Raw genomic sequence first — 44806 nt, 5'->3', positions numbered from 1 at the left:
CGCCAGGAGTTTCTGAGCAGAGCGGTCCAGTCGCAGGGCAATCGCCGTTCGCTCGCGATCCTGATCGGAGAGGTGAAGGAGATACAGCCAGCCCGGTCTGGCTCACGATTGATCATCAAACACGCCCCGCGCTATCCGTTCATGCTGGCCGAGGACGTCGACCGTCGCATGAATAAGGTCTTTGCTCGCGAACTGGCGCTTTGGGATGCGAGCCCGGACTCGCATCTCATCGCCGCGGCCACATTCGGCGTCGGGGTTTCCGGTATTGCCGTGATCGAGGCGATCGCGCTGATGTTGGTCAGCGAACGGTGGATCCCATTCGAAAGCCAATACGAAGGCATGCTGCTCGAGGCGCTCGCGGAGCGCGGTGTCATATTCGCGAAGGGGCTGCGTTACAATTTGCCGCCGACACAACCGATGGCGAGCGTCGTGCTGAGCCGTGACGGGGGCGAACCCATCGCAATGTACATCGTTCCCGATGACGCGGATGGCGAGTATCGCGGGACCCTCGAACTGCTTGTCTCCGAGAGCGAAATGCCTTCGTGGATTTGGGAGATTGCCGACGGGCCTATGCCTGATATTCCCCTATGAAAGGAGGGGGCGGTTCATCGTCCAGGGGATCTCAAAGCCGCGTGCGCTTGCCGAGCGCAGCCGGCCCTGCTCCGCTCCCGCTGTCCCGGCGGCAATCAGGTTCTCACGGCAGCGCCGCACCGCGAGAGGATCGCCGCCCCCATGGGGCGAAACCGCGAAGCGGGTTCGATGAGCGCAGCGAGCAAAGCCGTGCCCGTAGGGCCTCGCCCAGCATCTTTCTGCGAGCAGCCTTGCGTCCGTCAACCGGAAAGGCACCTCTCCCACTTTCTTGATACACCCCGATATGGGCGTACCGCGCGCATCGCCACGAGGCGAGCCGTCGATCGAGGAAGAGCTTACTGAGCCATGGCGTAGATCACGACAGAACGCTTGGGCTGATCCATCACCAGAATGAATCGGCAACTAGCAACCGATTCATAGAAGTCGTTGGACCTTGAAATGGTAAAGCGCGATTCTGTCCCTATGATCGCGCAACCCTACCAGCTCTACGTCGAGCGGATGGATCCCGCCAAGAACATGGCCCGGTTTTACGCCATGTCGATCGAGGTGACGCTGTTCGGAGACGTCTGCCTGACCCGTAGATGGGGGCGCATCGGCGCGCGCGGGCAGGTCATGCAACATCATTTCAACAAAGAGGAAGAGGCAGTGCAGCTCTTCCTGGAATTGCTGCGTAGCAAACGCACGCGTGGTTACGGCCCGCAAACGGGCGGCCGGCCGCATGATCGCCGGGCTCGGCGAACCTCATAGGCCGGTCGATCCGGCCTATGAGATTAGGTATCAGGGCGAAAGCCTCCTAGAAAGGAGGCTCGGCGCTCATCAGCGCCTCCTGCTCGGTCCAGATGGCTTCGCGCTCGGCAAGCGCGAGCTCCAAAGCGGCTTCGGTTTCGCGGCGCTCGTCGCGGTAGACAGCGTTCCGCAGCTCGGCGCGCAGTTCCTCGATGTGTTGATCGATCGACATGTTCATCTCCTTGATGTTGGTGAAAGACGACACCGCCGGTCATGGTGGGCCGGAGGGGTCAAGGAGCGCGGCACGCGACCGGCGGAGCCGGCGAGTGGGGGAGCCGAAATGCGTCAGCATTTTGGGGGTACCACGAAGTCCTTGGGGCCTTCGGAACGCCGTGACACCCTCGGACGATCTGTGCAGACCTCCCCCCAACCGGATGGCAGCAAAAAAGTCGGGCCAGGCTCGATGCCTGGTTCCGGCTTCTCCATAGCTGAGAGGAACCCCGCCTGTGCGGCGGGGTCCTCTGTCGGGGCGATCAGTCCCGGTTGGGGCGGGACCAGATCAGCTGCAGGCCTTCCTCGCCTTCCACCTCGATCAGGGTGGCGTAGATCGGAGCGGGGAAGCTCGGGTCGTCCAGCTTGACCGAGAGGTAGTCGCGACCTTCAGCGGAGACCTTCTGCCAGGCGGCGCCGAGTTCGACATTGCCGGAGAAGATGCGGAAGTGCGGTCCCTTGTCGGAGGGGTTGTCGATGCGGACCAGCTTGGCCTTGACGTTGAGGTTGAGGGTCTTGATCGAGCCGCTGAAGCCGTTGCCCGTGGAAGCGAAGGTGCCGATGGTAGCCATGTGTCTCATTCCTTTGTTGCTCGGGCCGCGCCCATCGCGACCTCGATGACGGTCGGTGGACCGGAGGCGATCGACTGGCACCTGAAAGGCTGGAACGAAGTGGAAGGCGGCCGGGAGCGACTTTCTTGGTCCGCGAGGAATGGCGGCGCAGCCGTCAGGGGAAGAAAGTCGCGAAGGCCGTTGCCGGGACAAGATCGAGAGACCGCTCGCGGGATCCTCCTTCGGTCAGACCAGTCACATCGAGAACGCAGATGGGCGTGGCCTTGTGGAAACCGGAATGAAGATCGGCATTTCCGTCGACGGCGTCATACCCAAGAGCCCGCGACTTTTCGGTCGAGAGCCCATCGCGGCCGCAGTCAGGCCACGCAGCGCCTCAGATCCAAAGGCGGGACCGCAGCCACATTGTCTCGCACCGGCTTCGACACGGTGACGCACTGGGAGATCACCGAGAGAAGCGCCCGACACGACGCGTCAGGCTGACCCACGGATTGAAACGACGCTGCGTCTATGGTGCGCGATAGGGAGAAGCGACCGGCAATCTGCCTATCCGGCTCTCGTTTCAAGCTGAATGGCTAACCGCTAGGGGCGACCGTACAGGCGGGGTCCCGATCGCGGACCGACAAACTACAGCCGGCTAAGGCGCGCCGCCTCCTGGCCTCGGGACCGAGGTGGCATTCGTTACGGAACGGTGGCAACGTCGGTTTGGCGAAACTCGTCGGCCGTGGCCAAAATGGGCACCGCGAAATATTTCGCACAGGCGTAATGCAGGCAATCGCCGAGATTGAGGCCATGGCGGCCGGAGCGATACCGGTGAGCCGCCGACAGTGCCAGCCTGGTGGTCTCGGCTGCAGGCGGCAGATCCCGGACCTCGATCCCGCGCTCGTCGAGGAACTCGGCAACGATCGGCTCCACCTCCGATACCGAAAGACCAAACTTGTCGGGACGCGCAAGACCGAGCACCGCCTCAAGCACGGCGACCGGCGAGGTGAAGGCATTCTTCCCGGAAGCGATGGCATCGGAGACGCGGCCCGCTTCCGGTTCATCGGACAGCACGGCGATGATCGCGCACGCGTCGACGAACATCACTCCGATTCCCACATCTTGTCGAAAGCTTCGCGCGGGAGCGGCTTCTTCGCCGCCTTGCGCAGCGACACGCCATGCTTTTCACGAAGCCGTGCAGCCGTCTGAAGCGGGCTCTCGGCATCACGCCGGCGCTCGATCGCCTCCTTCATCGCGATGACGATCGCATCGGTGATGCTGACGCCGGCCATATGGGCGAACCTGCGCGTCAGCGCATCAGCCTCCGGGTTATTGACATTGATTGGCATGGGGCCTCCATGTAGATAGTTCTTGCCAGTAATGTAGATATTCTCGTCTACATTGACAAGATCGCCGATCTGGAAGGGAACAGCCGCGACGCCATCCTCGGCGTTGAAGGTAATCGGTCCGCTCTTTCGCTCCGTCGGCGTCGTCGCCAGACCGACGGCCCGGCTCCGCCTGATTTGCGGATCGTCGCACCAGCCCCAGATGACCTTTCTTCGGCCCCGGCGTCCGGACCGGGAGTCGGTCCCGCTCCGCGATCGACCGAGTGTAACCCACCCGTCGAACCGAAAGAGATTGCCGCTGTGGAGGGCGGCATCCTGATAGCTGACCGCCCAGCGGCAGCCGCGTGCGACAGCAATTGCCGGGAAGGCGAAGGATCGCCAGAGGCGCAGCGCCACGCGGCAGAGATCCGGTTTTGCTGCGCACAGGCGCGAAAGCTCGACTGCATCGTGCCGCGTCAAGCCGGCGACACGCTCACGTATGAGCGTGTCGGTCGCGACGACGGCAAGCAGCCGGCCCTCGTGGCGCAGGCCGTAGGACCAGCCGCGCGTCGGGCGGTGGATCTCGCCCATCCTGTGACCCTATAGAACGAGATGGGCGTTAAGCTCCTCGCGTGTGATGGGCCCGAACGTTACGGGGGCAAAGCCGGCCTCATACACCGCACATGCCCTCGCACTCATTCGGCCAGAGATCGAGCTGCCCGCGGTCAGCGGCGGTCGATAGATCGACGTCCTCGAGCGGCACGCAGGATCGATGCAGGTATACCTCGCCGCGAATGCCCCTGAGTCCTGTCCGCAGCGCCCGGTCGACCTCGACGGCGTCCTGCCATGCAACGGCATCCTGTTCGCGCATCGATCGCCATACGGCGTTGCTGTGAAACGGGCAGCCGATGCACGCGCTTTTCGGAGGATCGGGATAGTCGTGCCGACGCAGCCAGGCGAGGCAATCCCGCCTGCTCAAGCGCTTTTCGATCAGCGGGAAGCGCTTGACCTGCCACGCCTCGAAACTCGGCTTTGCCCGAACAATCTCGTCCGTCGAGATGCCTATCCAGCATTCGACGACCGGAAACGAGGGAGAGCGCTTGCGCGTCAGGCCCGCCAGCTCACGCACCTTCCGACGGATTGGAACAATCTTATAGTCCGTAGTGCACTGGCGACGGATCATGCCGATCGAGACGGTCTCCGTCGTCGTCTGGCGCGTGGCGACTTCGATGAGCTCGCCCTCGTCGTCCTCGTCAAAAACCGGGACCACCGCGCCTGCCGGCGTGACGGTCCTGGCGAAGGCGGGGATCGAGGCCCAGCGGTTGCCCTGCCCGGCCGCGATCAGCTGCTCGCGAATATTGCCGTCCGAGACAATATGGACCGGGAACGGCAAGACGTTCGGCGACATCAGCCATGCGAGATGATCGTAGACGGCCTGAGGCTCCCAGCCGGTATCAGCGAAAATAGCGCAGTCGGGCATGGGGCCGATCTCGCCATGGGCCGCCATCAGAGCGAGTGTGGTGGATTGCACGCCAGCGCCAAGCGATAGCGCGCGCAAGCGGAGCGGGGAAGGCTCAGCGCCCTCCCCCATGATGTTCGGAGAATGCAGCATCACGCCGCCTCCGCGACCTGCGTCGCACCCGGCTGGAGATCGTGCAGATAGTTGACGGCGCGCTGGGCATGCGCCGCCGCGGCGAAAATGAAGCGCTTCTCGTTCTTGAGAATTTCAAGCCAGCTGGCCAGATAGCTCGCGTGATCGGGCCTCGGTTCCAGTTCAGGGACGATGCCGAGATCGGCCGCCAGGAAACAACCGCCCAGATCCGCGACCAATTCTTCGTGCGCCCTGAAGGAGCGATGCTTGTGGTAGCGGGAGAGATTGCGATCAAGCCGCTTTTCCGATCCAACCCAATGGGTCAGCTCATGCCCTAACGTCGCATAGTAACTCGGGGCATCGCGAAAGCTCTCGAAGGGCGGCATCTGCACGATGTCGAGCGCCGGATTGAAGAATGCCTTGTCTCCGCCGTGGCGGATGATAGCGCCGGTATTGGTGAAGAAGGCATCGGCATGCTCGATGCGCTCGACCGGATCGGCCACCGGCGCGGGATTGCCGTAATACTGCGCCGGCAGGTCATCGATCTGATCGGCGCAGAACACGGTATAGGCCTTGAGGAAGGGAATGCCGCGTTCGACTTCCTCGCCTTTCACATCAGTTTCTGTGCGGGTGAAGCGGCTGGCGTAGACGACCATCGAGCCGGTCTCGCCCTTGCGGACATGACCGCCGAGTTCAACGCTCTGCTTGAACGTCATCCAGGTGGGCGAGACAAAGCCTCTCGCCACTGCTTCCGACCAGAGAAGCATCGTATTGATGCCCTGATACGGCAGCCCATTGTGGCGCAGCGGCCGCGTGATGCGACCTGTCGTATTGGCCGCACTCCAGGGCTTGACCCACGGGCGCACACCCTTTTCCAGATCCGCGACGATGCGGTCGGTGATCTTCGCATAGATATCGACCCGGGGTTTGCAATCTTTCCTGCTCATTTTCCAAAACCTCCATTCAAGGCCGCGCCAGTCGCGGCCGTCACGAGGTCCGCAGGCGCAGGACCGCAGGTTCGCGAACCCGCTCGAGAGCAATCGGAAAAAGGATAGATGTCGGTTGCGGGCCGCAACGTCAGTGAAGGACGGCGCAGCCGTTTCGCGGGCCGAGGACCGAAGCAGGACCAACATTCGTGACGGCCGCGACTGGCGCGGCCTGCAGGATCGTTTTCATTTGTCGGGTTTCCTTGGCGACGCACATGCGAAAAGGCCGGTGTCCGCAAGGACACCAGCCTCGATGGGAAGATGAGGGCGGAGCCGAAGCTCCGCCCGGGATTGGCTAGCCGAGCGCCGCCATCTGGAGGTCGGCCGCCTGCCGGCTGACGGTCTGGCCGGGATTTTCGACCTGACGCTCGTAGGGCTTCCAGGTCTCGCCGACGATATGCTCGTAAGCGGCGACGGCACCCTCGGCGGCCATGCGCAGGGCGTGGGACTGAAGCCCCATGTCGGCCGCGAATTCGCGCTTGCGCTGGGCGTTGCTGTCGAAACCGACCGGTCCGTCCAGATCCTCGTCGCGGATGTCGTTGGCGAGCTTGGCCGTGGCGTCTTTCGCCTCGGTGACGGCCTTGGAGTAGAACTGACCTGCCCCGTAGGCGGAGCCGACATAGGAGCCGACGATCCGCTGCAGGTGAATCTGCATCGCCTTGTCGGAAAGCCCCTCGGAGAGGGTATCGGCGCCTTCGATCAGGCTGCGCTGGTGGAAGTCGCGGATGCCGTCGCTGTCGAGGACCGGAAGGCCGAAACTTTCGGAGATGAGCGCGGCCTGGTTGCCGTCAGGGCAGCAAAGCCGGACCATTTCGAGGGTCGTGCCCTTGCGGAGCGGGACGATGCGGGCCTTGGACTTGGGGGAGCGGGTTGAACTGGACATTGAGCTTACCTTTCTAGCGATGCCCTTCAGGTGATCCGGCCCTCGGCCGGTCTTTCCTGCGGGTGCGGTCGAAAGGAACCAGCGGAAGCTGGACGCTTCAGGGTCCGGACCCTGCCAGGCGAGCGAGGCCGGCTTGCGGACAAGCCGGGGCCAGTTCTTCACTGGTCCCTGCGCGGGACGCGGGCCGGCCTTGCCGAGATCGGCGGGGTTCCGGCCGCTCCGCGGCGCGATAGCGGCCTTGAAGGGGCCAGCCGCTGGTTCAGACCGCAACAAACCCGCCGGGAAGAGCGGCGAGGGATGGTCTGTGACACCGGCATGCAGACCGGTAAGCGCCCGGTCGACCCGCACCGCCATGGTGTTTCATGGCCAGCCGCGCTGCCGAAGGTCATCCACGATTTGCCGGGAGCGATCTGGTCACCATGGTTGTAACCAGCATCATCGCCACGAATGAATGTCGTACCGCGGCGAGAACGACATCCGCGTCACGCACACAGTTCTTCCGGGTCGAGCTGCGCCCGCAATGCCGTGATAGTGCTTTCCTGGCGTGCCAGTTTACGGGTCAAGGCGTCGATTTCCGGCTGACGTTCCGCCGTGATCGCAGCCAGATTGGCACGATACCGTTCGAGGAATGCGCCAGGGTCTGGTGACTTCCCGCGCCGATACGTGGTCTGGCGCGGATGCAGTTGCGGGATCAGCGCTGCCATGCGCCGCGTGATCTGCCGGTCGATCATGTCCAGCTGACGCTGGATTTGCCGGCGAGCTTCCTCCATGCGAAAGAGCCGCGCTCGGCGACCTCGCGCGACCATTACGCTGGTCTCCCCTGCCAGCCGACAAAGCTCGAAGGCCCGCCATAGACGGCGTGTCGCTCCGGATCGATGATGAAGCCGAAGCGGCCGACACGATATTCAACCGAAGGAACGAGGAACCGGCGTTCCTCGCTACCCGGCCCGCGTTTACCGCCGGGGGTGGCGATTACTTCGGTGAAGCCGGGTTGGTGGTCGCAGATGATCGCCCAGATGACGATCCAGTCGTCGCGGTGCTGCGCGAAGAATGCACGTTCGTCCTTCGTCCAGGATTCACCCGCACCAAGCACATTGCCGGTGATCGCCTCCCACGCATCCGGGAAGCTGTCCTTCATCGTCTTTTCCGCAGCCCGGCGCTCGAAAGCGGTGAACAAATGCGGAAAGCTGAAGGCGACGATCGCCCAGGCCTCATCCTCCTCATAGGCCCCGCCGGCGACGCGGATCGACGGATGAACCTTGCGGTTGCGGTCGGGCGAAAGAAGGAAGCCGCCATGGCCAGCCGTCGAGTGGAAGACAATGCCGTCAGCATACACGGTCGCCCCCTGTGACGGACCCCATGGTGTACTCGCCGTGGATCGCTCCTCGCGTCGGCCGAGGGCGATCTTCTCGCGCTGGTGTTCGGCGTTTTCCAGAACCTTTGTCCGGAAGGCGTTCTCATCGGCAAGGTCGCCGCCATGACCGTAGAAGTCGCTCCGCGTCCAGTCGGCCATGGGCCGCCGGATACGCCACCCGATTACAAGGAAATGGCGCCCGTCTCGGGCGGGGGCCATGGCGAAGGCGTGCTCGTCGACGAGTGCAACGGGCAGGCCATCTGCACTTTTGCCAAAAGAAACCCACGGAAAACCGGGGGCTTCGATGACATCGGTTTCGAAAGCAGGTGCGCTCATGCCGCTGCCCTCCCCTCGACACTGTCCGCCGCTTCCGTATCGGCCGTGATTTCCTGCAGCACGGCATTTGGATAACCGTGGCGGGTCAGCCATTCCGCGGCGGCGGTGCGATCGGCGGCAAGATGGACAAGCTCGGCATCGTCGCCGGCCCGATCGAGGACGAGAACCGAGCCGATCGCGGGCCGTTCCTTGACCGCGAACTTGAGGTCGCTGTTCACCGAAAACGTCCGGTGGACGCGCAGGACAATCGTCCCCTGGCTGCCATAGTCCCCCTCGTGGAGGGTGATGGAGGCAGGGATCGTAATGTTGCCGACACGTACTCCGGCCTGTTTGCGGATCAGGCGACCGCCCGAGTTGCGGGTCTCCCAGGCGGCAAGCTTCTTGCGGTGGCGTTCCGGCGGGCGCGGGGAGCGGTCGGAATATGTCAGGGTCGAGCCCAGGGGCACGAGGTCGTAGATCAACTGAGCGGACATGGTTTCTCCGTGGTGTTGAGTGGAAAACAGAACCGCCGCCGGTGATGCACCGGCGGCGGGATGGTCGTTCGGAAGAGAGGGTGTGACGCTTACTCGGCGGCCACCTTGTAGGCCTCGCGCTGCTCGTCGGTGAGGTCCTGGTCGGCCGCAGCCTGATCTTCATCGACATAGTCATGCGCCGGCTCGACGACCGCATCGCCGTCGAGCTCGTCCTCGCCTTCCGGCGTGCCGTCATCTTCAGGCTGCTCGACGCGCTCGTTTTTCTTCAGCCACGACGCGAGCTTGGTCTGGTCGGGACCGAACAGCGCCGACGGATGGACGAAGCGACCTTCCTTGAAGTGCTCGACCAGGGCCGCGCGGGTGTCCTTGATCTTCTGCCGGGGAAGAACCGACGTGTCGGCGCACGACGCCTCCAGCGCCGGTCGCGACAGGCAGGAGAGGAACTCCTCCGTGCCCATGTTCGGCAGGAAGCCGTCGGCGCCGATCACATCGCCAGCAACGCGGGAAACGATGCCACTGTCCGAACGGTTTTCCCTGCACGACAAGACGTCGATCAGCAGCGAGCGCACGGCAACCCGAAGCGTTTCCATGTCGAAGTCGAGCTTGCCCTCCTCGTCGAACAGGCGCGCGGCATGTTCGCCAAGGCCGGCCGCCCCGTAGTAGGAGATGTCGCGCGTGCCGGACGCCACCGTCACGTTCTGTCCCGCGAACGCCAGGACCAACAACGCCATCAACGTGTCGTCCTCGATCGGAGCCCGCGACAGCGCTTCATGCAGAGCATCGGTGCGCAGATCACCGATCATTTCGATGCCCTTGCGGGTGACATCGGGGCGGGTCTTCACGACGATCGCAGTATCGTCACCCTCGCCCGCCGGCTGTTCGCCCTTCTTCGGCTTCTTCGCCTCCGCCATGCGGAAGTGCACCGTCTGAACCTTCCCCTCGCGGTCTAGGTACAGGGCCGTATGGTCGGACTTGCCCGGCTTGCCATAGACGCGCTCCGCCTTCTTCGGCAGTTCCGGCTGGCCCCAGTTGTTGGTCTCGGTGATGACCCCCTTCTTGGGCAGGTTCTGCGTCATCCACTCCTGCTGCGCGCCCAGGAATGCCTCGACGTCGGTCGTGTAGCGGCTGTCCTGATCGGCCGGTGCAAACAGGTCCTCGACCCAGGCAATGCCGTAGGCCTGGGCGAGATCCTCGCCGAAGCTCGCATCGCGGGCATACATGCGGGTCTTCTGTAGGCCTTGCGCGACACTCCACCAGGAGACCTGCGGGTCGGCCTTCGAGGGCTTATGCTTCTTCCAGACCTCCTTCTGGTCGTCGAGCGAGGCCGACGCGATGGTGCGCAGCTGGCTCTCATTGGGCATGTCGCCTTTGGCCATCTGGTCGAGCATCGCCGGTAGGACATTGGCGAGCAGACGCAGCTTGCGGATCTGGCGAACCGGCAAGGCCAAGGCGACAGCGATCGCTTCCTCGGTCCAGCCGAGCGCGACCAGGCGCTCGATCGCCCGCCACTGATCGACGGGATTGAGCTGCTCATGCGCCAGCGTTTCTGCGAGCGAGCGCATTGCGCCGCCATCCTCGGCACGCTCGATCACCAGCACGGCGATCTCTTCAAGGCCTGCGGCGATGGCCTGCTTGACGCGGCGATGGCCGGCATCGATGACGAAGCCGTTGCCACCATCGGATTCCGGTGCAACGACAGGCGGCTGCACGATACCGACGGCGCGGATCGTCGCCAGCAGCAATGCGTCAGCCTGCGGACTGGACTTGGAACGACGCGCCTTGTCGGGGTTTCCCTTCAGCGCGCGCGGATCGACAAACTTCAGTTCCATGGAAATGCTCCTCACGGGGTTGCCGGACACAGCCAATCGCTGCGTCCTTCTTCGTCTTCTTCCCGAAGACACCCCCTGGCCCGCGGAGCGGACGGACCGGTGCAACTGCGGCCGAGCATCCCTGCCCGGCAGGACAAGCGGGGCTAACAGCCTTGCGAAGGCCGACGCGGCCGGGATCGCGAGCCGGCGCGGTTGAGCGCAAGCGTCAGCGGTCCGACCGATCTGCGAGCGGATTCCTCATCCTCCTTTTTCTTTTTCCCTCCTCCTCCTCTCAAAGAACATCCCCGCTGCGACATGCGAGAGCCGGATATCTGCCACTCGGCCATTTCACGGAGGGACTGAGGGGAGTGAATCGACTATGCGGCATCCTGCAAAGGTTCAGCAGATGTTTCCACATCCGCCGACAGGGCCGCCTCTATCTTGCCAAGCTGCCGCCGCTTGTCGGCCAGTTCGCCGGCGAAGGCAAACTCGGCACCATTGTCCCTCGACTGGTACGATGCGAGCCTGCGGCGGGCATCAGCGAGACGCTGGCGATACCGCTCGCGTTCGCCCTCGAAATCGTCGAGCGAGTGTTCGAGTCGCGAAATCGCTCCGAGCGGCGTGACCGTCATGGCAAGTTCGATTTCGGTATCGGCGCCGGTGCGCATCAGCATGGTGGTATAACGATAGCCGTCCTTGCCGAAGCGCTGGCCGTCATATTCGAGATCGAAACCGCCGACAGAGCCGATGATGCTCTCGCCTTCATGCTGAAGCTGCACCAGGGTCAGGATCTCCTTCATGAGTGCGCGACCTGCCTCCTTGCGTTCGGTGTAGACTTTGCCGACCACCGTCATGGTGAATGCCTCCCCGGCGGTCGGAACCAAAATCTCGATATCCTGGCCGATTTCAGTAATCCGCCGCGTGCAGAGCTCGATATCGCGCTCGGCGTCGCGAAGCTGCCGGCGAACGGAGTGCTGATCGTCGATATGAGCGGCGCGCAGCCGCTCCAGCCGGGCGATGTCGGCTTCAAGCCCAGCCTTCTGCATCAAGCGCTGATCGCCGGACGCGATGGCCTTGGCTATGGCGAACTGGTTGGCCTGGCCCTCACCGAGATCTTCGAGACGCCGCACGGAGGTATCACCGGAGAGCGCCGCGGCGATGAAGCGGGCCTTGCGCTCGTTGTTCTGCCACATGGTGGCGTCGAGCGAACCTTCGGTAGCGTAAGCGAAGATATCGACCTCGTCGTGCTGGTTGCCCTGACGGACGATGCGACCCTCGCGTTGCTCGATCTGCGACGGGAGCCAGGGCACGTCGAGATGGTGGAGCGCCTTGAGCCTCAGTTGCGCATTGACGCCGGTGCCCATCGTCTCGGAACTGCCGATCAGGAAGCGGACCTTGCCGGCGCGCACGTCGCCGAACAGACGCTGCTTGGCCTCCGACTTTTTATAGTCCTGCATGAAAGCAATCTCGCCGGCTGGCACGCCCATGCGGATGAGTTCGTCACGGATCCAGCGATAGGCGGAAAAACCCCTGCTCTTCTCGACGCTGATCGTGCCGAGATCGCTGAAGATCATCTGCGCGGCGCCCGGCAGTTCGAAAGGCTTGCCGTCATGGCGAACATAGGCGTTGCCGGCCGTCGCCCTCCAAATATCGAATGCGTTCGAGATGAGGGCATTGAGCTTGTTGTCCGCCTCATTGTCATTGTCGGCGTCGACCAGACGCAGGTCGATCGCAGCATGGCGACCATCAGTGATCACCGAGAGCAGGATGTCATCGCCGGGTTCAGGAGGCCGGTCACGCTTCTCGATTTCCGCGATACGCGCGGCCAGGACCATCTGGTAGTGTTTGAAGGCCTGCGTCGGCTTAGATGTGATGATCTGGCGCTTGCCCGTGGAGATCGCCGGCACCTTCACGAATTGGCGCAGATCCTCCGGCATCACCACGTCAGCGAAAGAGCGGAACATGGCGATCAGCTCGGGGACGTTGACGAAGCTGGCAAAGCGCGAAACCGGCTTGTATTTGCCGGATGGCTGAAGCTCCAATTCCGTGGTCGTATCGCCAAAGGTGCTCGCCCAGGCATCGAACTCGTGCAGTCCGCGTTCCATCAGCGCAGCGTGATCCATCAGCCGCTGGACAGAGAACATCTCTCCAAGGGTGTTGGTAATCGCGGTTCCGGAGGCAAGGACGAGCGCCCGACCCGGGTTCCTGGTTTCGATGAAGCGGGACTTCACATAAAGGTCCCATGCGCGCTGCGAGCCGTTCGGATCGACCCCCTTGAGCGTCGACATATTGGTGGCGAAGGAGAGCTTGCGGAATTCCTGCGCCTCATCGACGATGATCTGGTCCACGCCGATCTCGGCAATGGTGAGAAGATCGTCCTTGCGGGTGGAGAGTGCTTCGAGCCGCTCCTGCAGGCCCTCCTTCAGGCGCTCGAGGCGTTTGCGCGAGACACGGTCATCACCTTCGACCTTGGTCAGGAGCGTTTCGTAGAGCTCCAGCTCGTCATGGATCATCTGCTGTTCGAAGGCAGACGGGACGCCGATGAACTTGAAGGCGGAATGCGTGATGATGATCGCGTCCCAGGTCGCGGTTGCCGCCCGCGACAAGAAGCGCGCACGCTTGTCCTTGGTGAAGTTGGTGTCGTCGGCGACCAGGATCCTCGCGGTCGGATAGAGCGCCAGGAACTCGCGCGCCACCTGCGCCAGGCAGTGGCCGGGCACGGTGAGCATAGCCTTGGCGATCAGGCCGAGACGGCGCTGCTCCATGATGGCGGCCGCCATCGTCATCGTCTTACCGGCACCGACGGCGTGGGCGAGATAGGTCGAACCGGCCGACACGATGCGCCAGATTCCACACATCTGATGCCCATAAAGAGAAAAGGCGCCCGAGGCGCCTGGAAGCTTCAGATGGGAACCGTCGAACGCTCGTGGCGCGATGTTGTTGAAGCGGTCATTGTAAACACGGGCCAACCGGTCGGTGCGGTCGGGATCGGACCAGATCCAGCGCTGGAAGGCCTCCTTGATCTTGTGGAGCTTCTCCTTGGCTGCCTCGGTATCAACGACGTTGAGCACGCGCCGTTCGCTGTCGCCGTCCTTGATCGTGTCGAAGATCTGCGGCACGCGACTGTTAAGCGCATCAGTCAGCAGCTCACCTGCATGCCGGCGGCCGGTCCCCCATTCCGATGTGCCGACGGCGAGATAACCAAGCTGGCGCGCATCGACAGTCCAGGAAGCCAGTTCCGGCATATGATGGATCTTGATGTCGACGTTCATTGTCTCCTTGACGAAGGCCACTACATCGAGGGCGGGGATCCACGGCGCGCCGAGACGCGCGGTGATGTCGGACGGGCGAAGATCGACCGGCTGCACGCCCTGCAGGGCCGTGACGTTGCGCTCGTAGACTGGATCGAGAAGGGCAGCGGCTTCCGCGACCTTCAGCTTGTCGCGGACATGGCCTGACAGATAGGCATCAGCCATCTGCCACGAGCCGTCGGCGGGGTCCTGGAAGATCGCGCTGCCAAGCTCGGAGACAACGTCCTGCGGATCACAGTGCAGCAGCTCGGCGATATGATCGACATCGACCCGGCCCCGTTCATTGAGAACGACGGCGAGCGCGTCGGCCGCGCTGGAAATCACCGGCGGCGCCGGCGGAGAGATAACGCGCTCCGTGAAAATCGGTCCGGGTCTGGCCGTGTCGTTTTCGAGATCGTAGTCCTCGATCGAGGCGACCAGCCAGCAATCGGGGTCGTCGAGGAAGGGCTGGAGATTGGGACGCCGATGGCTTTCGCGCGTCTCGCCGGTCTCCACGTCCTCGCTGATCGAGACGGTGGTGTGGTTGATCGGTCCGAAGTCACGAACGAAACTCGACCAGGCAATGCGCAGCCTGAACTGAATACCTTGACAGGGCTGGTCCAGTTCCTGGGCTTTCAGCACCTCGCGCACCGCATCGCGGACCGGGATAAGCTTGCGGATGATGCGGACGTGCTTTTCGGGAATGCCGTCGCCGCCCCGGCCCTTGCGCGCCTTGATCGCAACCGGCTCGCCGTCGATGATTTGCATCAGGCCGCGTGCGTTGTCGAAGAAGAAGCTCCCTTCACGCACATGCCGGCCATTGGGCAGATCGACGCCGGTCTGATTGCCCGCTCCATCCAGATCAGGATCGATTTCCGAGGGTTCGCCGTCATAGCGGTCTTCCGGAAGGAGATTGACGGCGACCGACAAGGCCGCATGAAGATTCTCGCCGTCGCGGGGCACGCATGTGTAGGTCTCGCCGAAGGGACCAGAGGTCAGCGCATGCGTGCCGAGCACAAAATCCGGGTGGCGCGCCAACCAGCGGTTGACACGGATCGCGCCCTCATCGGCTGTGGCCGGCCGGACCTCCTCGGTGTCAAGCCAGGACTGGTCGCCTTCCGGCTCGCCCGACTTGCGCTTGCGGAAAAACAGGATGTCGACAACGACATCCGTCCCGGCGTCCGCGCGGAAACTTCCCTCGGGCAGCCGGACCGCAGCGATCAGGTCCGACGACTTCGCGATATGCTTACGCGCGCTGCGGTCGGCCTTGTCCATCGTGCCCGAGCTGGTGACGAAGGCCGCGAAGCCGCCCGGCTTCAACAGGTCGATCGACCGCGCGATGAAGTAGTCGTGCAGGCGCAAGGACAGCGATCGATAGGCCCGGTCGGAACGGACCGTTCGGTCGGAAAAGGGCGGATTTCCGATGGCGAGATCGAAGCTCGATGGCAATTCCGTGCGGGCGAAATCGGCGGTGACGATGCGCGCCTGCGGCTGCAACAGCCGGGCGATGCGCGCCGTGACCGGATCGAGCTCGATGCCGGTGACATGGGAGACGTCGCGCAGGCCTTCCGGCATGAGCGCTGCAAACAGCCCCGTGCCAATGCCTGGCTCCAGTACACGCCCGCCGCGCCATCCCATGCGCTTGAGACCCGACCAGATCGCCCGGACGATGAACTCCGGCGTAAAATGGGCGTACTGGGTGCAGCGTGCGAGGGAAGCATAATCGCTCTCGCCGACGGCATCCTCCAGATCGATGCTAATTTCATCCCAGCCCTTGCGGAAATCGATCTCGCCAGGCCGGCGAAAGACGCCATTGGCTAGATCGGACGCACCGAAACCTGTGAAACGGATCAGTTGCGCTTGTTCTTCAGCGGTCGCCGGGCGCTCATCCGCGTCGATTTTCGCCGCGAGCCGGATCGCAGCAACGTTGTCGCGGGCGCGCTCCTTCCAGCCCTGCGCGAGACCTCGGTCGTCGGTGAGATAGAAGTTCGAACCACGTTCCCGGACGGGCTTGGAGGGTGCGCGGGCGGCAGCTGCGATCGGCATCGCCGGCGCCGGGGACGATGGGTCGGGATCGTCGTCGGGTTCAAAGTTGCCGGCAAAGGCCATCACGCCAAGACCGAGACCGGACGAAAGGGCTGTATTGCCGAAAAGATCGATGGTGAAAGGGTCGTCGTGCGACATGTTGTTTCTCCTAGCTGAAGGCGCACTTCGCCGCTCCGCTGGTGTCCTCCAGCAGGCTCGACATGTGCGGATGTTCGGGATTGGGGTGCGAGCGGCCGCCAGACGGCGCCCATCGCGGAAATGCTAGTCCTGCTGGACTGCGAGGAGCTGCATCGAGTTCGGCTGCAAGACGATCTTCAGATGCGTGCAGCCGGGCCTGGCCGCGATCAGCTTCACGAGCATGAAGCCATCGAGAAACTCGATTCCGTCATCCCCGCCGAAATGCTGACGCTTGTAGTGCCAGTAATCGGGGTTGGTCTTCGGGTTGCACTCTTCGGCATAGACGACGAACGGACGCTGCCCTTCCGCGAGCTTGCCGTTGGAGAGGATGTAGACGCCCTCGTCGCCGACCAGCCAGACACCGGGCTTTTCATCACGGCCGGGATAAAGCCCATAATGAGGATTGCGGAAGCCGCCGTTGACGTAGGCGTCGAGCCGCCCGCGCATCATCACGACGCGGACATCCGTCACGGAAAAGGTGAACATCGCCTCCTCCCCTCATGCCGCGATTGCGTCGGGGAGGTAGCGCAGATGCACCGGCAGCTTGGCTGCGATCTCCGCATCCGTGAGGTCGTCGAGCAGCTTGACCTCGCGGCTTCGGTCGCGACCGAAGAACAGGACCGTTCGCCGCCCGCGCTGCGCCTGCGGAAAGCGCCAATCGGCATAGCCGCGGTATTCGTCGTGGCTTGAACTCCAGATATGCTCGATCCGCTCTTCGCGGGTCATTGCACGGACTGGACGGCTTTCCCGCTCGACAATGGCGGCGCGCATGTGTGCGGGCGAACCCTTGTCGGCAAGGTCGCAATAGGCGTGGAAGAACCGCATCCGGTCGTCGATCTTCAGGGTGAAGAAGACGCTGGTGATGCAGCCCGTCAGGAATTCCCGCATGGCGAACATCTCGCCGTTCATGAAGAGCGGCGGCAGGATGTTGAACATGTAATCATGCTCGATCTCGGTAAGCTCGAACCACTCCCCGCGATAGAGGCCGGCATCGGCATCCTCGAAACGATTGGGGCGCTGCGTGTGGCGATCGAACATGCGGAACATCTGCCGGCGGTCGGCAATACCCTGGTAGACTTTGCGGATAGGAGAAGAGGGGTTCATTGGCGGGCTCCTTCAGCCTCGTCGGACTGGAGCGCGACGCATCCTCGGGGATCACCATCATCTTCAGCCCTTCCTGACCCCTCCCCAGCGGCCGCCTCTCCGTCCGGCCGGGTCAAGTGCCGGCGGAGCCGGGCGAAGCTTCACACTTGACGCGGCTGGCGGGTATGCGGCAGCCGGGTTTCATTCGTTTTATTTCCTTCTTCTTCCTCCCCAATTCGGCCGCATGCCCGGGCTGATCCGCCGATGAGCCGCGCACTCGTCTTCGCCCCAATCCTCGTCGCTACCGGCGAGATCATCTTGGAGATCTACACGCCAGAGCTAAGTCGGCCGATGTGGAAGCTGCGAAGCTGGAGGCCGCGTCAAGACTTGGCGCGCCATTGCGGATCGAGATGACGACGGCGAAGGTCGGGCCAGCGATCCTCGATCGCGCATCATGAGCGCTGGAGGTGCCGGTCTGCCCGATCAGGCGATTGCCCCCTCCTTCAGCATCGCATTCCAGTCCTCCGCACGCGGCTTCAGACGTTCGAAGTCGCAGGAGAGTTCACCGGCAAGCTCACGCAACCGCGCCACGAACGCTTCGCCCTGCGTGTTCGCATCGGTCGCGGCGACGAAGCGGACATCGGGCCGTTCCCCCAACATGCGAATGGCGCCGTCGGTGGCCGGCGACCAGCCGCCGCCAGTGCTGACATAAAGCGTATCGCGCCGGGCCTTCTCGATCGCGCCAAGGCTCATGGCATCGATGGCGGCTTCGGTTACGCAGATGCGAGCGGCGCCCTTGAACCCGAAGCGGAACAAGACCTTGCTGCCGCCGGTTGCAAAGCCGCGCCATTCGGGACCACGTTCCTCCCAACCGGTGACCACGCCATCGGCACCCTGATGAGCGGCCCACATGCTCCCACGCGGCCCTTCCCGCAGAAGGTCCTGGGCGATGGCTGCCCGGAGGACCTGTTCGGGAATGTGCCGGTCGTCGCGCAGATATCGCCAGGTTGCCGACCCGCGCCAGGGCTTGCGCCGGGCACCCCAACGATCCGGTATGGATTGGTCAGGTTCCGCCTCGCGCGACTGTCGTTTCCATTCTGGCTCGCGGGGCTCGAAGCCGACCAGGGACGCGACTTGCACAAACGCTTCCAGAAAATCGCCGCCGTCCAGATGCTGAACGAGCGAATAGACATCACCCTTGGCGTCGGAGAGCGGATCAAACCAGCCCTTGCCATCGTGGATAACGATGATGATGTCATCGCCACGGCGATACTTCACCGCCTTGCGCGTGCTTTCCTTCAAGTCGATCGCGAACCCTCCGGTCTCCAGCACGGCCGCACAACCCACCCTGCCTCGCAGCTCTTCGATATCCGCTTTTTCCATTCTTTTCTCCCAGCGGCCTTTCGGCCGACCTTTCATTCAGTTTATCTTCTCCGCACACTTCGCGGAACACCTTAGCGACCGGCGCGAAGAGCAAAGGGGGCAAGGGCGCGGCTCCTGCCGCGGCGCAGCTTACCTTGCGGCCTGCCGCTCGCAAGCGGCACGCCGGGCAAGAGACGGTTCAATGAACCGGCTGGCCACCCGTGTAGGGGTCGTAAAAGTAGAGGGCGTTGACCTCGTCGTCATCGAGGTCGTCGGCAGGAAGAACGCCGTATGCGTCTTCATCGACCTTGAAGAGGATGACCGGCGTCATCAGGGTGCGCGCGAGGTTCCAGGCGTGGTTCTGAGCGAGGCTGAGTTCTTGCGACATGGTGTGACTCCCGTAGCTGCGGGGACCATTCCCCGCTCGACAGGCGCCCGTCGGTTCCGGCCTGGACCGCGATCACCGCGTTGGCGAAGCCATAAGCGGCGGCACGCTTGCGTAGTCCGACCCCTCGCGGGTTGATCGACAAGGTCCGGGCTGGAACAAGGGAAATAAGCCGATAAGAGCGGGGGTGGTCTTTGCGCCTGAGCCGCATTTCCAGCACGAACCGTCGCGGATTCATGCCGCAGACAGCGCCGGCTGATGCATGCCGCTATCATCAAGGTCTTTGCGAGGACCGGTTCTTCCTGTACCGACGATGTCGCCACCATCAAAAGCCGACAGCCAATTTGATCGGCCTGACCACGGAGATCGTTGCCGCTTACGTCAGCAACAGTTCCGTACCCAGGGCTGAGCTTCTGCGGCTCATTGCCGAAGGCCGTCCTGCTGCCGGCGACTGAGGCGCGGTCGCGCGAACGCGACTGCCCCAAGCAAAAAGCGGACGAAAGCGCCCGCAGCAAACACGGTCGAGCCTGCCGCACCGCCTCGACCTCGCCTCTGGCCACCCAGCATCGACCTTTCTCCGGTCCGGACGCCTTCCTTCGTCTAAAACGCGAAGAGACCGCGACAAATCCGTTCGTTTTCGGTATGGATTCAGTTGAGGCAGCGACGCACTGCCTCAAGGGCGTCGAAACCCTTACCAGCGGTATGGAATCAACCGGGATGATTCCAACCTCCTTGACCTTATGGTCGGGGAGCCTGTGGCGTATACAACAGGCTCACCGAGCTAAAGGCCATGGGGCCGTCTGGTACGGTTTCGAACTCCCCGATCACCAAGGGGTCAATGAGCATCGCAGAGCGGGGGCGCACCGCGAGCGATGGCTTCGAAACCGGATAATGACAACGGGTAGTTCCGAGGCAAGGGCGAAGCTTGGCTTCCAGCTTATTCACGATGTGATGCTGCATCAGGTCGTTGGATTCCCGCTGGCCGGCGAGACGCCAGGCGCACGACTACGGCAATACGCGATGGTAACGGTTATCCTAGACCTGCACTGCAAGGGCGAGCCGATAACGATTTCCAATATTGTCGCTGTCACCGGGATGACGCGCGGTGCTGCCGATGAGGTTCTTGGCGCCCTTGGAAGAAGGGGACTCATCGAAGGATCCTGGACAAAAAACTCAATGGGCCGAGGTCAAGCAAGGGAGTACCGGATCGCTGGAAGGCTTAATGTCGATATTGCCGGCCTACTCGATAACCTTCGCCCCTCATGAGCGTCGGGATCAATCTGACAATCGGCAGGGGTCATTCGCTGCCGGTTTGCATCTGGCAATCATTCCGCTGAAACAACCATCTAGCCTCGGGCAATTCAGAGGATGCCGAGCAAGGCCCAACGTCGCGCCTACCAGTTCGGGACGCGGCGCAAAGCGCGGCACGCTATCTACTAGGACAACTGGGATCAGGCCGGCCATGTAGGGGGCGGGCTCACGCGTTACCTTCTCGGCTCGTAGCGCAGCGCTACAGCGCCTGAGCTGAGCTCTTGCCGGTCGACGAGCTTCAACTCGATATATTTGGAGAGCCCGGCGAACAAGGTGGGCCCATGACCGGCAAGCCTGGGCTGTACCACGAATTCATACTCGTCGATCAGGCCCAGCTCCGCCAGCGCCATCGGCAGCTTTACGCCGCCCGTGAACAGCGCCCTGCCCGGCTGCTGCTTGAGCTTCCGGACCGCCTCGCCGAGGTTACCGCTAACCCGTTCCGCGTTCCAATCGACCCGCTCGAGTGTGTTTGAAACGACGTATTTCTTCATTGCGTCGATGGTGCGCGCGAAAGGCTCGGTCCAGTCAGGCGGCGTGATGGTCCGCGTCTCATGCCTCCACGCCTCTTCCATCATCTGGTAGGTGACGCGGCCAAAGAGCAGAGCATCGGCCCGGCCGATACTCTCGGTGGCGTGCTGATGTGTTGCACGCAGTTGTTCTTGCTGCAGCGCCTCGTCCGTGGGTATGGCCCTGTGGTCGACGCAGCCATCGAGCGTGACGTTGATGGAATAGAGAAGAGGTCGCATTACGGTCGTTGCTCCTTTGCTACTCGTGCTTTTATGGCTAAGTCAAACCGTTGCAGCTGGCTGGTCAGTCCGGCGATTGCGCCGCGTGTCATCTCGGGGTCCGGGTGGCGATCGGCCGTCAGCACCATCCGGACTCGCCCGGCCTCGGGGTGAAGCTCGACCATCATGTCGTAGGGATAGGCCTGGACGCCCGGGACGAAGTCGATGTCGAAGCGGATTCGCAGGCGCCGGTGAGGCACGATCTCGACGAACCGACCGCTCACCCGCGCCGTTGACGATCTGTTCCGGTTCGCAAAATAGGCGACCTGCTCGGCGCCCACCGCCGTCATCACGTGTTCGAAGGCACCACCGACTCGCAGATCGAGAGTCAATAACTCGAAGCGCATGCCCTCGGGCGCGAACCACGCCTCGAGCCCTTCCCTGGTGGCCCATAGCGCCCAGACCTCGTCCACCGATGCGTCGTAAACCCGCTCCAGCCTGATCGTAGCTGCGCCCGGCTCGCTGGCCTCTATCATCACTTTCCCCCCTCGCGTTGCAGCGCGCCACGCCGTCGCGCCAAGGCGGCGTCAAACCGATCGAGCCGGCCCTCCCAAAGCTCGCGATAGCTCCGAACCCATTCGTCGATCGCCTGGAACGGCTCGGGCCGGAGCGAATAAAGGCGCCTCGCCCCGTCAGGCCTCATCGTGACGAAGCCGGCTTCGTCGAGGATCCGCAGGTGCCGCGAAACGCCGGACTGATCGATGTCGACGGCCTGAACCAGGTCGCCCACGGCCCGCTCGCCGCCTGCCAAAGCCTCGACGATACGAAACCGCGTAGGGTCAGCCAACATCTGAAATATGCTTTGTTGCATCATCATGCATATGTATTGCTGCGCATATTCGGAGTCAAGCCGCTTCGACCAATGGCGTGCCGCGTGCGACGCAGGCAACGACGCTCCGCTGCCGACATTGGGTGTCAGCAACGGCCCAGTCTCGTTTACCTGAATTTCCGCCTGGCCATTCGCGGGGTCGGGAATTCAACTTTTTCGACGTGGCTGCGCGTTGCCCGAAAACGTCAACCTTGCTCGCAACATTTGCGTTCCCCATCAGAGCGGGCTTTATGCTGAAGCATATTTTTCTTTTACGAAATCGTGCTTTGCCTACCGAAAATCCCGCGTCTTCACCTGGATTTGGTTGGTATGCCCGTAGCCGTGCGCGAGATCCCACGCTTTCTGCAGACCTCTCGAATCCGGGGCTGGCGATCCATGGTGGAACTCGTCGCCCCTCCCGTGCGGAAAAGGGAACCTCGTGTCGCGCGAGCCGACACTGGCGAGTTCCGCGGAGAGATCAACGAGTTGGTGGGCGACGATATGGACCACCTCGCCTTCGCGCTGCACCCTGCCCTTGATCCCGATCATGCCGGCACCAAGGACGGTCCGGCGAAACTGCTTGAAGACCTTCTCCCAGATGACGATGTTGGCGACAGTGGTTTCGTCCTCGATGGTCATGAACATGACACCCTTCGCCGAACCCGGCCGCTGCCGGACGAGGACCAGGCCGGCGACATCGACCCAACGCCGGTCACGCGAAGCGACAGCGTCGGCGCTGGTCAGGAATCGCCGGGCCGCGAGGTCCTTCCGCAGAAAGGAAACGGGATGCTGGCGCAGCGTCAGCCCGACATGACCGTAATCCTCGACGACTTCGCTGCCGGCAGTCATCGGCCGCAACGAGACGGTTGGCTCCGTCTGCTCGGCGACCGGCAAGGCTTCCCGGACTGCCGCCGCGGCGAATAGCGGTAACGGTTCGTCGCGTAGCGCCTTGATCGACCAAAGTGCCTCCCGCCGGGCAAGGCCGATGGAGGGCCGGAACGCATCGGCCTCGGCAAGCTCACTGAGGGCCGCGGCGCGAATGGCGGCGCGCCGCCAAAGATCATCGACCGAGCGGAATGGCTGCTCGGCACGGCAGGAGACGAGGCGCGCGGCTTCCGCATTTCCCAGTCCCTTGACCAGACGCAAGCCGAGGCGAACGGCGAACCGGCCATCATCGGCGTCCCGGGGTTCGAGCGTGCAATCCCAACGGCTTGAATTGACACAGACGGGGCGGATTTCGACGCCATGCTCAACCGCGTCGCGCACGATTTGCGCCGGCGCATAGAAGCCCATGGGCTGGGCGTTCAAAAGTGCCGCACAGAACACGTCCGGGTGCCAGCATTTGAGCCAGGAGCTCGCATAGGCGATGAGAGCGAAACTGGCTGCATGGCTTTCGGGAAAGCCATAGGAGCCAAAGCCCTCCAACTGCTTGAAAGTCCGCTCGGCAAATTCCCGATCATAGCCGTTATCGACCATGCCCTGGACGAGCTTTTCACCGAATTTCGAGACGCCGCCCGTGTGCTTAAAAGTTGCCATGGCGCGGCGGAGCTGGTCGGCCTCGCCGGCGGTAAACCCGGCGCATTCGATCGCCACCCGCATCGCCTGCTCCTGAAACAACGGCACGCCGAGCGTCTTGCCGAGCACGGCCTCAAGCTCGGGCTTGGGATAGATGACATCCTCCTTGCCCTCTCGTCGCCTGAGATAGGGGTGGACCATGTCACCCTGGATCGGTCCCGGCCGCACGATCGCGACCTCGATGACCAGATCGTAGAAGGTCCGCGGTTTGATGCGCGGCAGCATCGCCATCTGGGCGCGGCTCTCGATCTGGAAGGTGCCGAGCGTATCGGCCTTGCGGATCATGCCGTAGGTGCGCGGATCCTCGGCCGGAATCGTCGCGAGGTCGAGCCGGATGTCCTTGTGTTCGGCGAGAAGATCGAAGCCGCGGCGCATGCACGACAGCATGCCGAGCGCCAGCACGTCGACCTTCATCATCTTCAAGGCATCAACGTCGTCTTTGTCCCATTCCACGACCTGGCGATCGGCCATGGCCGCAGGCTCGATCGGTACGAGCTCATCGAGCCGATCGCGGGTCAAAACGAATCCGCCCGGATGCTGGGATAGGTGACGGGGTGTTCCGACGAGTTGATGCGCAAGCTCCAGCGCCAGCCTCAGACGGCGATCGCCCATGTTGAGGTTCAGCCCTTCGGCATGCTTCTGCTCGACGCCTTCGGACCAGCCCCAGACCTGCGAGGACAATGTCTTGGTCAGGTCCTCCGGCAGGCCGAGCGCTTTACCGACGTCGCGAACGGCCCCTTTGGAGCGATACCGGATGACCGTCGAACAAAGCGCGGCGCGGTCGCGTCCATAGGTCTCGTAGACCCACTGGATGACTTCCTCGCGCCTTTCGTGTTCAAAGTCGACGTCGATGTCGGGCGGTTCTCGGCGTTCTTCCGAAACAAAGCGTTCGAACAGCAGGTCATTGCGATCCGGATCGATCGAGGTGATGCCGAGCACGTAGCAGACCGCTGAGTTGGCGGCCGAGCCGCGTCCCTGGCACAGGATTTCCTTTGAGCGCGCAAAACGCACGATCGAGTTCACCGTGAGGAAGTAGGGTGCATATTCGAGCTTCTCGATCAGGCGTAATTCGTGCTCGAGGTTGCGCCGGACCTTGGAAGGCAGTCCTTCCGGATAGCGGTCGACGGCCCCTTCCCAGGTCAACTTTTCGAGCGCCTGCTGAGGGGTAAGGTCGGGATAGAGCTTCTCTTCGGGATACTGATAGGCAAGCTCGTCGAGCTTGAACGGGCAGCGCTCCATGATCTCGATCGTGCGGGCGAGCGCTTCCGGGTAGCGGCCGAACAGCCGGTGCATTTCTTCGGGCGGTTTCAGGTAGCGATCGGCGAAACGCTCGCGCCGATGTCCGAGCTCGTCGATGGTGACGTTGTGGCGGATCGCGGTGACGACATCCTGCAGGACCTGGCGGCCCGGCTCGTGAAAGAGCGCGTCATTGGTCACGACCGTGGGGACACGCACGGCGGTCGCCATGTCGGACAGCTCCCAAAGGCGAAGCTGATCGTTGGGGCGCCGGCGTAGTGTCAGCGCTATATAGGCGCGATTGCCAAAGGACTCCCGCAGCCGGCGCAGCTGCATGGCGCAGGTCTCATCGGCAACGTCCGGCACCAGCACTGCAATCAGTCCTTCGCCGTAGGCAACGACATCGGACCATTCCAAATGGCATTTCGCCTTGCCCGCCCTGCCCTTTCCAAGGGACAGCAGCCGACAGAGGCGCGCATAGGCTGAGCGGTCCGTCGGATAGACGAGCACCGACATGCCGTCAGCAAGATCAAGTCGGCATCCGACGACGAGACGGAGTCCGGTGGCCTTGGCAGCCTCATGCGCGCGCACGACGCCGGCGAGGCTGTTTCGATCAACGACGGCAAGTGCCTCGACGCCCATCGTGGCGGCCGTCGCGAACAGTTCCTCGCAACTGCTCGCACCGCGCAGGAACGAAAAATGGCTCGTCACCTGAAGCTCGGCGTAGCGCGGCCCGCTCATCCGAAGATCCCGTGCAGGAACCAGCGCTGGCTGCCGCTCTCCGGACGCTCGCCATCGCCGGACCGGAACAGCCAGTAGCGCTCGCCGGTGTCATCCTCGACCCGGAAATAATCCCGCACCGTCGCGGTTTCCGCGTCGCGCTTCCACCATTCTCCCCGAATGCGTTTCGGTCCGTCGGCGCGGCGAACCCGCCGGCGAACGCCGCGCCATGTAAACCACACCGGCGGATTGTCGGGCAGAAGCGCCATGGTCTCGATCGGTTCCGGCCGGGACAGCAGGCGCGGCGGCCGCGGCCAGTCACCGTCCCAGGTCGCGCCCGTTTCAGGGGCGAGTGGCGGGACACAGGCGACGGAGCGCTCGGGGACATCGCTTTGGACGGGCGTGAAACGGCAAAGGCGATTTTCTCCGACACGGTTCGCAAGGACATCGATCAGGTCCGAAATATCCGCCTGCGGTTCCTCGACCAGCGAGGATATGGTCTGCCGATCCCGCAATGGCTCGACGAGGATCGCTGCCAGTTCCATCGTCTCAATTCCGAATCCCGGATCGATGGTGTCGATCTTCTCGCAAAGCAGCCGCGTCAGACGTTTTGCGTCTCGAACCGGCTGCGCTGTGCCGACACGGATGGCTTGCCTCGTGTTGTCGACGAGATGGAACAGCAGATCGAGCCGGCGCGCGCCAAGGCCTTTGGTTTCCAGGATCTGACACAAAGCCTCGACAAGCCTGGCGGTATAGCGGGCAATCGTCTCTGCCGCCCCGATCGGCTCAGCGAAGACGCGCCGGACCTCGACGATTTCGGCTTCGCGGAACGGCTCGATCGGCTCGCCGACATTGCCAAGCGCCTGATCAAGGCGGCGGCCGATTTCAGGACCGAAGCGCAGCGCCAGCGGCGCGCGCGGTTGATCCAGGAGATCGCCGATACGATCGAAGCCGAGCGTGCGCAGGCCTGTGACAATATCGGGTTGCAGCCGCAGCGCCGCGATCGGCAGACGCCGCAGAAGAGGCGCAGTTTCGCCCCGAGGAATGACCAGGGTGGAGCGTGCGGCAAAGCGCGCGCCGGCATGCGCCGCGCCCCATGTGTCGGCGATCGCGGCGCGCGCCTCGACACCGGATGCAGCAAAGCGCTGGACGATCGTGCTCAGCATGACGTCCTCGCCGCCATGGAGATGATCGGCGCCCGTGGTGTCGATCACCAGACCATCCGGCGGATCGGCCATGACGACGGGCGAGATGCGTTGCAGGGCCCAGAGCGCCAGCTTCTCCAGTCCTTCCGCATCCGCGCGTGGATCGGCATCGATGACGACCAGCCCCGGCGCGAGTGCCTGTGCCTTCGCCACCGGCATGCCGGTGCGAAGCCCAAGTGCTTCGGCGTTCGCGTCAAGGGCGGTGACGACGCGCCGATTGCCAACCCGGCTTATAAGGACGAGCGCTGCCTCACGCGGAGGCGATGCGTCGCCCGATTTCCTTCGAAGACGGTCCACCGGCCATCGCGGAAGGAAGAGCGATACGACCCTTGCCATCGCAAGCTTCCACTTCAATGTCTGCGCTGTCGCCGGCGCGCGATTCGAGGAGGAGAGGCGGCTCTCGCTCGCGAAGGATCGAGAACGCCTGCTAGAGCTCTACCGACCACTGGAAGCGCTTTTTCTCACCGTTCATATCTCGGTCAGCACCGGCACAGCCTCGCCCCGCTTGCGGCATCGCATCGCAAACGCTTGGGACGAAATCAGTTCACATGGGCGGCGCTGGCGGCGCGTGAAACGAGCCTGGCGCGCGTTGTTCGACAAGCAGCAATCATCAAGCGCGGAAGTCGAGTACGGCGGCGATTTCCCGCTGAGCAGGGTTACCGAACTGGTTCGCAAAAGCGTGCGTTACGCCCAGCCTGAACTCCTAGATCTAGTCAGTCGCGCCGATCGCGCACAATATGAAGAGTATGGCCAGGTCCTGTTAACCGATGCAGAATATGCCCTGTTCGAGCACATTGACCGCGAGTACCGCCGCCTATCGGCGCGTGTAGGTTAGCCCGTTTTCCGGAACGCTGCTCGATACCGCGAGCATGTGCAATCCGGTGGCCTATGCGCTCGGCTCGTCGAACGTTGGGTCTTCATCAACCAGTGTTTCGGCCAGTTCTGACAACCACGGGGACACATCCTCGATTGTCACGGCATCGCCATGCTCAGCGAAATAGGCGCCCACAGTGCGGTACTTTTCGCCAAACCGCTCCGTAAAGACAGACCGCACCTTCTCGTTCCGACTAAGTACGCTATCTAAAGCACGGCGACCATTTAGGAAAGCAAACGCGTGTTCGACGCCGAGCAGGTAGAGATATTTTCGCTTGTCTGTCGTATAGTCGGCTAGCAAGAAATAGTCTTTGAATATCGAATTCTGACGAATTGCTTCCGGTCCGCCACGCCAGTGAATAAACTTGAATTCAGCGACGCGGAAATTCGTCTCAAGATCGAAGCGCCGCCCGGTGTTGCCTGCTCCAAGCGACACATATTCGATCTTTTCGTTAGGCTCGAGAAGATGCGGGAGGCAGAGCAGGATGCCAAGGGCATGGATGGTGACGTTGATCTGCCCCGCAAGCCTCTTCATTTCTGCTGCGGCTGCGAGCACGTCGCGACCCGCGCCCGCACTCTCCAGGAATTGCATGCATTCTGCCGCACTCAGTCCGCGTACTGAAGATTCGATCCCACCTAGGGTTTTGGTCAGATCTGGCCCCGTGAAGCCTGAAATTAGAGCAGCCACGTCGGTAGTATTGAATCGCATGTCCCTCACTCTAGACCCCAGACGCATTTCAATTTGAGTTTGGACGTTGGCCCTGGCGTGGACTCCCGCCTAGCCAGACTCGCCCGAGCGCCAGCATCATCTGGACGTATGCGACCCATTTCACATCCTATCCGTAGGCATTGCACAGCTGCATTCGTCTGATGCACGGCATGGTGTTTCCCCTCATCGGCTTCTTAGGACCGTACTCGAGCACACTGAGTGGGGCTTTTCGGAAGCGGTATTCCCTTCGAGCGCAGACGGCGCCGCCGTGGTGCCCGCGCCCCTATTGAGAGGCGGGCAGGAGGCCCATGCTAGATCGGTGCACTGGTGTCCAGGATCACGCCATGGAGCCGGACCAACTCGTCGACGCGCGTCCGGTTGTCTTCGAACGGGTGACTCGGCAACTCGACCAAGTCTGAGGACGGCACGCGATCGAACAGCGCGTAGCAGATCTCGCCATTGTTGTGCCTCGAGCGATAGGCCAACCCCTCGAGGGAGGGAAAGTCATTGTAGAGATCGAGCGCCAAGGCCCTTGAGGGAGCATAGTCGTCGCTGGCGCTCACCGAAGCGTCGACTCCGTGAAACAGCAGACCCTCATCCATGATTTTCGCGACAGTCACGGGCCGCAGGAGACGCAGCGGCGTCCACTGGCGCTCCTCGATGAAGTCACGCCTGACGATCCGTCCGGAGGGTCGGCGAAGCAAGGTTTCCACGAAGGCGCCCTCGAGCCTGCGCGCGGCATAGAGGACCCCATATTCACCCGCCGGGGCGTCGAAACGGTTTTGAGGCGGCCTGCCGGCAGGTGGCCCGAAGAAGACCGCACCCTGCCCTTTTCGATGAATGCGGACCATGATCTCGCCCGCGTCGAGTTCCATCGGGAGCAGGCCCGCCGGGAAGCGTGCTGTGGGGGCGAACGACGTGGGCAAGCCTATTCCTCGTCCACATCGAGATACGCGGCCGCGGCATTGGCGACCTGTTGCACCTCTCCGGTTTTGAGCACGTCGACCGGTGCCCTTGCGAGACTGGGATCCTGCTCAATGAGGAACTGCAGGGCGGACCATCGGCCGGCCCTGCTGGCGTCGAATAGTTTGATGACCTTCGCCAAACCATCGAGGATTGACGTGCGATCATCCTCTTCGACGAACTGGAATTTCGGCAGGACAAGCTCATCACCCTCCATCATCCCAAGCGCCGAGCCGGACTTGACCCGCTTGTGGAGCGCCTGCCGGCTTGTGCCGAGGAGTTTCGCCGCTTCGGTGAGCGAGAGCCCTCCCCCTGCACGCTGGAGCAATAGGCGCGTCGTCTCAGCGAAGCGTGCTTCCGACGGCAATTCCTGGGGACGCGAGGCACCTTCGACCTCTGCGAGCAGATCGGCGGACAATCGAAACTGGTCCGCGGCGAGCTCCACATGCCGGGCAAGCTGCGAGAAGGCTCGCGGCCGGTCATAGCGGCAGAGACGAAGCAGCTCGTTGCGAGCAGGCGTTAGGTCGCTGAGAATGACGAAGGCATCGATGGCAAGACGTTCAGCTCGAGGTGTCGGCTTCCACTCGTGAACGAGCGCGTTTCGAAGCTGCCGCGAGCAGTCGACGACATTGTGGACAATGCTGTTGTACCAGGTTCGGGATGTGCTGCTTCGGCGCGAGACCGATCGTGCCTTGGCGAAATCGAAGTCGTTAACGGCTGCCTCTTCGAACGCAGCGCTCATCAGCAACGCCGCGCTCTGGATACGATAGTTGAACACGAAGACGAGGCGGAGAGCCGGACTGGCCGTCGCTTCGGACGCAACCCATGGCGTGGGTCCTGCAACCAGCTTCGACCAATGATCGGCGTCGTTTCGGTCGCGGATGTCGCGGGCCGTATCGATCAGGTGCTTGCTGAAGCTGCTGTGCCAGGCCTCCCCCAATTGCTCAGTGGCATGCCCGGCGCCCGCCGTGAGCAAATGAGGGAGCGACGGCGACGGCGCGATCATCAGCAGGTCGGCCAGGTAGTCAGACACGCTCTTGCCGGCGTCTCGCGCCCGGGCCTCTGCAACTGCTCGCACGAGTGGATCAATTTGGGTTTCCTGGGAGATCTGCTCCGCGCTCATCGTTACTCGCTGGCCGGCGGGCCAGCGCCCACCTTGGTTGATACTAAGGTTGATAGATAGCGCCGTCTGTGGCAATTATCAACCCTTGAGTATCAACCCCCAAACCGGCCGGCGAGGTCAGATCGACGGCCGGCGCCGAGAAACAGTCCATGTCCACAACGATCCTCCCACGACTGATCTCATGCGACGAGGCGGGTTTCACTGGGAACCGCATGCTCGACGCCGCCCAGCCCTTCTTCGCCTATGCGTCCGTAGACCTCGAATTGGATGAGGCCAACGCTATCGTGGGCGAGCTACGCTCGCGGCATCATTTGCAGATGGGCGAGTTGAAGGCTGCGAAGCTGCTGAGACGGCCGCGTGGCCGGGCGATGGTGGCCGAGATACTCGGGCGCATTGAGGGGCGTTACATCGCGACGCTCTATGACAAGCGTCTGAGCCTTGCCGCGAAGTTCTTCGAGTATATCTACGAGCCGGTCCTGCAGCGCAACAACATGCTGTTCTACCACCACAACCTCCATCGGTTCGTAGCGACCTATCTCTACATGCAAATGGTGGCCTCTGGCGAAGGCGCCGAGGAGCTTGCCGTGCAGTTCGAGCGTTTCATGCGATCGCTGGATCCGGTCGATGCTCCGGCTCTGTTCGGTAGTCCGGACGAACAACACTTCAACATGCTGCTCGGTCCGATCCTGCGCTTCGCCCGCGGGTACAATGTCACCATCGCCAGGGAGACCCGCAACCTTCAATTGACGGGTGACAACGGCAAGTGGGTCCTTGATCTGACGATCAGTGCCGTGACCGACCATCTCCGGAACTGGGCCGAGCGGCACCCCCTGCTCGAAGTGGTGTGTGACGACTCCAAGCCGCTTCGCGCGCTCGCGGGCATCTACGACGTCATGGTCAACCGGCCCGACCCGGTCTACATGGAAGCGTTGGGTAAGCGGGTCCGACTGACCTGGAATATGGCAAAGCCGATTTCATTCGTGTCGTCGTCGGACCACGCGGCGGTGCAGCTCGCCGACCTGATCGCCGGCACTGCAGTTGCCGTCGCGGCCAATCAGGGCGATGAGAGCTATCGGCAGCTTGCAGAAGCGATCCAGCCACATTTCAGCGAGGAATGTATCCTCCCGGATTTTGACATCATCGACCTGGCTGGAGACGAGGCGCCGGTGAACATGCTTGTGCTCGAGGAACTTGCCGATAGAGCCGATAGGGGCATGGACCCGCTTCTCGGCATGGAGGTGGTCTATGCCGTGGCCAAGGCGGCCCTACCGGACTTTCGCCGGCGGGTTGCATTCGGGCAGCAGGACGCGGGTTAGGCCGCCCATTCCTTCGAATAGGGGAGTACCAAAATCTGTGGGGTGTTGGTAGCCGGTGGGCTGAAGGCTGGGTAGGCTTTTGTCGTTGAAAATGTCGAACCGGATATGCCATCCACATCCCCATCATTGCCGACGTCCACGGGGTCCATCCTCCAGCTCAAAATCCGTCTGCTTGGTCTGAGCCCGATGGTGTGGCGACGTGTCCTGGTTCCGGAGAGCTATTCGTTGCGGGAGCTTCACGGCGTAATCCAGGTGGCCATGGGCTGGGAGAGCTTGCATCTCTTTGAGTTCAGGATACGCGCGGTTCGTTACGGTTCGTCGGATATTTGCACTGAACCGCCTGACAAGACGCTCGACAGCTTTGGGTTCCGCAAGAACGCCAAGTTTGCCTACGTCTATGACATGGGCGACTGGTGGGAGCATGAAGTCCGCGTCGAAGACCGGGAAGTGGCGAAGGAACGCGGGCGCTATCCGGTCTGCGTCGGCGGCGCGGGCGCCTGCCCGCCGGAGGATTGTGGCGGCCCGGACAGGTATCTCGCGCGGCGTGATGACGCGCTTGGCCCGGACACCATGGATGACCTGGCAACCATGGCGGATTTTGTCGAGCAGGTTGTTTTCAATGGCAACCGTGCCATGCTCGATGATGATGAAGCACGTCAGGCGGTCGAACGCGCAATTGACCGGTCCCGGTCTCGCGCGCCGTTTCTCGCCTGCCGGTTTTCTCTGCGGGACGTGAACACCGGCTTTCGCCAGGATGAGCACCGGCGGCTGATGTATCAATGGCTCATATGAGTATCGCCGCTCGGGAGCTGAAGGCATGGCTCGTGCTTCTTCTCCGTGCATTCTGCAAAACCGGGGTTAAAGGCAAGCAATGAAGATTGAGATCAAGCTGCGGATCGCCGCAGCGGACGGCAGCATTTGCGATGAAGAGATTTTGAGATTCGACAAACCCCATGACCAGCTTGAGGCAATCGGATTGTCGCTCGCCGAGGCCAAGGATCTGCTTGGCCGCCTGCAGGAGCACATCGTTGCGGCGCAAGCGGCAACCTTTGCCGCCGAACGGCGCTGTTGCCAACAATGCGGCCGAGCACAGACGAGCAAGGGCAGCACATCGATCCGCTTCCGAACGCCATTTGGCGACGTGCCGGTTTCCAGTCCGCGGCTTCACCGCTGCGCTTGCGATGCCGGTCAGACCCGGACCTTCAGCCCGCTGACGACGCTGTTTTCCGAACACGTTGCGCCCGAACTGCTCTACCTTGAGACCAAATGGGCCTCGCTGGTCTCCTTCGGCGTCACCGTCGATCTTCTGAAGGATGTCTTGCCGATCGGTTCTACGCTGAACGCCGAAACGGTCCGCAACCATCTTCATCGCATAGCCGCACGCGCCGAAGCGGAGCTCGGCGACGAGCGCCCCTCCTTCATCGAAGGCTTTCCACGGATGTGGGCGCAGTTGCCCATCCCCGAAGGCCCGATCGTCGTCGGTGTGGATGGTGGATATGTCCGCGCCCGCGACGGCAGGCAGAGCCATTTCGAGGTCATGGTCGGAAAATCGATTCCGGAAGATCGGAAGAACCGGTATTTCGGCCTGGTCCAGAGCCATGACGACAAGCCCCGCCGCCGCTTGCGAGAGGTGCTGCGCGAGCAAGGCTTTCAGATGAACCAGGACATCACCTTCCTCACCGACGGTGGCGATAGCGTCCGCAACATGGCGGTTGCCATGTCTCCATGCGCCGAGCATGTGCTCGACTGGTTTCATATCACCATGCGGCTGACCGTTCTCGGCCAGTACGCCAAGGGGCTGGCGCATCATAATCCAAGCGAAGCCGAAGACACCGCCCGCGAGTTGAAGCGCATCAAGGGCTATCTGTGGAACGGCAACCGCCGCCAGGCGCTGCCCTGCATCGAGTGGCTCATCGATGATCTCGATGCGGTCGAAACCGATTATCCCAGCATGAAGGCATTCCGGAAGGCGGCGGGAGAATTCAACACCTACATCGCCAACAACGCCGGCATGATCCCGAACTACGCCGAGCGCCGCCGCTATGGCGAACGGGTTTCGACGGCGTTCGTGGAGTCGACCGTCAATGTCGTGGTCGGCAAGCGCTTCTCAAAGCTTCAGCAGATGCGATGGTCGAAGGAAGGGGCACATCTCATGCTGCAGACCCGAACCCGCGCGCTCGACGGGACGCTGCGCAGAAAGTTCGAGCAGTGGTATCCCGGACTGGCCAGCAACAATTCCGCCCCCCAGTCAGAAACCGCAATGGCCGCTTGATACCCCACAGATTTTGGTACTCCCGAGTTCACCGCTGTCGATGAGCCGCTTGGCCGCCAGGAACGGCAGCGAAAAGCGCATGGTGTGGCTCGGCATCAGCGTCACGCCGGCCTTGTCGGCGGCGGCGAGGATCCTGCGGCACTCGGCGACCGTCGGCGCCAGCGGCTTTTCGATCATGATGTGTTTGCCGGCCTCGGCGCAGGCAATGGCGACGTCGGTGTGCAGGTGATGCGGCAGCGCCACCACGACCGTGTCCACCTCAGGATCGGCGAGCATGTCACGATAGTCGAGGTAGCCCCTGCCGCCATATTCGTTGGTGAACGACTTCAGCCCTTCGGCGTCGTTGCGGCAGGCTGCTACCAGCGTCGCGCCCGTAACCGAGCGCAGCGCCTGCGCATGTGCTGCGCCGAAATGGCCCGCGCCAATGATGCCAACCCTGAGCATGTCAGACTCCCTGAATTTCGTAGCAATGGTCGATGATTGCCATGGCGCGGCGGCAATCGGCGAGCGACACGGCCGGCGGCCGTCCCTGGGCTAGCCGTTTCAGCGTATCAGTCATGACGTCGTCGTAGCGGCGCGCCGGCGGGGTAACCGGCAGGTCGCGCTGGCCCTCGTCGTCGAGCGTGGAAAGGGCGATGCGGTCGCCGAAGTCGCTGAGCGTGGCGTTCTTCGCCGAGACGCGCCATTCGAAGATGCCGCGCTTCATCGAGGCGAAGGTGTAACCTGCCTCGACCAGCCCCAGCGTGCCATCGGCCGCACTGAGCACAACGGCCGCATAGTCCTCGACCTCGGTGCCGTGGATCGGGCGACCGAACGAGGCGCTAACGACATCGACCTTCTGATCGCCTGCAAGCGTCAGGAAGGCGTTGATGCCATGGATGCCCAGATTGCGCAGGGCGCCACCGCCGCCGATGGCGCGATCCAGAACCCAGCCGACGCCGTCATCGACATAACGCTGTGGCGGACCGTTGATGAGGCGGAAATGCGAATGCGAGATCGCCCCGAGACGGCCGGCCGTATCGAGGTCGCGCAGTGCCGCCATCATGCCGAGCCCGTGCGGCAGCGCTACGGCGACAAAGGCATTTTTGCCCTGGCCGGCGGCGACAAGCGGATCGGCGGCCCGAGCCGAAATGCCTATCGGCTTTTCGATCAGCAGCGGAACGCCAGCCTCGATGACGGCCAGCCCGCGTTCGGCTATTTCGAACGGACGCCCATGACAACAGCGAGATCGGCTCCGGCAAGCGCCTGATCCAGCCTCGACGCCACCGCGCAGCCGAACTTGTCGGCAAAGAGCCGTACCGCTTCCGCGGACGGATCCCAAGCCATGGCGATCTCCGCTCCCGCCGCCAGCGCGGCCTTCGCATGCATCGTCGAATGCCAGTGGCTAACACCGAGAAAGGCCAGTTTCATATGGGAGCCGTAAGATATAGGATAAGTGGATGCCTTATATCCTATACGATACGACCAATGCAAGTCATAGAGGCTGCCGGGCCACCATTTAGACGCCCGAGCTAAGGACGGGCCCGCAAAGTCAGAGCCATGCCACGCCTATTCCGCCGTGGCATGGCTGGTCTGCATGGCGATGTTTTCGGCTACATATCCTCGCGACCGTCGCCAGCACCTAATTCAGCTGAACCCGCCCGCTGGAAATCGCCATTGCCGGTATAGACCCAGCTCTTGCCGACGGACGTGGCTAGGAAGCGATCATCAAAGCCGCTTTCGATTTCCTGCTGCGGATTGCGCGGCAGCACGACGATCTTCATCAGAACGTAGTAGAGAACGAGACCGAGCGGAAAGCCGATGATGAAAGCGTAGCTCGAATACCAGGCCGCGACGCTGCCGGCGGCAATCCAGGCGATCATGCCCGCCCAGTTGATGCCACCCGAATAGCGGAACTGCCCGTTCATGCGATAGAGGTCGGGCACGTTCACCCGACGGCGACGGATCAGGTAATAGTCGGCCGTCATGATGCCGCCGATCGCCGACAGGAATGCACCGTAATAGCCGAGGAAGACGAACAGGTTGTCAAGGATCAGCCATGGAAAGCACAGCGTGCCGATGATGCCGGCGAGCACCACGCCGACCTTGTAGTTGACGTGGCGCGGCGACAGGTTGACCAGCGTCAAGGCCGACGGAATGAGGTTGGCGGCCGTGTTGGTCGACCACTGGGCGAGCACCACCAACACCAGCAGCATGATGAGCGCAAAACCCTGGCTTTGCGCCTGGATGACTTCGATCGGGTTCCAGTTGCCAGTGGCGATGAACGACACGCCGCCGATGCCGGCTATCATTGCCTGCGTGACCGGCAAGGCGATCAGCTGTGCTGCAAAGATGCTCTTGTTGCGCTTGAGGAAGGTTTTCGAACCTGGCTCGGTCTTGACGAAGCGGGTCAGGTTGGGAATGTCGATCGCCATGGTCGACCAGAAACCTAGATTGGCGATGAACAGCACCAGCAGCGACATCTCGCCCTGGGCATGGAAATTCCAGATGTTGATGCCCTTGGTCTGGGCGATGCCTTCGAGGGTAAAATACATCCATAGCGAGATCGCGATGATGCAAGGGGCCGCGAGCGCTGCCAGGCGTTCGATCGACTTGATGCCGCAAGCTGTGTTGACCACCTGCACGATGCCGAAGGCGACATACCAGACGAACCAGTTATCGAAGCCGAGGAAATGCGAGCCGATGCCGTTCAGCGCCAGAGCTCCAAGATAGGTCTGGATGCCGAACCACATTGAGGCGACGAGACCGCGCGAGATCGCCGGCAAATGCGTTCCGTGAATACCGAAGGGCGCGCGCAGATAGACGGCAAAGGGAAGCCCGTGCTCGGTGCCGATATCGGCGGTGAGCAGCATGAACAAGCCGATGCCGATGTTGGCAAGAAAGATCGTCAAGATGACGGTCGACAAAGGAATGCCACCGCCGACGCCAGTGGCGCCGAGCGAGAATGTCGCGATAATGACGGCGATGCCGATCCAGATCCAGGCGTATCCCAGCATGCTGATCGGTCGCTGGCTAAGTGTCGTGGGCAGGATCGATTCTTCGATGAGCGTGCTGCGCTCACGCTCGATCGCGCCCGCTTGGGCTGCAATTGTCACGGTAACCTCCACTTTTGATTGTATTAATTCCCCACGTCTGAAGATTGGGCGGCCAGTTGGTTTAGGCCTGCACCAGATTTCTTGGGCCTTTGCAGCCGGTTTCGATGGCGCTTTGCCTATGCGCTGCGGAGCGCTGCTCTCAGCTTTTCGGTGGCCTCGATGTCGATCGTCTCGTCCTCGATATTGACCGCGACGCCGTAGATCTCACGGGCATGGGCCACCGAGCAAAAGCCGTCGAGCACGTCCTCCAGCACCTTTTGCGCCGGACGCTTCAGCGGCGATCCGTAACCGCCGCCATTGGGGCTGTAATAGGCCATGACATCGTTGGACTCGACCGCCAGGCCGGAGAACTTGGAGTGCATCTCGCGGGCATCGCCTGGAGCACCCGCATTGTAGATGAGGCACTTGCCGACAGCGCCATCGGTACCGCCGAAGATGCCCCACGGGGCATCCTTGTGGCGTTCGGATTCATGGGTAATGAAGCCGGGCGAAAGCACGCGCTGCGCCTTGACCACACCAATTCCGCCGCGGAATTCACCGGCGCCGGGGGGCACGTCGTCACGAAGTTCGTAGCGGTCGCAGATCATCGGGATGTGCATCGCCAGATCCTCGAGCGGATTGTTGCGCGTGTTGGCCATCAGATTATCAATGCTGTCGGGGCCGTCGGACCGTGGCCGGCCACCATAGGCGCCCTCGTTGACCTCGAGGAACACCCAGTAATCGCCGCTCGGCCGCACGCCGGAATAGGCGGCAAACGAAATCGAAGCCGAACTGCCGGCAATCACCGTTTCGGGCATCACCGGCGCCAGCGCGCGGATGATGAGATCGATCATGCGATTGCACTGCGTGAAACGCGCTTCGGCCGAGGCCGGCGCCTTGGGATTGAAGATCGAGCCAAGCGGCGCGATCACGTTGATCGGCCGGAACGAGCCTTCATTGGACGGAGCCCGGACGTCGGACGTATAGGCGTCCAGCAGAAGCTTTCGGAACGCCGCGTAGGCGGCGACCTTGGTCGAGCCCTCGAAGGGCACGTTGTAGGCGGTAGGCGTCTGGTCGGCCGAACCGGTCAGGTCAACGTCAAGCTCGTCTCCGTAGACCCGCACCGTCACCTTGACCTTGAGGCGCTGATCGCGATTGCGGCCATCGTCGTCGAGCCAGCCTTCGGCCATGTATTCGCCATCGGGGATGTCCGAGATGCGCTGGCGCATCATGCGCTCGGCATAGTCCATCAGCTGATTGGCAGCGTGGAAGATGATATCTTCACCGAATTTCTCGATCAGTTCGACAAAGCGCTTTGCGCCAAGGCGGGCCGAGGCGATCTGGGCTTCGATGTCGCGCACCAACTGCTGCGCAGCCCGGCTGTTGTTGCGGATGAAGTTCCATATCGCATTGTTCGGTTCGCCCTTGCGATAAAGCTTGGTGCCGGCAAACAGCATGCCCTCGGCGAAGACGTCGGGAACATCGATAATGAGGCCGGGCGTGGCCGCGCCGATGTCGACATGATGCGCGGTGTTGCCGGCAAAGCCGACGAGCCTGCCCTGGTAGAAGACCGGCACGACGATCGCCAGGTCGGGCGTGTGGCTGGAGCCGTGATAGGGATGGTTATGGACGACGACGTCGCCGTCATACCATTCGCCATCCTCGAGCGTCTCGCGGATACCGCGCAGATAGCCTGGGATAGATCCGATATGCATCGGCGTCGATTCCGACTCGCACAGCGTGTTGAACTCGGCGTCGAAAAGGCCCGCGCCCAGGTCCTCGGACTCGCGGATGATTGAGGAAAAGGACATGCGGTAAAGGACATGCGCCATCTCTTCAGCGATGGTCTCGAAGGAGCCGCGTATAACCTGCAGAGTGATCGGATCGATCTCGGCAGGAAGCATCCGCTCCGCAACTGGCTGTGCCATGGTGTTCATGTGCGTTTCCTCCCTGGTCAGGCAATGCCCGCGCGATGAACGCGCGTGTTGCCGTATTCGAGCGTCTCGGCGACATAGCCGGGCGGTACGAGCGTCGTTGAATCGTGCTGGACCAGGATCGCCGGCCCGCTGACGCGGTCTCCTGCGTAGAGCTTGGTGCGGTCATAGCGCGGGGTGTCCAGCGTGCAGCCATCATCAAAGGTCGTGGCGCGCACGAACATCAGCGCCCTGTCGATGCTTGAGCCGTCCGTCGGCTTAATCTTCGGAATCCCGATGCGCTCGATCGAAGCCTTGCCGATGGCGCGCAAGGTGATGAGTTCGACCTCCGCGTCACGGTAGGAGTAGCCGTAGTCGAGCTGGTGCTGGTCGTGAAAGCTTGTCACCACCGAAGACTTGTTGGCCTGGGTAACCGGACCTTCGGGCATCGTCGCCCTCAGTTCGAAGCCCTGGCCCTGGTAGCGGCATTCGGCAACCACTTCGACATGGTGGCGTTCACGCGGAATGCCGTCGTCGTCGAGCTCGGCAACGACCCTGTCGCGAAGGCTGGCGGCAGCGCGGTTGATGCGGTCGAGCTGGCTGTCGGTCGCACCGTTCAACTCGACGATCACGGCCTCGGTGTGTTCGTACTGCAGGTCGGTCTTGAGCAGGCCGACGGCCGCCGTGATCCCCGGCGCGACCGGCACGATGACGTCGCGCGCCGAGATCGCCTCGGCCAGTGCTACGCCGTGCAGCGGACCCGCACCGCCAAAGGGCAGGATCGAGAACTGCCTGGGATCGACGCCGCGTGCCACCGAATTCGAGCGGATCGCCAGCGCCATGTTTGAGTTGATGATCTTGAGGATGCCGAGAGCAGCGTCCTTGACCGACAGGCCGAGCGGCTTGGCGATTTTTTTCTCGACGGCCTTGCGGGAAAGTTCCGGATCAAGCTTGAGATCGCCACCGAGGACGAAGTCTGGGTCGAGCCGGCCAAGCACGATCTGCGCATCGGTAACGGTCGGTTCGGTGCCCCCCCGGCCGTAGCAAGCAGGTCCGGGTTCCGATCCGGCCGAGCGTGGACCAACATTGAAAGCGCCCGCCTCGTCGATATAGGCGACAGAACCGCCGCCGGCACCGATGGTGACCAGGTCGATCATCGGCGTCAGTACCGGATGTCCCGAGACGTAGGTGTCGCGCGGGTTCATGATCTTGAGGCGGCCGTCCGGGATGGTGCTGATGTCGGCCGAGGTGCCGCCGATATCGACGGTGATGATGTTGCTGACGCCAGCCATCTCGCCTTCCGAGGCGCCGCCGATGACGCCGCCAGCCGGCCCCGACATCAGGATGCGCACCGGACGCGTTGCGCAGGATTCGACGGTCGAAACGCCGCCGTTGGACTGCATGATGCGCAGCTTAGAGAAAACTCCTGCCTCACGCAGCTTGCTTTCGAGATCGCGCAGGTAATAGGACGTCTTGGGGCCGACATAGCAGTTCATTGCTGCCGTCGAGAAGCGCTCGTATTCGCGCATCACGTTGGCGACCTCGCTCGACAGCGTGACATAGGCGTCCGGCATCTCTTCGAGCACGATCTCCTTGGCGCGACGCTCATGTGCGTCGTTGAGGAAGGAGAACATGAAACCGATGACGACCGAATTGATGCCGCGCTTCTTGAACAGCTTGATCGCCTCACGCACCTCAGCCTCGTCCAGCACCGTCTCGACATCGCCTTGGGGCGGCAGGATGCGCTCGGAGATGGCGATGCGGTTGCGGCGCTTGACCAGCGGCTGGCTCTGCCACGGCACGGTGAAGTGCAGCGAGAAATTATACGGCCGCTTGTGCCGGCCGATATGCAGGATGTCGCGAAATCCCCGCGTCGTGAGCATCCCGGTTTCCGAGCCGTTGTGCTCGATGGTGATGTTGGTTGCTGTCGTGGTGCCATGCACGATGACATCGACGTCGGTCGTGTCGATGCCGGCCAGACTGCAAATCCCCCTAACGCCCTCGACCACGCCGATCGACTGGTTCTTAAGAGTTGTCGGGACCTTGTGGTAGAAGACCCCCTTCGCGCATTCGAGAACGAGGTCGGTGTTGGTACCGCCGACATCCACACCTATACGAGTCATGTTTTCCTCCCTGGCAAAAGGGCGTGTCCCGCAAAGGACACGCCCTGTTCGATTACTCCGCCGCCATGCGCGATGCGTTGACGGTGTTGAGATAGTCGACACACTCGTCGACGCTGTGGACGTCGGCGAACTTGGCGTCGATATCGTAGAGGTTCCAGGCAACAGCGCCCGGCACGCGATCACCGATGCACTCACGAACGGCGATTGTGCGGAAGCCGTCGGCGAGACCGTCGCAGATGGTGGTGCGCACACAGGCTGTGGCTGTGACGCCTGTGACGAGAATGGTGTCGACGCCTGCGGCGCGCAGAATGCCGGCAAGGCCGGTGCCGTGGAACGAGCTGGCCCGCTTCTTGAGCAGCGTATACTCGCCTTCGATCGGAGCGATGCGAGAGTCGATCGCCCACAGGTCCTTGTTCTTCAGGTTGACGACATCGATCGGGATCTTGCAGTGCCACAGGCCCATGTCGGTGAAGCTTGCGTCGCGGTCGGTGATCTCATAGGCGGTGGTGACGTGGATCACCGGATGGCCGTTGGCGCGGCAGGCCTTGAGCAGGCGCTGCATGCCAGGGATGATCTCGTTGTCCATCGCGTCCTGGTCGCAGGTGAACGGATTTCCCGGTCGCGTCCAGGCGTTGGCGAGGTCGACGCTGACCAGTGCTGGACGCTTGCCGAACCCGACGCGGCGCTGAAAGCCGCGCTCCTGGTAGATCTTGTTCGAGGCTTCGAACGCCTGCTTCAGCATCCGGTCCAGTTCCTTGTTGTCGATGTCGCTCATGGCGTTTCCTCTTTGACTGAGCCCTCAGGGCCACTTGATCCTGGTTTCCGATACCTGCCGGGTGGTCCCTGCGGTTATCTGGATGTCAGAGTGCCGCAGGGGCAGCTTGAGCGGAATTGGTCTTTTGCCAATTATTCTTGCACGCCACGCATCAATCGATAGAGTGCCCAAACCTTTGGGAGGCAAGCAAATGGACATCGAAGCGGGCCTCGACCTCACGCAATCGTTCCTTATCGTTGCAGAGGAACTCAACTTCCGCCGCAGCGCCGAGCGCCTGCATATCGATCAATCGGCGCTGACCCGGCGGATCCAGAAGCTTGAGCACATGCTGGGCTTTGCGCTGTTCGAGCGCAGCACGCGCGAAGTCTCACTCACGCCTGCCGGGCGCAGCTTCTACGAAGAGAATGCGCGTCTTTTGTTCAGCTATTCGCAGTCGGTAAAGGCGGCCCGCTTGGTGGCCGAAGGCAAGACGGGCACGCTACGTGTCGCCTATATGGCCTTCGCTGCCACCGAGCTGATGCCGAGCGCCGTGCTGCGTTTCCGCAATGCCTACCCGCATGTCGCGGTCAATCTGCGTTACATCCGAACGCAAGGACAGAAGCTGGCGCTCGCCCATGACGAGGTCGATATCGGCTACATGATTGGCCCGTTCGACCACAGCGACTTTCACAGCCTGCTTCTGGCCAACGACCCGCTCTATGTCGTCACGCCGAAGAACCATGCCTTGCTGCACAAGCACGAGATCAGGCCGGCTGATCTCGTCGACTGCGACCTGATCTTGGGCGACATGATCGAATGGGAAGCCTACCGCTGGCGGCTCAACGAGATGTTTGCAGCCGAGGGCGTGCCGCTCAACATCAAGCTGGAGGCGTCGAACACGCTTGCACTTCTGGGATTGGTCGCCGCCGGCCTGGGCGTCACCGTCTATCCCGAAAGCCTGATCGGCTTCCTCGGTCGCAGTGTCGAGGTGCGTCCGATCATGCACCCGAACTTCCGTATCCAGACAATTCTGGTCTGGCGACGGGTCAACCGCGCCAAGTCGTTACGCCATTTCGTCGAGATCGCGAAGAACTTGCCGGCACGAATCTGAAGGAAGGCTATGAGCCCAAAAACTGTCATGATCGCGGTGGCTTGATCAGCACTCCGGCAGGTTGACGGCAAGGCCGCCGAGGCTGGTTTCCTTGAACTTGGCGCTCATTTCCTCACCGGTCTGGCGCATCGCCTCGATGCAATTGTCGAGTGGCATGAAATGCGTGCCGTCGCCGCGAAGCGCAAGCGACGCCGCCGCGACCGCCTTGGTTGCACCGATGCCATTGCGCTCGATGCAGGGCACCTGCACCAATCCGGCAACCGGATCGCAGGTCATGCCGAGATGATGTTCAAGCGCGATCTCGGCGGCATTCTCGACCTGCTCCGGCGTGCCGCCGAGCACTGCGCACAATCCGGCGGCAGCCATTGCCGCGGCTGATCCGACCTCGCCCTGGCAGCCGGCCTCGGCGCCCGAAATCGAAGCATTGTGCTTGATCAGCCCACCGATTGCCGCTGCCGTCAGCAGGAAATCCGAGACCTTGCCACGATCAGCGCCGGTGCAATGGTCGAGATAGTAGCGCAGCACCGCCGGCACAACGCCGGCAGCGCCATTGGTCGGTGCTGTCACCACCTTGCCGCCGGCGGCATTCTCCTCGTTGACCGCCATCGCGTAAACGCTCAGCCAGTCGGCGACGACATGTGGCTGAGAGCTGTTTTGGCCGCGCTCACTTACGAGCTGATCGCGGATTTTCTTGGCACGCCGCCGCACACGAAGCCCACCCGGCAACTCGCCTTCCAGCACCAGGCCACGCTCGATGCAGCCATCCATGACTGCCCATATCCGTTCGATGCCGCTTTCGACGTCGCTCGCTGGCCGCCCCGAACTCTCATTGGCGCGCTTCATGGCGGCAATCGAAAGACCGCTTTCGCGCGCCATGCGCAACATCGTCGCCGCGCTGTCGAACGGAAACGGCCAGGCCGCCGCCTCGCTGGCAATCGTTGCTGCGGGCGCCTCGCGTTCGGCTGCTGTGACGACAAAGCCACCGCCGATGGAATAGTAGGTTTCACCGACCAGCAGCTTTCCTTGCACATCGAAAGCCTGGAGCACCAACCCGTTGGCATGTCCCGGCAGGGCCGGGCCGTAGTCGAAGACGATATCGCCAACAGGATCGAAGCTCAGCGCAGGCAGGCCCTTGGGGCGCAGGACCTTGGTATGGTGCAGTTCAGCAAGCTGCCGCTCAGCCGCATCTGGGTCGAGGTCGGCGGGAAGATAGCCGAGCAATCCGAGCGCCACCGCTCGATCGGTGGCGTGGCCCTTGCCGGTAAAAGCAAGCGAACCGTGCAGAACCACCCGCAGCTTTGCCGCGCCCTGTGAGCCATCAGTCTGCCGCAGCAAGTCGAGAAACCGCACCGCAGCCGTCATCGGCCCCATGGTGTGCGACGATGACGGGCCGATGCCGATCTTGAACACGTCGAAAATGCTGAGGAACATGCGCGGCCTCATGAGATCGCAAGGGAATGCACCGACGCGCGCCGGGTTGCTTCGTAGCGGTAGTTGAAAGGCCTACTGGTAGATCGGAAAGCGCTGGCAGAGGCCGCGCACTTCGGCGAGCACCGCTTGCTCGACGGCCGCATCGCCTTCCGCTCCCTTGACCGCCAGCGCGTCGATCACCTTCAGGATCAGCTCGCCGATGCGGCGGAACTCGGCCTCGCCGAAGCCGCGCGTGGTGCCCGCCGACGTGCCGAGGCGTACGCCCGA

38 protein-coding genes and 3 pseudogenes (1 of these 41 only partly in view) are annotated in these 44806 nt (G+C 62.6%); 8 read left to right on the top strand and 33 right to left on the bottom strand.

What is annotated here, in order from left to right:
- Both B015_RS32035 and B015_RS0129990 read left to right on the top strand, forming a co-directional pair.
- Positions 1 to 591, top strand: a 591-nt coding sequence (locus tag B015_RS32035) for a DUF1173 family protein (RefSeq protein WP_018431458.1), incomplete at its 5' end; no start/stop codon positions are given.
- A gap of 462 nt (positions 592 to 1053) precedes the next feature.
- Entirely contained in the window at positions 1054 to 1338 is a 285-nt protein-coding gene (locus B015_RS0129990; RefSeq protein ID WP_018431457.1) for a WGR domain-containing protein, read from the top strand.
- 46 nt (positions 1339 to 1384) lie between these two features.
- On the opposite strand, the gene B015_RS33715 is transcribed toward B015_RS0129990, so the two are convergent.
- From B015_RS33715 to B015_RS0129910, 16 genes are all read right to left on the bottom strand, one after another.
- Positions 1385 to 1549, bottom strand: a complete 165-nt coding sequence (locus B015_RS33715) for a hypothetical protein (protein ID WP_198292933.1) — start codon at positions 1547 to 1549, stop codon at positions 1385 to 1387.
- A 301-nt stretch (positions 1550 to 1850) separates the two neighbouring features.
- Positions 1851 to 2159 carry a DUF736 domain-containing protein gene (locus B015_RS0129980; RefSeq protein ID WP_018431455.1) on the bottom strand — a complete coding sequence of 103 codons (309 nt, stop codon included), beginning with the start codon at positions 2157 to 2159 and terminating at the stop codon, positions 1851 to 1853.
- A 678-nt stretch (positions 2160 to 2837) separates the two neighbouring features.
- Positions 2838 to 3242 (bottom strand): type II toxin-antitoxin system VapC family toxin, encoded by a 405-nt coding sequence (locus B015_RS0129975; RefSeq protein ID WP_018431454.1) that lies wholly within the window; start codon positions 3240 to 3242, stop codon positions 2838 to 2840.
- Positions 3242 to 3487, bottom strand: a complete 246-nt coding sequence (locus B015_RS34210; protein ID WP_026227915.1) for a PSK operon transcription factor — start codon at positions 3485 to 3487, stop codon at positions 3242 to 3244. Before B015_RS34210 ends, B015_RS0129975 begins: the two co-directional genes overlap by 1 nt.
- A gap of 646 nt (positions 3488 to 4133) precedes the next feature.
- Entirely contained in the window at positions 4134 to 5075 is a 942-nt protein-coding gene (locus B015_RS0129965) for a hypothetical protein (protein ID WP_011578771.1), read from the bottom strand.
- The gene (locus tag B015_RS0129960; protein ID WP_018431452.1) at positions 5075 to 6001 is read right to left on the bottom strand and encodes an ArdC family protein; all 927 of its coding nucleotides are present in this window, start codon (positions 5999 to 6001) and stop codon (positions 5075 to 5077) included. Before B015_RS0129960 ends, B015_RS0129965 begins: the two co-directional genes overlap by 1 nt.
- Before the next feature lie 334 nt (positions 6002 to 6335).
- A complete protein-coding gene (locus B015_RS0129955; RefSeq protein ID WP_026227914.1) occupies positions 6336 to 6923 on the bottom strand; it encodes a hypothetical protein in 588 nt (195 codons plus the stop codon).
- 482 nt (positions 6924 to 7405) lie between these two features.
- Entirely contained in the window at positions 7406 to 7729 is a 324-nt protein-coding gene (locus B015_RS0129950) for a hypothetical protein (protein ID WP_011578768.1), read from the bottom strand.
- Positions 7729 to 8613, bottom strand: coding sequence for a hypothetical protein (locus tag B015_RS0129945; RefSeq protein WP_018431451.1), 885 nt, complete (start codon positions 8611 to 8613; stop codon positions 7729 to 7731). Before B015_RS0129945 ends, B015_RS0129950 begins: the two co-directional genes overlap by 1 nt.
- Complete coding sequence (locus B015_RS0129940) at positions 8610 to 9086, bottom strand: hypothetical protein (RefSeq protein WP_011578766.1); 477 nt, start codon at positions 9084 to 9086, stop codon at positions 8610 to 8612. The genes B015_RS0129945 and B015_RS0129940 overlap by 4 nt, the downstream gene beginning before the upstream one ends.
- Positions 9087 to 9175: 89 nt before the next feature.
- Complete coding sequence (locus B015_RS0129935) at positions 9176 to 10915, bottom strand: ParB N-terminal domain-containing protein (protein WP_011578765.1); 1740 nt, start codon at positions 10913 to 10915, stop codon at positions 9176 to 9178.
- A gap of 356 nt (positions 10916 to 11271) precedes the next feature.
- Entirely contained in the window at positions 11272 to 16368 is a 5097-nt protein-coding gene (locus tag B015_RS0129930; RefSeq protein WP_018431448.1) for an N-6 DNA methylase, read from the bottom strand.
- A 123-nt stretch (positions 16369 to 16491) separates the two neighbouring features.
- Complete coding sequence (locus B015_RS0129925; RefSeq protein ID WP_018431447.1) at positions 16492 to 16893, bottom strand: DUF3085 domain-containing protein; 402 nt, start codon at positions 16891 to 16893, stop codon at positions 16492 to 16494.
- Positions 16894 to 16905: 12 nt separating this feature from the next.
- Positions 16906 to 17511 carry a DUF1419 domain-containing protein gene (locus B015_RS0129920; protein WP_026227913.1) on the bottom strand — a complete coding sequence of 202 codons (606 nt, stop codon included), beginning with the start codon at positions 17509 to 17511 and terminating at the stop codon, positions 16906 to 16908.
- Positions 17512 to 17973: 462 nt separating this feature from the next.
- On the bottom strand, positions 17974 to 18873 hold the full coding sequence (locus B015_RS0129915) for a DUF3991 and toprim domain-containing protein (protein WP_026227912.1): 900 nt from the start codon (positions 18871 to 18873) through the stop codon (positions 17974 to 17976).
- A gap of 178 nt (positions 18874 to 19051) precedes the next feature.
- Positions 19052 to 19240, bottom strand: a complete 189-nt coding sequence (locus B015_RS0129910; protein WP_011578758.1) for a hypothetical protein — start codon at positions 19238 to 19240, stop codon at positions 19052 to 19054.
- A 420-nt stretch (positions 19241 to 19660) separates the two neighbouring features.
- Here B015_RS0129910 and B015_RS0129900 point away from each other — a divergent pair, with 420 nt between their 5' ends.
- Complete coding sequence (locus B015_RS0129900; RefSeq protein WP_245262450.1) at positions 19661 to 20503, top strand: hypothetical protein; 843 nt, start codon at positions 19661 to 19663, stop codon at positions 20501 to 20503.
- Between the two features lie 218 nt (positions 20504 to 20721).
- Here B015_RS0129900 and B015_RS0129895 read toward each other — a convergent pair whose 3' ends face one another.
- The 6 genes and pseudogenes from B015_RS0129895 to B015_RS34205 form a co-directional block, all read right to left on the bottom strand.
- Positions 20722 to 21294: a dihydrofolate reductase family protein gene (locus tag B015_RS0129895; protein WP_018431443.1), complete on the bottom strand. Its 573-nt coding sequence runs from the start codon at positions 21292 to 21294 to the stop codon at positions 20722 to 20724.
- On the bottom strand, positions 21294 to 21809 hold the full coding sequence (locus B015_RS0129890) for an SRPBCC domain-containing protein (RefSeq protein ID WP_018431442.1): 516 nt from the start codon (positions 21807 to 21809) through the stop codon (positions 21294 to 21296). Before B015_RS0129890 ends, B015_RS0129895 begins: the two co-directional genes overlap by 1 nt.
- Positions 21809 to 22255 (bottom strand): metalloregulator ArsR/SmtB family transcription factor, encoded by a 447-nt coding sequence (locus B015_RS0129885; protein ID WP_245262449.1) that lies wholly within the window; start codon positions 22253 to 22255, stop codon positions 21809 to 21811. Before B015_RS0129885 ends, B015_RS0129890 begins: the two co-directional genes overlap by 1 nt.
- 177 nt (positions 22256 to 22432) lie before the next feature.
- Positions 22433 to 25693, bottom strand: a complete 3261-nt coding sequence (locus B015_RS0129880; protein WP_018431440.1) for an error-prone DNA polymerase — start codon at positions 25691 to 25693, stop codon at positions 22433 to 22435.
- Positions 25690 to 27213, bottom strand: a complete 1524-nt coding sequence (locus B015_RS0129875) for a DNA polymerase Y family protein (protein WP_018431439.1) — start codon at positions 27211 to 27213, stop codon at positions 25690 to 25692. Before B015_RS0129875 ends, B015_RS0129880 begins: the two co-directional genes overlap by 4 nt.
- Positions 27170 to 27265 (bottom strand): annotated as a pseudogene (locus B015_RS34205) (damage-inducible protein); the annotation flags it as partial. The pseudogene B015_RS34205 and the gene B015_RS0129875, both read right to left, overlap by 44 nt.
- A gap of 201 nt (positions 27266 to 27466) precedes the next feature.
- On the opposite strand from B015_RS34205, the gene B015_RS0129870 reads away from it, so the two are divergent.
- A complete protein-coding gene (locus B015_RS0129870; RefSeq protein WP_026227910.1) occupies positions 27467 to 27712 on the top strand; it encodes a hypothetical protein in 246 nt (81 codons plus the stop codon).
- A gap of 51 nt (positions 27713 to 27763) precedes the next feature.
- Here B015_RS0129870 and B015_RS0129865 read toward each other — a convergent pair whose 3' ends face one another.
- From B015_RS0129865 to B015_RS0129855, 3 genes are all read right to left on the bottom strand, one after another.
- Positions 27764 to 28459, bottom strand: a complete 696-nt coding sequence (locus B015_RS0129865) for a hypothetical protein (RefSeq protein WP_026227909.1) — start codon at positions 28457 to 28459, stop codon at positions 27764 to 27766.
- 311 nt (positions 28460 to 28770) lie between these two features.
- Positions 28771 to 29385, bottom strand: a complete 615-nt coding sequence (locus tag B015_RS32970; protein WP_245262448.1) for an RES family NAD+ phosphorylase — start codon at positions 29383 to 29385, stop codon at positions 28771 to 28773.
- A gap of 2 nt (positions 29386 to 29387) precedes the next feature.
- A complete protein-coding gene (locus B015_RS0129855) occupies positions 29388 to 30545 on the bottom strand; it encodes a hypothetical protein (protein ID WP_018431435.1) in 1158 nt (385 codons plus the stop codon).
- Between the two features lie 149 nt (positions 30546 to 30694).
- Between B015_RS0129855 and B015_RS0129850 the strand changes: the two genes are divergently transcribed.
- From B015_RS0129850 to B015_RS33150, 3 genes are all read left to right on the top strand, one after another.
- Positions 30695 to 31861, top strand: coding sequence for a DUF3800 domain-containing protein (locus B015_RS0129850; RefSeq protein ID WP_157632965.1), 1167 nt, complete (start codon positions 30695 to 30697; stop codon positions 31859 to 31861).
- A 105-nt stretch (positions 31862 to 31966) separates the two neighbouring features.
- Complete coding sequence (locus B015_RS0129845) at positions 31967 to 32653, top strand: plasmid pRiA4b ORF-3 family protein (RefSeq protein ID WP_157632964.1); 687 nt, start codon at positions 31967 to 31969, stop codon at positions 32651 to 32653.
- 79 nt (positions 32654 to 32732) lie between these two features.
- Complete coding sequence (locus tag B015_RS33150) at positions 32733 to 34133, top strand: ISKra4-like element ISUnCu7 family transposase (protein ID WP_018431432.1); 1401 nt, start codon at positions 32733 to 32735, stop codon at positions 34131 to 34133.
- An 18-nt stretch (positions 34134 to 34151) separates the two neighbouring features.
- Here B015_RS33150 and B015_RS32015 read toward each other — a convergent pair.
- The 6 genes and pseudogenes from B015_RS32015 to B015_RS0129810 all read right to left on the bottom strand — a co-directional run.
- Positions 34152 to 34577, bottom strand: a pseudogene (locus B015_RS32015) (Gfo/Idh/MocA family oxidoreductase); the annotation flags it as partial.
- A 1-nt stretch (position 34578) separates the two neighbouring features.
- A pseudogene (locus B015_RS34200) lies at positions 34579 to 35543 on the bottom strand (Gfo/Idh/MocA family oxidoreductase).
- A gap of 182 nt (positions 35544 to 35725) precedes the next feature.
- Positions 35726 to 37228, bottom strand: a complete 1503-nt coding sequence (locus tag B015_RS0129825) for an NCS1 family transporter (protein WP_026227907.1) — start codon at positions 37226 to 37228, stop codon at positions 35726 to 35728.
- A 116-nt stretch (positions 37229 to 37344) separates the two neighbouring features.
- A complete protein-coding gene (locus B015_RS0129820) occupies positions 37345 to 39144 on the bottom strand; it encodes a hydantoinase B/oxoprolinase family protein (protein ID WP_018431427.1) in 1800 nt (599 codons plus the stop codon).
- A 17-nt stretch (positions 39145 to 39161) separates the two neighbouring features.
- Positions 39162 to 41243, bottom strand: coding sequence for a hydantoinase/oxoprolinase family protein (locus B015_RS0129815; protein ID WP_026227906.1), 2082 nt, complete (start codon positions 41241 to 41243; stop codon positions 39162 to 39164).
- A gap of 52 nt (positions 41244 to 41295) precedes the next feature.
- Positions 41296 to 42018 carry an isochorismatase family protein gene (locus B015_RS0129810; protein WP_018431425.1) on the bottom strand — a complete coding sequence of 241 codons (723 nt, stop codon included), beginning with the start codon at positions 42016 to 42018 and terminating at the stop codon, positions 41296 to 41298.
- 190 nt (positions 42019 to 42208) lie between these two features.
- Between B015_RS0129810 and B015_RS0129805 the strand changes: the two genes are divergently transcribed.
- Entirely contained in the window at positions 42209 to 43108 is a 900-nt protein-coding gene (locus B015_RS0129805; protein WP_018431424.1) for a LysR family transcriptional regulator, read from the top strand.
- Positions 43109 to 43153: 45 nt separating this feature from the next.
- On the opposite strand, the gene B015_RS0129800 is transcribed toward B015_RS0129805, so the two are convergent.
- Both B015_RS0129800 and glyA read right to left on the bottom strand, forming a co-directional pair.
- The gene (locus B015_RS0129800; protein ID WP_026227905.1) at positions 43154 to 44539 is read right to left on the bottom strand and encodes an L-serine ammonia-lyase; all 1386 of its coding nucleotides are present in this window, start codon (positions 44537 to 44539) and stop codon (positions 43154 to 43156) included.
- A 72-nt stretch (positions 44540 to 44611) separates the two neighbouring features.
- Positions 44612 to 44806, bottom strand: partial view of a serine hydroxymethyltransferase gene (gene glyA / locus B015_RS0129795; RefSeq protein WP_018431422.1) — the end only. 1074 nt of this gene lie beyond the right edge of the window; only the last 195 of its 1269 coding nucleotides appear in the window; its start codon lies off the right edge, out of view — the gene reads right to left on this strand; the stop codon is at positions 44612 to 44614.

Source organism: Hoeflea sp. 108 (genome assembly GCF_000372965.1).
GTDB lineage: Bacteria > Pseudomonadota > Alphaproteobacteria > Rhizobiales > Rhizobiaceae > Aminobacter.
The sequence above is the reverse complement of the archived record's forward strand: the minus strand, read 5'-3'. Positions and strand labels throughout refer to the sequence as shown.

Excerpts from the sequence above, each read along its gene's own strand:
- B015_RS0129990 (WP_018431457.1), top strand. The coding sequence starts at position 1,054 with ATGATCGCGCAACCCTACCAGCTCTACGTCGAGCGGATGGATCCCGCC.
- B015_RS33715 (WP_198292933.1), bottom strand. The coding sequence starts at position 1,549 with ATGTCGATCGATCAACACATCGAGGAACTGCGCGCCGAGCTGCGGAAC.
- B015_RS0129980 (WP_018431455.1), bottom strand. The coding sequence starts at position 2,159 with ATGGCTACCATCGGCACCTTCGCTTCCACGGGCAACGGCTTCAGCGGC.
- B015_RS0129975 (WP_018431454.1), bottom strand. The coding sequence starts at position 3,242 with ATGTTCGTCGACGCGTGCGCGATCATCGCCGTGCTGTCCGATGAACCG.
- B015_RS34210 (WP_026227915.1), bottom strand. The coding sequence starts at position 3,487 with ATGCCAATCAATGTCAATAACCCGGAGGCTGATGCGCTGACGCGCAGG.
- B015_RS0129965 (WP_011578771.1), bottom strand. The coding sequence starts at position 5,075 with ATGCTGCATTCTCCGAACATCATGGGGGAGGGCGCTGAGCCTTCCCCG.
- B015_RS0129960 (WP_018431452.1), bottom strand. The coding sequence starts at position 6,001 with ATGAGCAGGAAAGATTGCAAACCCCGGGTCGATATCTATGCGAAGATC.
- B015_RS0129955 (WP_026227914.1), bottom strand. The coding sequence starts at position 6,923 with ATGTCCAGTTCAACCCGCTCCCCCAAGTCCAAGGCCCGCATCGTCCCG.
- B015_RS0129950 (WP_011578768.1), bottom strand. The coding sequence starts at position 7,729 with ATGGTCGCGCGAGGTCGCCGAGCGCGGCTCTTTCGCATGGAGGAAGCT.
- B015_RS0129945 (WP_018431451.1), bottom strand. The coding sequence starts at position 8,613 with ATGAGCGCACCTGCTTTCGAAACCGATGTCATCGAAGCCCCCGGTTTT.
- B015_RS0129940 (WP_011578766.1), bottom strand. The coding sequence starts at position 9,086 with ATGTCCGCTCAGTTGATCTACGACCTCGTGCCCCTGGGCTCGACCCTG.
- B015_RS0129935 (WP_011578765.1), bottom strand. The coding sequence starts at position 10,915 with ATGGAACTGAAGTTTGTCGATCCGCGCGCGCTGAAGGGAAACCCCGAC.
- B015_RS0129930 (WP_018431448.1), bottom strand. The coding sequence starts at position 16,368 with ATGTCGCACGACGACCCTTTCACCATCGATCTTTTCGGCAATACAGCC.
- B015_RS0129925 (WP_018431447.1), bottom strand. The coding sequence starts at position 16,893 with ATGTTCACCTTTTCCGTGACGGATGTCCGCGTCGTGATGATGCGCGGG.
- B015_RS0129920 (WP_026227913.1), bottom strand. The coding sequence starts at position 17,511 with ATGAACCCCTCTTCTCCTATCCGCAAAGTCTACCAGGGTATTGCCGAC.
- B015_RS0129915 (WP_026227912.1), bottom strand. The coding sequence starts at position 18,873 with ATGGAAAAAGCGGATATCGAAGAGCTGCGAGGCAGGGTGGGTTGTGCG.
- B015_RS0129910 (WP_011578758.1), bottom strand. The coding sequence starts at position 19,240 with ATGTCGCAAGAACTCAGCCTCGCTCAGAACCACGCCTGGAACCTCGCG.
- B015_RS0129895 (WP_018431443.1), bottom strand. The coding sequence starts at position 21,294 with ATGCGACCTCTTCTCTATTCCATCAACGTCACGCTCGATGGCTGCGTC.
- B015_RS0129890 (WP_018431442.1), bottom strand. The coding sequence starts at position 21,809 with ATGATAGAGGCCAGCGAGCCGGGCGCAGCTACGATCAGGCTGGAGCGG.
- B015_RS0129880 (WP_018431440.1), bottom strand. The coding sequence starts at position 25,693 with ATGAGCGGGCCGCGCTACGCCGAGCTTCAGGTGACGAGCCATTTTTCG.
- B015_RS0129875 (WP_018431439.1), bottom strand. The coding sequence starts at position 27,213 with ATGGCAAGGGTCGTATCGCTCTTCCTTCCGCGATGGCCGGTGGACCGT.
- B015_RS0129865 (WP_026227909.1), bottom strand. The coding sequence starts at position 28,459 with ATGCGATTCAATACTACCGACGTGGCTGCTCTAATTTCAGGCTTCACG.
- B015_RS0129855 (WP_018431435.1), bottom strand. The coding sequence starts at position 30,545 with ATGAGCGCGGAGCAGATCTCCCAGGAAACCCAAATTGATCCACTCGTG.
- B015_RS0129850 (WP_157632965.1), top strand. The coding sequence starts at position 30,695 with ATGTCCACAACGATCCTCCCACGACTGATCTCATGCGACGAGGCGGGT.
- B015_RS0129845 (WP_157632964.1), top strand. The coding sequence starts at position 31,967 with ATGCCATCCACATCCCCATCATTGCCGACGTCCACGGGGTCCATCCTC.
- B015_RS33150 (WP_018431432.1), top strand. The coding sequence starts at position 32,733 with ATGAAGATTGAGATCAAGCTGCGGATCGCCGCAGCGGACGGCAGCATT.
- B015_RS0129820 (WP_018431427.1), bottom strand. The coding sequence starts at position 39,144 with ATGAACACCATGGCACAGCCAGTTGCGGAGCGGATGCTTCCTGCCGAG.
- B015_RS0129815 (WP_026227906.1), bottom strand. The coding sequence starts at position 41,243 with ATGACTCGTATAGGTGTGGATGTCGGCGGTACCAACACCGACCTCGTT.
- B015_RS0129810 (WP_018431425.1), bottom strand. The coding sequence starts at position 42,018 with ATGAGCGACATCGACAACAAGGAACTGGACCGGATGCTGAAGCAGGCG.
- B015_RS0129805 (WP_018431424.1), top strand. The coding sequence starts at position 42,209 with ATGGACATCGAAGCGGGCCTCGACCTCACGCAATCGTTCCTTATCGTT.
- B015_RS0129800 (WP_026227905.1), bottom strand. The coding sequence starts at position 44,539 with ATGTTCCTCAGCATTTTCGACGTGTTCAAGATCGGCATCGGCCCGTCA.